Source organism: Streptomyces sp. NPDC051976 (genome assembly GCF_040680795.1).
Lineage (GTDB): Bacteria > Actinomycetota > Actinomycetes > Streptomycetales > Streptomycetaceae > Actinacidiphila.
This window is the reverse complement of sequence record NZ_JBFAXL010000047.1, coordinates 1-57490: the sequence shown is the minus strand read 5'-3', so window position 1 is coordinate 57490 and position 57490 is coordinate 1. Positions and strand designations below refer to the sequence as shown.

The window sequence follows — 57490 nt, the reverse complement described above, 5'->3', positions numbered from 1 at the left end:
GGCCCCGGTCGCGCTGCCCGTCCAGGAAGAGGAAGTCGCTCGCGATCAGGCCGAGCGTGTCCAGGTACCAGTCCAGCGTCCGCCGCAACTTCGGTGTCTCCAGCACCACATGACCGAGCCGCTGCACCCGCGCGGGCTCGCGCGGCGGACGCTGGGTGGTGTTCGTGCGCGGCCTGCCGGTGCCGAAGTTGAGGTGCAGGGGCTGCTGTTCGGGCAGGGCGGTGAGCGTCTCGGTGCCGTGCACGACACGCACCGGCATCCCGGAGGGATCGGTCAGGTCCACCGCTCTGCCGCCGCCGAACTCTCCCAGGTCGCGGATCCGGTGCCCGGTGACCCGGGACAGCCGCCGCAGGTCGTCGCGCTCGGCGGCGCGGAACGCCGGGCCGAGGAACCGCGCGGTGCGACCGCGCCGGATGACCACACACGCCGACCCGGGCAGGGTGCCGCGCAGATACAGCGCGTCGGGCGTCCGCGCGGCGACGGCGAAACCGAAGTCCCGGGCGAACGCCTCGGCGCGGTCCAGGTCCCGCTTCTCGAACTCCAGCCACGCCAGATCCGCGACCTTGACCACCGGATCGCGGCCGCGGCCGGAATGCTCACCGCGTAGGGCCCCGTGCTCGCTGTGCAGGTCGGCATGGGCTGTGGCCAGGCCGACCGGAGGGGCGTGGTTCTCGGGCATGGGAGCTCCGTCGGTGGTGACTCGTACCGGATCACGAACATGATTGACTGCTCGTATTTGATTAAATCATCAGTCTTGGCGGTCGAATCGTCAAGCCTCGAATGATGATGTCATCAGTTCTGAGAGTGGCGGCTCTGGTGGTGCCGACCGGGCGGGCGCCGACCCTGCCGAAGATCAGGAGGGCGATAGAGTCGGCGCAGTCCCGCCCGCGTCTCCCGGTTCCGACACCTTGGGGTCTCCCGTGACCAAGCCCGCGGCCCGCGCGCCCCAGCGGAGCAACGCGCGCTCCAACCGCGCGCGCATCCTGGCCACCGCGCGCCAGGAGCTGGGCCGGAACCCGGACGCCACCCTGGAGGAGATCGCCCAGGCGTCCGGCGTGGTCCGGCGCACCCTCTTCGGCCACTTCCCCGGGCGCGCGGCACTGCTGGAGGCGCTGGCCGAGGAGGCGTCCGACACCCTGCGGAGTACGTTGGCGGCCGGATCGGAGCGGTTCGGCCCGGCCGAGCCGCCGGAGCGCGCGCTCGCCTCCTTCGTGCTCACGATGTGGGCCGTGGGCGACCGCTACCGGCTCCTCCTGGCCCTCGCCCGCCGCGATCTGGGCAGCGCACGGGTGACGGAGGTGCTGGCACCGGCCCGCGCCGGGGTCACGGCCATCCTGGAGCGCGGCCAGCGCGACGGCGTCTTCCACCGCCACCTCCCGGCCGCCGCGCTGAGCGCCGGCCTGGAGGCGATGACGGTGGCACTGCTCGAAGAGGTCAACGCGAGAGCGCTGCGGGACGACGGCACCCGGACCGCGCTGGCCACACTCATCGCGGCCGGGGTGCCGGAGCCCGCCGCGCGCGCCGCGGTCGAACGGGCTCAGACGGCCTGACCCGCCTGCTCCCGCGGGGTGAAGGTGACGTCCCGGCCCGTCAGGGCACCCCGCACCCCCGCGGAGTCCACCCGTACGCGGGTCACTTTCATCCCGGCCGGCAGGTCCCGCAGCGTGATCGGCTGCTCCAGGGCCTGGACGAGCGCGGCGTCCGCGGCGGCGGGCAGGTGCGCGTCCAGGTGGACCTCGTGGAAGGCGATGCTCGTCGGCCCGGCGACCGCCAGCGTGGCCGAGGCGCTCACCTTGCCCAGCAGGGGCAGATCCGTACGCACGTCGACCCGGCCGGGCGCGCGGTCGGCGCCGACCCGGACGCCGAGTGCCCGCGACAGGTCGGCGTAGGAGAGCAGTGCCGTCCCGTCCACCGTGGCCGCCCGTGCCGTCTTCGGGTCGGACTCGGCGCGGACGTCGGTCATCCGCAGGTCGAGGCGGGTGAGTGGGACCGGCCGGTCCCCGGCGGCCGGGATCTCACCCGCGTGCACGGTGACCCGGTCCAGATGCCCGGCGAGCAGCTGGCGGGTGACGGGGAACCCGCCGATGTGGACGCTCGGGGTGTCGGTGGCACCCGTGGCCTCCTGGAAGGCGGCGGCGGTCGCGTGCTCGGCCCAGACGGCGACGAGTCTGTCGCCTCCCACCGCCGCCGCCGTCAAGGTGAGCGCGGCGGCGGTCAGTGCGAGAGGCAGGCGTATCCGGCGGGAGCCGGGGAGTGTCGTCCAGCGCGGCATCAGAGGTCCTTTCGGAGGCCCGGAATCCGCAGGCTAAGTTACTTGCACGTCAATGTGCAACTAAGGTCCCGGCTCAGCTCTGGTACGCCGTCGTCGCGGTCTGGACGAAGGAGCGGATCAGGGGGTTGGTGTCACCGCGGCGCCAGGCCACCACCACACGGCTCGGGGGCATGTCGGTCAGCGGCACCACGGTGAGCCCGTCGGCCGGGTCGTGGCCCAGGAGGGTCATACCGATGGTGCCGTTCCACAGCACCGCCTGCTGGCACTCCTGGACGGTACGGACGACCGGGCCCTCGCGCGGCTCACCGGCGTTCCAGTACGACTGCCACAGCGGGTCGGTGTGCTGGGGGAAGAGGAACCAGCGGCGGTCGGCGAGGTCGGCCGGCCGCAGGCTGTCGCGGTGCGCCAGCGGGTCGTCCGCGCGCAGCAGGGCGCCCACGGGATCGGCCCGCAGATGGTGGACCGTCAGACCGGTGTCGTCGAACGGGCCGCGGGTCAGGGCGACATCGACGGCCCCGGTGTGCAGCCCGCAGGTGGGGTCGGTCAGATCGGTCTCACGGATCCGGACCTCGACGCCCGGGTGCCGCCGGTGGTACGCCCCGGCCAGCCGGGCGGCGGCCGGGTCGGCGCTGTCGCCCAGGATGCCGACGGAGAGGATGGTGGCGCCCACCGCCGCGGCGACCCGCAGCCGCGCCCGTTCGGCCCGGTCCAGCAGCGCGCGTGCCTCGTCGAGCAGCACCGCACCGGCGGGGGTGAGCGTGACCCCGGCGGAGGAGCGGTGGAACAGCAGGGCCCCGGCCTCGGCCTCCAGGTTCTTGATCGCCCGGCTCAGCGGCGGCTGGCTCATGTGCAGCCGGACGGCGGCCCGGCCGAAGTGGAGTTCTTCGGCTACCGCTACGAAGTAGCGCAGCGTGCGTAGCTCCATGGTGCGACGATACCTGCCCGGTATCGAGGCCTCGGAACGGGTCTTGGACGCACCCACCGCCCCGGCGGTGGAATCGGAGCCATGACCGACGTACCGCAGACCAGCGAACCGACCGCCGACCCCGCCGTATCGGTGGTCGGCCCGAGCGACGGCGAGACGATCGTCCTGGGCACCACACGACTGCGTGTGCTGGAGGACGGCAGCAACACCGGGCACCGCCTCGGGCTCGCCGAGTCCGTCCTCGCGCCCCACACCCCCGGACCGCCGCAGCACCGCCACGCCCAGCACGACGAGGGCTTCTACGTCATCTCCGGCACCGTGCGCTTCACCGTCGGGGAGAAGGAGTACGACGCGACGGCGGGCACGCTGGTGATGGTCCCGCCCGGCGCCCCGCACACGTTCGCCAACACCACCGACGCACCGGCCGTCATGCTCAGCACGTTCACCCCGGACCTGTACGTGCAGTACTTCCGCGACCTGCGGGACATGATCGCCGCCGGCCAGGCGCTGAACCCGCGGACGACCCTCGACGTGATGAGCCGGTACGCCACCGAGCCCGCCACCGACGTCGCCCGGGGCCGGGGAGAGTCGTGAAGGTCGCGTACTGGATCGTGGCCGGTCCGCTCGCCCTCTTCTACCTCTACGGGGGCGGGTTGAAGGTGGTCAGGAGCCGCGAGCAACTCCGGCCGATGATGGCCTGGGTGGACAGCATGCCGATGGCGGCCGTCAGGACCGTCGGGTGGGTCGAACTCCTCGGCGCGATCGGCCTGGTGCTCCCGCCGCTCACCGGCATCGCCGCCTGGTCGGCGCTCGCCGCCGCGGGCGGGTTCGTGGCCCTGCAGATCGGCGCGACCCGGGTGCACCTCAGGATGGGCGACCGCGACATCGCCCTCAACATCGGGCTGCTGCTCACCGCGGCCGTCGCCGTATGGCTGGCGACGACCTGGCTGTGACACCCCGTCACGGGGTCGGCCTCGCGGCCGTGGAGGCGAAGCGCGCGCGGAACTCGGTGGGGGTGGTGCCGAGGTGGCGGGCGAAGGCGCGGCGCAGGGTCTCGTCGCTGCCCAGCCCGCTGCCGTGCGCGGCGGTGGTCACGCTGTGCCCGTCGAGGAGGAGCTGCTGGGCGCGGTCGAGCCGGACGCGTTCGAGCCAGCGGGCGGGCGTGGTGCCGAGTTCGGTACGGAAGAGGCGGCTCAGATGGCGTGGGCTGACGGCGGCGCGGGCGGCCATGGCGGGGAGGCCGTGGTCGGCAGCGGGGTCGGCGAGCACCGCGGCCATCAGCGCCCGGAGCGGATCGCTGCGCGCCGGCCGGGTGGCGAGGGCGGCGGAGAACTGCGACTGCCCGCCCGGCCGTTGCAGGAAGACCACCAGCTCGCGGGCGACGGCCCTGGCCACCTCCGGTCCGTGATCCTCCTCGACCAGGGCGAGGGCCAGGTCGATCCCGGCGCTGATGCCCGCCGAGGTGACATAGCGCCCGTCGCGCACATGGATGGCGTCGGGTTCCACGCGCACGCGGGGGTAGCGGCGGGCGAGGGTCTCGGCGTGCCGCCAGTGGGTGGCGGCCCGGCGGCCGTCGAGCAGACCGAGTTCGGCGAGGACGAAGGCGCCGGTGCATACGGACGCGACCCGGCCCGCCCGCCCGGCAAGGGCACTGACGGTGTCGAGCAGCTCCGGCTCCACGGGCCCCTCGGCCAGCCGGTCGCCCCCGGCCACCATCACCGTGTCGAGCAGCCCTGCGTCGGCCGCCGTCGAGGTGCCGCCGAGGACCGGGCCGGTGGAGGTGGCCACCGCGCCGCCGCGCGGCGAGACCAGCAGCAACTCATACGGCGTGGCGAGCCGCCCCGCCTGGTGCAGCACCTCCGAAGGGCCGCTGACGTCGAGCATGGTCACACCGTCGAAGACCACGAAGCCGACCCGGTGCGGTGTCCGCGTCATGTCCGGATCTGTGGGTTGCCTGGCCGCAAGGACATGGCACCAGCGTACGCCGACGCGGGAGCGTGAAGGCACACCACCGCACCGGCGCGTGCACACGACGGAGGAACCCACCATGAGCGAGCCAATGACCGAGCCGATCGACGTGACGGTCGATGTGACCATCGCGGGTGTGCGGATCCCGGACAGCGCCCTGGCGCGGGAGGCGACCGAGCTGGTCAGGGAGGCCGCGTCACCCCTGCTGTTCCATCACTCCCGGCGGGTCTTCCTCTGGGGCGCGCTGCGCGGGCGGGAGCAGGGGCTGAGCTTCGACCCCGAACTGCTGTACGTGGCGGCGATGTTCCACGACCTCGGGCTCACCCGCCGCTTCCGCCGCACCGACCAGCGCTTCGAGATCGACGGCGCCGACGAGGCGCGCCGCTTCCTGAACTCCCACGGCATCACGGGTGAGCCCGCCGAACGGGTCTGGACGGGCATCGCCCTGCACACCACCCCCGAGATCCCGCTGCACATGGCGCCCGAAGTCGCCCTGGTCACCCGGGGCGTGGAGCTGGACGTCCTCGGCATCGGCTACGCGGCCGTCCCCGACGAGCAGCGCGCCGCCGTCGTGGCCGCCCACCCCCGGCCGGACTTCAAGAACCGGATCCTGGCCGCCTTCACCGAGGGCATCGAGGACCGCCCCGCCACCACCTTCGGCAACGTCAAGGCGGACGTCCTGGCCCACTACGTGCCCGGCTTCGTCCGCGGCGACTTCGTCGAGGTCATCAGGACCTCCCCCTGGCCGGAGTGAGCGACGCGGCCGCTCGGTGGCGGCGGATCAGCGCGTGGCGGCGAGGTCGACGATGCGCCGGGCCGTCCCCTCGGGATCGACGATCTGATGGAGGTGCTCGCCGGGCAGGTGCGCCACCCGCCAGCCCCGTGCCCGCGCCTGCGCGGCGGCCTCCTCGTACGGAGGGCCGAACAGCAGGTAGGAGCAGGGGTGGTCGTCCCAGCCGCCGGGGACCGGGATGTGCTGCTCGTAGTAGGACAGCGGCAGTCTCGGCTGCTCCTCGACGACCGTCCGCCGTACCGCCGGATCGCTGAACATGGGGGCGACGTCCGCCTCGTCCCACCAGTCGGTCCAGCGCGGCAGCCTGCCGTCCACCGCCAGCGGGCGGAGGAAATCCAGGAACTCGGCCGTGGCGACAGGGGTGGGGCCGGTCCTGGCCGGCAGCGCGGCGTCGACGAGGACCGAAGCCGTCACCGGGTGATCGAGGCCCGCGCGGATCACCGGCAGGAACAGGCCCGCGTTGCTGTGCACCACCAGCGTCACGGGGCTGCCCGCCGGGACATCGCGGAGATCGTCCCGCACGGCTTCCACGACCCGCGGCCAGAAGGGCGGACCGCCGTCGCCCACGTGCAGCAGGGACGGCACCCGCACCTGGTGTCCCGCCTCGGACAGCTGCCGGGCCACCGGGTGCCAGGTGGAGGGACCGACGGACGGGCTGTGCACGAGTACGGTGATCGGCTGCATACGCCGATCCTGCCGCCCGTACCGCACGGGGCGCGACGCAGTCGGCTCACAGCGGAACGCGCGGTGCGGGTCATCGGTCAGGATCGGAGAAGCCTCGGACGGGGGGTCGTCCGTAGCGTGGTGGACATGGAATTCATCGAAGCAGTCACCATCGAGGTGGCGGACGACTCCGCCGCCCAGCCCTTCCACTCCGCCGCCTTCGGCCTGGACACACAGGTACGCGTACGGGCCACGGACACGGCCAGCACCGGGTTCCGCGGCTTCACGCTGGCGCTGACGGTGTCCCAGCCCGCCGACGTCGACAGCCTCGTCGAGTCCGCGCTCGCCGCCGGAGCCACGGTGCTCAAGCCGGTCGCCAAGTCGCTGTGGGGTTACGGCGGCGTCGTCCAGGCCCCCGACGGGACCATCTGGAAGGTCGCCACCTCCGCGAAGAAGAACACCGGCCCCGCCACCCGGCACATCGACGACCTGGTGCTGCTGATCGGCGTCGAGGACATGGGCGCGAGCAAGCGGTTCTACGTCGGCCAGGGCCTCACCGTCGCGAAGAGCTTCGGCTCCAAGTACGTGGAGTTCGCCGCCGGGAACGGGCCGGTGAAGCTGGCCCTGTACAAGCGCAAGGCCCTCGCCAAGGACGTCGGGGTCGACGCCGACGGCAGCGGCTCGCACCGGCTCGTGATCGGCGGCGCCGACGCGCCCTTCACCGACCCGGACGGTTTCGCCTGGGAGACCTCGCGGCTCGCGGCCGCGTCCTGACCGCCGCGGGGCGTACCGCCCTAGGGCGTGTCCCGTCCCGCGGCCGTCCGCGGCCGCAGGCGTCCGTCGTGGACGTCGGCGATCCGGTCGGCCGCGGCGAGGTGGCTGTGGTCGTGGGTGACCAGGACCGTGGCGGTCGCCTGCTCGTGGGTGAGGCGGGCGAGGAGGCCGATGACGGCGGCGCCGCGCTCATGGTCCAGGGCGCTGGTGGGCTCGTCCACCAGCAGGACCGTGGGGCCGTTCATCAGCGCGCGGGCGATGTTGAGGCGCTGCCGCTGGCCGCCGGAGAGCTGGTGGGGACGGCGGCCCGCCTGCTGGGCGAGGCCGACGGCGCTCAGCAACTCCATCGCCGGGCCGCGGGCCTTCGCGGGCGAGCGGCCGTCGATCCGGGCCATGACCTGGAGCTGTTCGACGGCCGTCAGGGACGGCAGCAGGTTCGGCTGCTGGAAGACGATGCCGATCGCCCGTCGGCGCAGCGCGGCCAGTTCGCCGCGGCGCATCCCGGTGGTGGCGGCGCCGTCGATCGTGACGGTGCCGGAGTCGGCGGTGACGAGGGTGGCGGCGACCGCCAGCAGGCTGGACTTCCCGGAGCCGGACGGGCCCACCACGGCGGTCAGGCTGCCCTTGGGCACGTCCAGGGTGACGTCGTCCAGGGCGGTCAGCCGGTCGTCGCCGTCGGGATAGGTGAGGGTGATGCCGGTCAGGCGCAGGCTCATCGGGCGCTCCCCAGGGCGGTCAACGGATCGACGGAGGTGACGCGCCGGACGGCCAGCGCGGCGCCGAGCCCGCCGAGCAGGACCATCACGGCGGCGGGCAGCAGGACGGTCGTACCGGTGAGGACGAAGGGCACGGCCGACCCCGCGAAGGCAGCGCCCAGCGCGGCGGCGATGCCGGTGCCGATCACCGTGCCGCCCGCCAGCAGGATGACGGCCTGGCCGAGCGCGTCCTTCAGCAGGCTGGCGGTGGAGGCGCCGAGCGCCTTCAGGACGGCGATGTCGCCACCGCGCTGAATGGTCCAGACGGTGAAGAAGGCGCCGGTGACCAGGGCGGAGATGGCGAAGAGGAAGCCGCGGATCAGCTGCAGCGAGCCGTTCTCCGCGGTGTACGACCCGATCGCGGCCAGCGAGTCGTCCTTCGCGACGGCCCTGGTGCCCGCCGCCTTGTCGGCGGCCCGCACATCCGCGCCGGAGGCGGCCCGTACCGCGATCACCGTCGCGATCGGGCGGTCGCCGGGCCCCGGGGGAGCCGCTGCCTTCCGCCAGACGGCGAGGCTGGTCCAGACGACCGGGGTGTGGCTGAAGGAGGCGTCGCCCCGTACGGCGGCCACCGTCAGCTCCTGGCCCGCCAGCGCGAAGGTGTCGCCGGTCCGCAGCCGGAGGTCGTCGGCCGCGGCCCTGGAGAGCACCGCGGCGCTGTCCGTGATCGCGACGCCGTCAGGAGCCAGCCCTGAGCCGGGCCTGACGCCGAAGGCGGAGACCCCGGCGCTGACGGCCCCGGCGGTCGCCCGGGTGGTGGTGATGCCCAAAGGTTCGGCGCTGGTCACGCCGGGGGTTCCCGCCCACAGCCGCCACTGCCGCTCGGTGACCGTCGAGTCGGCGTAGGAAAGGCCCTGCCCCGCTCCGGGCGCGGAGAAGACGATCCTGTCGGCGGGCAGGCCGGTGATCGCGGAGACGCTCTCCCGGCGCAGGCCCGCGGTCAGCCCGGACAGCAGGCCCACCAGCAGGGTGATCAATACGATGACGGTTCCCATCAGGGCGAAGCGCCCCTTGGCGAACTTCACGTCCCTCCAGCCGACGAACACGGCTCGACCCGCCCTTTCCCGTGAGAAGCGATGTGCCCCCAGAGTCACCGCCGGTGCCTCGCGCGGGCATCTGGCCGGGGTCGGCACTTCACGGACCGAAAGGCGCCGTGCGGGATCTCACTTTCGACAGAGGCCGGACGGGGTCCCGCGTCCTTAGGCTGGAAGGACTGTGAGCACCGAGACCGTCCCCACGACCGCCCCCGCCCTGGCTCCGGCCGCCCTGACGCCGACGGCCAGGGCCCTGACCTGGTGCCTGCACCTGCTGACGGTCGCCCTCCTCGCGCTGGCCGCGGGCCGGGCCGTGGTCGGCGACCGGCCGCACGCCGGGGTGGTCGTGGCCGTCGCGGCGGCGTGCGGACTGGTGTACGCGGCGGGCCCGCTGCTGCCGCGTGTCCGCCGCTCCCGTGAGGGCGCCGCCTGGTGGCTGGCGGCCGTCGGCGCCGTATGGCTGGTGCTCCTCGCGCTGTCCCCCGACGGGGTGTGGGTCGCCTTCCCGCTGTACTTCCTCCAGCTCCACCTGCTGCCGCGCCGCATCGGCCTCGCCGCCGTCGGGGCGACCACGCTGGCCGCGATCACCGCGTTCGCCGCCCACCAGGGCAGCTTCAGCGCGGCCATGGCCATCGGCCCGGCCCTCGGCGCGGCAGTGGCGGTCGCGGTGGTGCGCGGGTACGAGGCGCTGTACCGGGAGAGCGAACAGCGCCGCGCGCTGATCGAGGACCTCACCGCGACCCGGGCCGACCTGGCCGAGGCGCAGCACACCGCGGGCGTCCTTGCCGAGCGCGAGCGGCTGGCCCGCGAGATCCACGACACCCTCGCCCAGGGGCTGTCCAGCATCCAACTGCTGCTGCGCGCCGCGGAACGGGCCCTGCCCACGACACCCGAGACCGCGGCCCGCTATGTCGACCAGGCACGGCAGTCCGCCGTGGACAACCTCGCCGAGGCCCGCCGCTTCGTCGCCGCCCTCACCCCGCCGGGCCTGGAAGGCACCACCCTGCCGGACGCCCTGGAACGGCTGTGCACCACCACCTCCACCCGGCACGGGCTCACCGCGCGGTTCCACCTGACTGGCACGTCCGTACCGCTGCCGACCGCGTACGAGGTCGCGCTGCTGCGCGTCGCCCAGTCCGCCCTCGCGAACACCGTCCGCCACGCCCACGCGACCACGGTCGACGTCACCCTCGGCTACACCGGCGACCGCATCACCATGGACGTCGTCGACGACGGTACGGGCTTCGGCGCCGACCAACTGCCCGCCGTCCCCGACCCGGAGAGCGGCGGTTACGGCCTGGCCGCCATGCGCGCCCGCCTGCGTGCCCTCGGCGGCGTCCTGGACGTCGAATCCGCCGCGGGCCACGGCACGGTCGTGGGCGCGCGCCTTCCGCTCGCACCGGCACCGTCCACCCCGACCAGCCTGAAGGCGTCCCGTTGACCGGCACCGATTCCCCGACCGCGCCCGGCGCGCCCATCCGGCTCCTCCTGGCCGACGACCACCCCGTGGTGCGGGCCGGGCTGCGCGCGGTACTGGAGACCGAACCCGGCCTGGAGGTGGTGGCCGAGGCCGCCACCGCGGAAGAGGCCGTCGCACGGGCCGCCGCGGGCGGGATCGACGTCGTGCTGATGGACCTGCAGTTCGGCAAGGGCATGGGCGGCGCCGAGGCCACCGCGGCGATCACCGCCCGGCCCGGCGCACCCCGGGTCCTCGTGGTCACCACCTACGACACGGACGCCGACACCCTGCCCGCCATCGAGGCGGGCGCCACCGGCTACCTCCTCAAGGACGCCCCGCCCGAGGACCTGGCCGCCGCCGTGCGTACGGCCGCCGCCGGGCACACCACCCTCGCCCCCGTGGTCGCCGACCGGCTGATGAACCGGCTGCGAGTCCCCGGCACCACCCTGACCCGGCGTGAGACCGAGGTCCTCGCCCTGGTCGCCGAGGGCCTGTCCAACCGCGCCATCGCCGACCGTCTCCACCTCACGGAGGGCACGGTCAAGTCCCACCTGGTCCGCGTCTTCACCAAACTCGACGTCGACTCCCGCACCGCGGCCGTCGCCGCCGCCACCGGCCTCGGCCTGATCCGCCGGTGACGGCGTCGCACCCGGGGTCAGCCGCGGGTGCGACGGTGGCGCAGCGCGCTGAGGCCCAGCGCGCCCGCTCCGGCCGCGAAGAGGGCCGCCGCCGCTGCGGCGGTCTCCGAGAGGCCGGTGCTTCCGGTCCTGGCCAGTTGCGAGGCCGTGGCCGTGGCAGTCGTGGCCGGGGTCGAGGCTGCCGTCGGAGCGGACTGCGAAGCGGTGGCGGTCGGGGTGGGGGTGGCCGAACCGCCCGCCTTCACGGTGAGCTTCTCGAACGCGCCGCAGAAGGTGCTGCCGCGGAACGGCAGGTCTCCCTCGTTGACGATCGCGCACGGGTTCACGGTCGTCGTCCCGAGCGGCGCGTCCTTGCGGTAGGTCAGGCGGACCTTGACCGTCGTGCTGCTGTGCGGCGCCAGGGAGGCGTCCTTGCCGATGACGTCGAAGCCGTACACGTCCGGTTCCGCGGTGGACGTGATCGGCCTGAGCGTCCGCCAGGAACCCGAGCGCAGCACCTGCACGGTGGTGTGGCGGTTGGTGAAGAGCACATCCGTCACGTTCTCGTACGCCGAGGCCGTGGGGTTGGTGACGGTGGCCCGGAAGGTCGCACCGGGGCCGCCCGCGGTGGCGGTGGAGGGCACGCCGGTCAGGGCGGTGGTGAGCCCGTCGACCCTGACGGTGTCCTCGTCGGTGCCGGTGGCCGCGCCCGAGGCACCGTAGGAGACCATCGTGGTCAGCTTCAGGCGCTGGGTGCCGCCGTTGCTGTCGCCGTTGTGCGCAGAGCCCATGGGCAGGCCGAGGCGCAGTTGCACCGTCCGCTGGTGGCCGACGGCCAGTGGGAACTGCTCGGGCAGTTCGCCGGAGAACTGCGTGCCGGTCCTCGTCAGCGGCACCGTCTTCCACGCCGTTCCGCCAAGCCGGTACTGCAGGCTGAGGGCGTTCGGCGGCAGTCCGCCGCCACCGTCGATGTGGTAGATCAGCCGGGCGTGCGAGGTGTCGTACGGGCCGATGTTCTTCGCCGTGCTGGTGAAGGCGACCGGCAGGCCGCCCAGCCCGATCTCGGCGGGCGCCGCGGTGGAGACGGTCAGGTCCGGCGGCCCCGCGTCCGCCGGTGCGGCCATGGCAGCCGGTGCCAGGACGACGGCGGCCGCGGCCAGCAGCAGACCGGCCCCGGTGGCGGTGGCGGACGAAAGCAGCGTGTGCGTACGGGTGTTCAACGTTCCCCCCATGGTGCGTACACGGCGCGGCCGGTCGCCGCGCCCGGCACGGCGAGCGGATCCGGCCGCCGTCCCGCATAGTTGGACAGCCCGTCCCGGCACGCGGTTGTGAGGGCGCGTGCGACGGTTGTGTCACCAGGTGGTCGTGGAGCCGTCTCGTCCGCGAGCGCGGCTGTGCTGACGTGTCGTCAGCGGCGGGCGGTCGGTGCGGGGGTGAGGCGGATCAGGGTGTTGAGTACGTGGTCGATGGCGTCGTGCGACGGGTCGTCGGTGAGGTGGGTCAGCAGGCGGGCCAGCCCGCCGACGAGGGCGGGGCGCTCGGTGATGTAGCGGTTGAGCAGCGGCTGGAAGCCGGAGCGGCTCAGGATGTACGTGGCGGCGAAGTTGCCGAGCCGGTAATAGCGGCCCCAACGGCGGTTCAGCTCGGCGGGATAGCCCTGCAGGGCGCGTTCGCGGGCGGGGCCCGCCGGGCGGGTGAGGGCGAGTGCGGCGGCCTCGGCCGCGACCTCGCCGGACTCCATCGCCTGGCAGATGCCCTCGCCGTTCCAGGGGCTGATGGTGCCCGCGCTGTCGCCGACGAGCAGCAGGCCCCGGCCGTACTGGGGGCGGCGGTTGAGGCCCATCGGCAGCGCGGCGCTGCGCAGCGGTCCGTCGGCGCCCTTGTCGTCGAGCCCCCACTCGGGCGGTGTCCTGGCCAGCCACGCGTTCAGCGTCGCCCGCAGATCGGGCGACTTCTTGTGCGGGCGGGTGAGCATGCCGAGGCCCACGTTGACGCGGCCGTCGCCCAGCGGGAAGACCCAGCCGTAACCGGGCAGCCGGTCCCCGGTGGACGGGTGGCGCAGGTCGGCCCACAGCTCCAGATACTCCTCGTGGGACCGGATCGGGCTGCGGTAGTAGCGGCGCAGAGCGGTCGCCATCGGCCGGGCCTTGTCCCGGTGGGCGCCGAGGGCGACGGCCAGCCGGGCCGAGGTGCCGTCGGCGGCGATCACCAGCGGCGCCCGGTAGGTGACCGGCGTACCGCCCGGTCCCGCGACCGCGCGGACGCCGACGACCCTGCCCGTACGGTCGGTGAGCGGGCCGGTGGCCTTCACCCGCGTGTGCAGCCGCGCACCGGCCGTCTGGGCGTGCCGGACCAGGATCTCGTCGAAGTCGTGGCGGGTACGGGTGAGCCCGAAGTCCGGGAAGCGGGCGAGTCCCGGCCAGTCGATGAGTACCTCGCGGTCGCCCACGACCCAGCGCATGCCGCGTGAGCGGTGCCAGCCCTCGCCGCTCACGTCGACGCCCATCCGCAGCAACTGGTGCACTCCGCGCGGGGTGAGCCCATCCCCGCACACTTTCTCGCGCGGGAAGTCGTCCTTCTCCAGCAGCAGCACGTCCACACCGGCGCGCGCCAGATGGTACGCCGCGCTCGACCCCGCCGGTCCCGCGCCCACCACAACCACCTGCGCGTCCGCCGCCACGTCCTCCGGCCCGTCTCCACCACTCACGTTGTCCACGTCAGCCATTGCTACCCCCCTCCGGGGCCCACGATGCGGCACCGCGCGCTGCGCTTGCGGTGGGCCAGGCACCGGACGTGCCCCGAAGGGGCGCGGGGAAGCGCGCTGCGCTGACGTAAGGCCAGGCACCGGACGTGCCCCGAAGGGGCGCGGGGAACTGCGCGCTCAGCCCCCACCGGCCGGTGGTCGGGAGACAACCGATTTGCCCCTTTGGGGCCGGTGGTGACGTGCAGCCAGTCGATGGCTGGTCGCGCAGTTCCCCGCGCCCCTTCGGGGCACGGTCCTCCGTGGGGGGGCCGCCCCGGGCGGGGTGGGCCGGGGGAGTCCGCGACCGGCGGATTTCATGGGGGCGTCGTCCAAAGGGCGTTGCGGGGCGCCGTGGGGGCAATAGCGTGCGGGGCATGAACACCCACCACAGCAGATCCATGGGCCTCACGCGGCGCGGACTCCTCGTGGGCGCCGTCGCCGCAGGACTCGCCGCGAATGGCGGCACAGGCAGGGCGGCGGCCGCCGCACCCGGGGAGGCGGGGGGCGGCGGTCCCGGAACGGCCTCCGGAGGAGTGCGGTTTCCGCGGTATCCCGTTCCGGCGTACGAGGTGGCCGTCCCTGGGGAGTCGGTCGAGACGGGGAGGGTGGACATCCCGGTGGCGCCGGGCATCGTCCTCACCTCGTTCGACACGTTCGGCCGCACCGGGTGGACGCGGGTCCACGTACTCAACGCCGACCTGGGGGACGCCTCGGTCGGCGTCGACCTGGTCGCGGACAAGGTCAGCGAGGCGCGGCCGCTGGCGGGGGCGGCCGCCACGCAGCACGCGGTGGCAGCCGTCAACGGCGACTACTTCGACATCACCGAGACGTACGCGGCCGAGGGCCCGGAGATCCAGGCCGGGCAGCTGCGCAAGGGCACCAACCAGCACGCGACGGTGGCCGCGGTCGGGGCGGACCGCGTCGCCCGGCTGGCGGACCTGGTGCTCACCGGCACGGTGACCGTCGCCGGTACGCAGCGCCCGCTGGCCGCCCTCAACTCCGCGTCCGTACCCGCCGACGGCATCGCGGTGTTCACGCCGCTGTGGGGCGGGGGGCACCGCACCCTGATCCAGGACCCGGGCCCGTACACCGAACTCGTCGTGAGCGGCGGCACGGTGACCTCGGTGGGTGGGGCGCTCACCGACACGCCGGTCCCCGACGGCGGGCTGATCGTGCTCGGCCGCGGCGCCGCGGCGGCCGCGCTCGCCTCGGCGAAGGCCGGTGACGCGGTCGGCGTGGCGTTCGCGCCTCAGTCCGACGCGCCGGGTCCGCTGCGGATGGCGCTCGGCAGCGGGTCGGTGCTGGTCAAGGACGGCACGGCGATCGACTTCCCGCCCAGCACCGGCAACGACGCGCCCAAGCCCCGTACCGCCATCGCCTGGCTGGACGGCGGCCACCGCCTGCTGTTGGTCGCGATCGACGGCTCCGCCAACTTCTCCGCGGGACTGAGCTTCGACGACACCGCCAAGCTGCTGGTGCGGCTGGGCGCCGTGGAGGCGTTCATGCTGGACGGCGGCGGTTCCACCGAGCTGGTCGCCCGGCGCCCGGGCGACTCCGCCGCCGGTGTAATCAACACCCCTTCGGACGGCGGCGAGCGCCCCGTGCCCGACGGCGTCGGCCTCTTCGCCCGCCAGGGCTCGGGGCGGCTGCGCGGGCTCGACGTGCGGCCGGCGGCCGACCGCGTGGTGCCAGGACTGACCCTGGACCTCGCGGTCGCGGGCTACGACGAGACCTGGTCGCCGGTCGCCGTCGACGCGCACACCCCGGTGCGGTGGACGGCGGAGCCCGGCTCCCTCGGCCGGACCGACAACGGTGTCTTCCACGCCCGGCGCCCCGGCGCGGGCGCGGTGCACGCCCGCTCCGGCGCCGCCGAGGGCGAGCACCCGCTGCGCGTCGTCGGCGACCTGGACCGGCTGGCCTTCACCGAACGGGCCGTCACCATCGAGCCCGGCGCGGCGACCAGCGTGCGGCTCACCGGCTTCGACGCGGACGGCTTCGACGCCCCCGTGGCACCGCGCGACGCCGCACTGGACTACGACAAGGCCGTCATCACCGTGACGGCCGCCGCCGACGGCAGCCTCACCCTCACCGGAGCCGCGGACGCGGGCGGCAAGTCCGCCACGCTCACCGCGACCGTACAGGGCGTCACCGCGAAACTGCCGGTGACGGTGGGTCTGATCGACGTGCCGCTGGCCGAGTTCGAGCCGACGGAGAGCTGGACGGCGCTCGCCGCGCGCGGCACCGCGTCGGTGTCGTACGTCCCGGCAGCGGACCGGCCGGGAGCCGCCGCGGACAACCACGCGCTGCGCCTCACCTACGACTTCACCGGTCAGCCCAGCACCTCGGCGGCGTACGCGGTGGCGGGCGGCGGCCCGATCACCCTCCCCAGCGGCACCAAGCGGCTGGCACTGTGGGTCAACGGCGACGGGCGCAACCACTGGCTGCGCGCCATGATGTACTCGCAGGGCACCACCAACCTGCCGTTCACCTTCGCCACCGTGGTGGACTGGACCGGCTGGCGCCGGGTCGTCGGCGACATCCCCGCCGGCTACTCCGAACCCGTCACGCTGCTGCGCGTCTACATCGCCGAGACGTCGCAGACCAACAAGAACGCCGGGCAGCTGGACTTCGACGGGCTCGCCGCCCAGGTCGGGCAGCAGCCGGACACGACGCAGCCGCCGCGCCCCGACCCGTACGTGGTCGAGCAGGGCGGGCTGCCGGACCGCAGGTGGACCTTCGCGGTCCTGTCCGACCTGCACGTCAGCGCGGCGGCGGGGCTGGACTCCTTCTCGGGGCGGCAGGCCGCGATCGCCCTCGGCCAGGCGGTGGCGGCCGAGCCCGACTTCCTGCTGATCAACGGCGACTTCGTGGACAACAACAACCCGGCGGACTTCGCGCTCGCCATGGGGCTGCTGCACGACCACGTGCCGGGCGATCTGCCCGTGTACTGGACGCCCGGCAACCACGAGGCGGGTCTGGCGGCGACCGGCGGGCTCGACGCGTTCCTGTCGATCACCGGGCGGCCCAACCGCCAGGTCTTCGACCACAAGGGCGTGCGCTTCCTGCTGCTGGACTCCCACACCGGTGACATGCGGACCTCCGACTGGGACCAGGTGCCGCTGCTGCGGGCCGAGTTGGCGAAGGCGGCCACCGACCGCTCGGTCACCGGTGTGCTGGTCTCCTTCCACCACCCGCTGCGGGACCCGTCGGGGGCCGGTGCGTCGCAGCTGTCCGACCAGTTGGAGGCCGGGCTGCTGCAGCGCTGGCTGGCGGACTTCCGGGAGACCTCGGGCAAGCCGGTGGCCCTGTTCACCGGCCACGCGCACACCGCGTCGGTGACGCGCACCGACGGAGTGCTCGACGTCACCACCCCAGCCGTCGGCAAGACGCCCTACAGCTCGCCCGACCAGGGCGGGTTCTTCGGCTGGATGCACGTCGCCGTCGACCCGCGGCCCGCCCGTATCCGCGCCGGCCGGCCGAGCCCGGAGACCCGCGAGTGGCTGCGCGCGGAGAGCCGGCCGCTGATCGACGGCATCGAGCTGTCCGCCCCGTCGCACCTCGCCGTGGGCGCCTCGGCGGAGCCGGCCGCCACCGGCATCACCAGCGAGTTCGGTCTCAGGTTCCCGCTGCGCTTCCCCGCCAGCGTCACCTGGGGCGGAAGTTCCGGGCTGGTGGTCGCCACCTCCCCGGCGGCAGTACGGGATGCCCGCAGGTCCCAGCACACCCTGGCCGTACTCGACATGGCGTCCGGCACTTTGACGGCGCTGCGCTCGGGTGCCGTGACCGTCACGGTGTCCGCGGGCGGTCTGACGGCCTCGGCGGACATCACCCTCGGCTGAGGCTGAGGCCGCTGTCGGCGGGTGGGCAGGCACCGCTCACCCGCCGACCCCGTCGCCCACCTGCCCTGTCGTACCGGCGCGCTCCGGTTCGCGGGGTCCACCGCCGGACCGCCTTGCACGTGTCTTTCGTGCTTCTGTCACCGGCCTGCCGTTCGTGGCGCCGCAAATTGCGAAGGTGGTGCAATAACAGTCCTCGTGCAACAGCCCTGTTGAAAGGGAGGAACACCAGCGATGACTGTCACCTCGACCGCGGCCTCGCCGCCCGCCCCGGCGGCCGCGGCGCCTCCCGGACGCTTCGCCCGCATCCGCGCCGCGCTCACCCCGGACGAGTGGCGCCGCCTCGGCGGCATGGCCGCGTTCGTGCTGCTGCTGCACGTGGTCGGGTGGTTCGTCCTGGTGGGGCTGGTGGCGCCGCAGCATCTGTCCACCGGGGGCAAGGGGTTCGGCGTCGGCGTCGGCGTGACCGCCTACACCCTGGGCATGCGGCACGCCTTCGACGCCGACCACATCGCCGCCATCGACAACACGACCCGCAAGCTGATGGGCGAGGGCAAACGGCCGCTGTCGGTGGGCTTCTGGTTCTCCCTCGGCCACTCCTCGGTGGTCTTCGGCCTGGCCTTCCTTCTCGCGTTGGGCGTCAAGGCGCTCGCCCTGCCCGTGGAGAACCAGGACTCCGGGCTGCACACCGTGACCGGCCTGGTCGGCACCTCGATCTCCGGCGGATTCCTCTACCTCATCGCCGTCGTCAACCTGGTGGTCCTGGTCAAGCTGGTGAAGATCTTCCGCGGAATGCGGACCGGCGGCTACGACGAGGCCACCCTGGAGGAGCACCTCAACAGCCGCGGGCTGATCAACCGGCTGCTGGGCCGGGTGATGCGGCGGATCGACAGCCCCTGGAAGATGTATCCGATCGGGCTGCTGTTCGGACTCGGCTTCGACACCGCCACCGAGGTCGGGCTGATGGTGCTGGCCGGTACCGGCGCCGCGTCCGGGCTGCCGTGGTACGCGATCCTGGTGCTCCCGGTGCTGTTCGCCGCGGGGATGTCGCTGCTGGACACCATCGACGGCGCCTTCATGAACTTCGCCTACGACTGGGCCTTCGCCCGGCCGGTGCGCAAGATCTACTACAACATCACCATCACCGGCCTGTCCGTGGCGGTGGCGCTGCTGATCGGCACCGCCGAACTGCTGGCGCTCTTCGCCGACCGGCTGGACCTGCACGGCGCCTTCTGGGACTGGGTGTCAGGGCTCGACCTCAACACACTGGGGTTCGTGATCGTCGGCCTCTTCGTGGCCGTCTGGCTGGTCGCCCTCCTGGCCTGGCGCTGGATCCGATTCGAGGAAAGGTGAACTCCGTGGACTCCGCGGCGAACCACAATGACGGTGAACCGGACCTCGGGCTGGTCAGGGAGCTCGCCGACATCGCCCGGGCCAGTGGCGCGGGTGGCAGCACCACCGCCGACAGCGCCTCGCGGACCGCTCCGGGCGGCCCCGGCGACGGCCGCCCGCTGGCCACGGTCGAGGTGGTGACGAGCGACGACATGCACCGCGTCGAGACCGTCACGCTGTCCGGACTGTCCGGATTCTCCGGCCCGTCGGGTGCTCCGGGCGCCTCCGGCGCCGCCAGTGCAGCCGACGTCCTGCCGGCCGACACCGCCAGTGTCGTACGCGCGGTGGTGTGCGCCTATCTCGACCTGGCGGGCTTCAAGGAGGGCCGGGCGCGGCTGACGGTGGCGCTGTCCGACGGGGCGGCGGAGGTCGTCAAGTGCACGCTCCAAGGGCCCGGCACCCCCTGACACCAGGCAGGACGCCGGACGGGAACGTGACGGAACCGGATCGGGAACGGCAGACGGCATCGTGCTCGTCACACAAGATCTACCGCTCAACCTGGTTACGTGAAAGGAACGTCCCATGCGTCACTCATCCCGGGTCCTGCGCGGTGCCCTGACCGGCACCGCCCTCATACTGGGCGCCCTCGGCGTCCTCGGCGGGCACCAGCTCGGTGCCACCGCGATCGGCCGGACGGCCACGCACACCTCGGCGCCCGTCGTCGCCGACGGGGTGTTAGGGGACACCGAGGATGACCAGGGCCCCACCGGCACCGGTCCCGCGAAGGGCTGACGCTCCCCCCGCGAAGGGCTGACGGCTCAGAAGCGGCGGCGGCCCGGCGGAAGATCCAGCTCCGTGAAGATGTCTTCCGCCGCGGCCTCCCGCCGCTCCGCGTCCGCCCCGCGCCCCAGGCCCCGTAGCGCGTCGGCCATCCCCGCCAGCGCGTACGCCTGCTCGACCCGGAACTCCAGTGAGCGGGCCGCCTCTTCGGCGCAGGTGTGCAGGCCCAGCGCCCGTTCGGGCTCGCCGGCCAGCAGCCAGTAGCGGCCGACCATGTTCTGCACCTTGCTCCGCCGCAGCTGCGAGCCGTTGTCCCGCACCAGCTCCATCGCCCGCTCCGCGAACTCGCGGGCCCGCCCGGTGTCCGCGCGCAGGTGCGCGACCGCGGCCGAGGCGGCGAACACCAGCGCCATGTGCCCGTGGTCGCGCAGGTCCTCGCACAGCGCGCGGGCGTGGACGAGATGGTCCTCGGCGGCGTCGAGGTCCCGCAGCCCGAGCAGCGCCAGCGCCAGATCGGTACGGGCCATCAACTCGTTCTCGTGGCGGCCGAGTTCCGCGCACCGCTCGATGGCGAGGCGGGCCGCGTCCGCGGCTTCCGCGTACCGCCCCCACTGCTCGTAGAGGGTGCTCAGCAGGGTGAGGCTCTCGGCCTCGGCGCGGCGGTCGCCCAGGTCGCGCTCGCAGGCGATCGAGCGCTCCAGGTGCACCAGCGCCTCGGCGAAGCGGCCCAGGAGGCTCTTGAGCTGTCCCAGGGTGCTGTCGCTGTGCGCCATCGTCAGCCGGTCGCCGAGGCGTTCGGCGATCTCGCGGCTCTCCTCCGCGATGGTGATCCCCTCCGCGAGGTGCCCCAGCTTCCAGCACGCCACCCCGAGGTTGGACAGGCTCACCGCGAGCAGCGCGGGATCGCCCAGCCGCCGCGCCGCGGCCACGGCCGTCATGCCGAGCCGCCGGAACTCCTCCAGGTGTCCCCGGGCGCTGAGTTGGAAGGCGAGGTTGCGCACCAGCAGGACGGTGTGCCGGTCGAGCAGGAGCTGGTCGGAGAGCGCGACCCCGGCCCGTAGCGTCTCCTGCTGGCGGGCGAACCAGTCGGCCGCCGCGGCGCTGTCGGTGAACCGCAGCAGCGGGGTGGCGGGGGCCGCGAGACCCGACGGGAGGGTCCGGCGGCCGGGGAACATCACCTGGCAGGCGGCGTCGGTGGCGTGCAGGTAGTGGTCGACCAGACGGCGACCCGCCGCGGTGTGCTCCGCCGCCGGTGACGACAGGCTCTGCGCGAAGCTGCGCACCAGGTCGTGGAATCCGTAGAGTCCGATGTCGGGCTGCTGGAGCAGATGCGCGTCCAGCAGCGACTCCAGGACGCCTTCCGACTCCCGCGGGGAGACGTCGAGCAGCGCTCCGGCCGCCCACGCGTCGATGTGCCCGCCCGGATGCACGGCCAGCAGCCGCAGCGCCTCCCGGCCGGGTCCGCTCAGCGCCTGGTACGACAGCCGCAGCGTGGCCGCCACGCTGCGCTCTCCCGAACTCAGCTCGTCCAGCCGGTTGGTCTCGTCGGAGAGCCTGCCGACCAGGTACTCCAGCGTCCAGCGGGGCCGGTTGCGCAGGCGGGCGCTGGCGATCCGCAGCGCCAGCGGCAGCCGCCCGCACAACTCGGACAGCTCCCTCGCGGCCTCCGGCTCCGCGTCGATCCGTGCGTCGCCGAGCAGCTCGCGCAGCAGGTCGGCGCACTCGCCCGCGGGCATCTCCCGCAGCGACAGCCACTGCGCCGAGTCCAGGTCCACCAGGCGCGCCCGGCTGGTGGCGAGCACCAGGCACCCCGGGTGGTTGGGGAGCAGCGCGCGGACCACCGCGGTGTCCGCGGCGTTGTCGAGCAGGAGCAGCATGGTCCGCCCCGCCGTCACGGCCTGCCACAGGGCGGCGCGGGCCGCGAGGTGTTCGGGGATACGGTCGCCCGGCACGCCGAGGGTGCGCAGCAGCGAGTCCAGGGCCTCCGGTACGGAGAGCGCCTGGGCCGAACTGTGCCCGCGCAGATCGATGTAGAGCTGCCCGTCCGGGTACGCGTCGGCGAGCAGATGGGCCGCGTGCACGGCCAGCGAGGTCTTGCCGCTGCCGCCCATGCCGTCCACCGCGAGGATCCGCGAGTGGCTGCCCTGCGGCGTCCTGACGTGGCCGAAGTTGCCCGCCGCCTTCAGCAGGACCGCCAACTCGTGGTCGCGGCCGGTGAAGTCGGCCAGGTCGGAGGGGAGGGTGCACGGCGCCGGGGCCGGTGGCTGGCTGGCCGAGGCGTCCCGCGACGGCGCCGGGGGAGTGGCCCGCGGTGCCTCAGGGGGCGGGGGCAGGTCGAGACCGGGGCTCGTACGCAAGATGTCCTCGTGGATACGGGCCAGTTGCGGGCCCGGCTCGATCCCCAGCTCCTCGACGAGGATGTCGCGGGCGCGGCCGAACTCGTCCAGCGCCTCGGCCTGACGGCCCGAGCGGTACAGCGCGAGCATGAGCTGGGTGCGCAGCGACTCGCGCAGCGGGTTGGCGTCGACCAACGCCCGCAGGTCGGCCACGATTTCGGCCGCCTCGCCGAGGCCGAGGCAGGTCTCGTAGAGCTGTTCCGCGCAGGCCAGCCGCTGTTCCTCCAGCGCGGTGACCGCGGCGGCGATCACCTGGGACTCGGCCAGTTCCGGAAGCATCGGGCCGCGCCACAGGTCGAGGGCCCGGCGCTGGAGCACGGCCGCCTCCCGTAGCCGGTCGGCCCCCGCCGCCGCTCTCGCCGCCGTCCGTAACGCGCCGAAGTCGCCGAGGTCCGACTCGCCCGCCAGCAGTTCGGCGCGGTACCCGGGGCCGTCGGTGACGAGGACCGCGTCACCACCGGGGATACGGCGGCGCAGATCGGCCACGGCTTTGCGTACCTGGTGGGCGGCGGTCGCGGGCGGTTCCTCCACCCAGGCGGCGTCCACCAGCCGGGGAATCGGCAGAACTCGGTCCGGATTCAACAACAACGTTGTCAGGATCCGTTTCTGCAGCAATCCGCCGACCGCGACCCGCTTGCCATGGGACCAGCATTCCAGCGGTCCCAGCACGTTGAAGCGCAACTGCCTGCCGGATCCGGCGCTCGCCGCCACTCTTGCCCCCACCCACGTACCAACGCGTCCACCCCCGATGTGGATCTCCAACGGTACTGGATCGGGAATGGAACGGGACGAGCCGCGAACAGACTCCCTCGCAGAACAGTCAGCGTCCGGCCGTCCCTTCAGCCGGTCGGTTTCGCGCGGATCGGAGAAGCCTCGTGTTGATCAGCGTCCTCGGTCATCTCCGTCTCGGCGAGGGGTCACCCCCCGCGCCGCTGAAGTCCTCTCGCCTGCGGAGCCTGGTCACCGCCCTCGCGCTCAACGAGGGCGCGACGGTCTCCCAGGAGGCCCTGTCGGCATGGGTGTGGGGAGAGGAGGAAGGTCCCGTCAATGTCTCCGGCTCGATCTACACCTGTGTGAGCAGGCTCCGCGACGAGCTGGTGCGCCGCGGGCACCCGGAGCTGTCCGCGGCCATCACCACCAGCACCCACGGCTACACCCTGTGCTGGGACCGCTCGCAGATCGACGCGTCCGCGTTCGAGGACGCGTTGACCAAGGCCCGGATCCGGCACAGGGCAGGTGAGTTGGCCGAGGCGCTGCAGCTCATCGAGAGCGCGCTGCGGCACTGGGCGGGTTCCGCCCTCGCCGACATCCCGCCGACCGGGCCGGTCGAGCGGGCCAGCGCCCATCTCGAAGAGGCCAGGTTCAGCGCGGAGATGGAGGAGATATCCATCAACCTCAAGCTGCGCCGCCCGGCCGAGGCACGGGAAAAGGCAGTCGGCCTCGCGGTGAAATACCCGCTGAGCGAATCGGTTTCGCAAGTGACGATGGTGGCCCTGGAACAGAGCGGCCGGCGTGGCGAAGCGCTGACCCACTACCGGAGCCTGCACAAGCGTCTCGCCGACGAATTGGGGATATCGCCGAGCCCGGCTCTCGGGCATCTCTACACCCGGATCCTGCACGGCGAGTCGTTGCTCAGCAGCGCTTCCCCCGTTCCCCCATAGACGCTACGGGGACTTCCTCGGCTTCCGCCGCTCGCCCGGCATCCCGCGCTCGCCCGGCTTCGGCCGCTCGCACGGCTTCGACCGCTTCGACGATCTGCGCGTATCCCGTGCAGCGGCAGACATTCCCGGCGAGGGCCGCCCGTACGTCCGCGGCCAGTCCCGGGTCGGTGAGATAGGCCGAGGAGGCGCACAGCATGCCAGGAGTGCAGAACCCGCACTGCGCCGCGCCGCAGCGGACGAACTCCTCGACCAGCCGCCGCCCGGTCGGCGCGTCGGCGACGTGTTCCGCGGTCGACACGGCGGAACCGCCGGGCAGCAGGGCGGTGAGCGTGGTGCAGGCGAGGACCGGACGCCTGTCGAGCAGCACCGTGCAGGCCCCGCAGTGCCCCATCTCGCAGCCCGCCTTGACCGACGTCACCCCGAGGTCGTCACGGAGCCAGTCGAGCAACCGGCGTCCGTCGGACGGCCCTTCGACCTCGCGGCCGTTCACCGTCAGCTTCACCGTCGGCCCCGCGTTCGGCCCCACCGTCGTCGCGGCGTCCATGGCGTCCCCTCCTCGGCGACCGGATCGTCCTCCGGCCCTTCGACCGGCTCACACCACGACGTTACGACCAGACCCTTTCACCGCCCTTTTGACCATCTGTCCGGGTCCGCACCGGACCGCGGACCGCTCGGAGGAGAACCGACCCGCCATGAGAACCCTCAAGCGCCGCGTCTCCCGCCTCAGCAAACTGGCCGCCGACCTGCACTGCTGGTCCATCCGCGACGCGGTGCGGGCGGAGGGCTGGGAAACGCCCTCGGGCCCGCTGCGCACCGGCGGCGGCTGGTTCCGAGGCCCCGCCCTGCACGACATCACCTGCCCCGACATCACCGTCCCCGCGGACTGGTCACTGTCCGGCACACGACTCGAACTCGCCCCGGGGGGACACGGAAAGATCACCCTGCTCGGCAGCAACGGCGTCGAGTACGTCCGCCCCGTCGGCCAACGGCACCTGCGCTTCGCCCTCCCGGACCGGCGGCTCTCCGCACACCTCAAACTGGCGCCGCTGCGGGCGAGTTCGGGCCACCTCACCCCGGAGGCGCGCTGGTCCGCCCGGCTGATCCACCTCGACACCGACGTGCTGCGCCTGTGCCGCCTGCTGCTGCTCGTCGCCGACCTCGCACGGTTCCTCGACGGCGACGGCGACGGGGGCGGTGACCGTGACCGCCACGACGGCCCGCTCGCCCTACGGCTGGTCGAAGCCGCCGAGGCCGCGCTCGCCCGGCTGCGCTGGCCCAGCGCCTCGGCCGAGGTGGTCGGTCGGCTCGCCGGACGCGAGAAGCTCGGAAAGCTCTGGAACGCCGTGGGATTCGACCCCGTCGCCGCCCCGCTGTCGCCCGCCACCTCTGCCTCCGTCACCGCCGCGACCGGGGAACTGCTCGCCGAGCTGGCCTCGTTGCAGGCCGGCCGGGAACTGCCCGGCAGCGTCATGCTGCTCGGCTACGCGCACACCGACCTGGCCTGGCTGTGGCCCGAGGCGGTGACCCGCGAGGCGGTGGACGGCCAGTTCGGGGCGGCGGTGCACCAGCTCACCGCGCACCCGGAGTTCCACTTCGGCCAGTCCAGCGCGGGCGTCTACGAGGCCGTGGAACGCCGTGCGCCCGCGCTGTTCGACCGCGTACGCGCCCATGTGGCCACCGGCCGGTGGGAGTTGCTGGGCGGGATGTGGACCGAGCCGGACGTGAATCTGCCGTCGGGTGAATCGCTGGTCCGGCAACTCCTGCACGGGCAGCGGTACTTCCAGAGCCGCTTCGGGCGGCGCGCGACGGTCGGCTGGTTCCCCGACAGCTTCGGCTTCCCCGCCACCTTGCCGCAGATCCTGGCGGGTGCGGGCATCCACTCCTTCTACACCACCAAACTGCGCCTCCAGGAGGTGCACGACTTCCCGCTCACCCTGTTCCGCTGGGAGGGCGCCGACGGCACGGCCGTCACGGCGTACTCGTCCGCGGGCAGCCACGGCTACCAGGGGGCGCCGCAGCCCGCGGTCGTCTTCGACGCCTGGAACCACCAGGGCCAGCGCGACCTGTACCCGCTGGCCCTGCAACTCCTCGGCCACGACGGCGCGGTGGGGCCGACCGACGAGGACATCGAGACCGCCGAACTGCTCGCCCGCCTGCCCGGCACCCCCGACACGGCCTTCGGTGCCGCGTCGGACTTCTTCACCGGTGTGCGCGAGAAGATCGACGCCGGCGAGATGCCGGTGCATCGCGGGGAGCTGTACCTGGAGGCGCACCGGGGCACGTACACCGCCCAGGGCAGGACGAAGTCCGCGGGGCGCGACGCCGAGTGGTCGCTGATCACGGCGGAGGTGCTGCAGTCCCTGCACGCGCTGGTCGGCGGCAGCCCCGTAGCCGAGACCGAGACCGACGACTGGCGGACGTTGCTGGACTGCCAGGCGCACGACGTCATCACCGGGGTGAGCATCGCCGAGGTGCACACGGACGCCGAGACCCGGCTGCGCGACATCGCCGCACGGGCCCATGAACGGCAGCGTGCGACCACCCGGCTGCTGGCCGAGGCCGTCGCCCCGCGGGGCGAGACGCCCGGTATCGCCGTCGCCAACCCGACGCTCTCGGCGCGCCCGCTGCGGCTGCGCCTCCCGGCCGACTGGAACATCGGCCAGCGCGTCGGTCCCGACACCCGCGTGCTCACCGCGCCGGACCCGCTGCCCCCGCTCAGCGTCAGCTGGCGCGCACCGGCCGCGGAGGTACCCGCCCCGGCCACCGCGACCTCCACGGACGCCGGGGTGGTGCTGGAGAACTCCGAGGTGCGCCTGCTGGTCGGCGCGTCCGGCGGGATCGACCAGCTGCAGGACAAGCGGACCGGGCGTCAGGTGCTGTCGGGGCCGGGCAACGTTCTGACGGCGTGGCTGGACCGGCCGCACTTCTGGGACGCCTGGGAGCTGTCGGCGGAGTACCGCGGCTGCCCGCTGGAAGACCTGGTCTGCGAGTCCGTGGAGACCGTCGAGTCCGGGCCGCACCGCGCGGCCGTACGGATCCGGCACCGCTTCCGGGACAGCACCGTGGTGCGGGAGATCCGGCTGTGGGCGGGTTCCGCCAGGGTCGACGTGCACACCGAGATCGACTGGCACGAGCGCCGGGTCGCGCTGCGCGTCGCGTTCCCCGTCCCGGCCGAGTACGCCGACGCGCTCTTCGAGTGCCCCTACGGCGTGGTGCACCGGCCCACGTCGTCCGAATCGGCGGACAGCGACGCCCAGTTCGAGGTCCCCGGCCAGCGGTTCGCCGCGGTCGCGTCGGCCGACGGCGGGATCGCGCTGCTCAACAACGGCCGCTACGGGCACCGGATCAGGCACGGAGAACTCAGCCTCACCCTCCTGCGCAGCCCGGTGTTCCCCGATCCGTCGTGCGACGAGGGGCGGCAGAGCGTCGACTACGCGCTGCTGCCCTACCGCGGCGGCTGGCTGGAAGGCGGCGTCCTGGCCGAGGCCGAGGACCTCAACGCCCCGCTGGTGGCCGAGCGTTGGCCGCTGGACGAGCCGGGGACCTGGCAGACGCTGGGCTCCTCGGGCCTGCCGCTGGGCCTCGGCGCATTCAAACCGGCCGAGGACGGCGACGGGCTGGTCCTGCGCGTCTACGAACCGGCCGGTCATCCCGGGACCGCGCGCATCGAGCCGCCCGAGGGCTGGCGGATCCACGAAGAGCTGGACCTGCTGGAGGACTCCGCCGGTGTCCCCGGGTTCGACTTCCGCCCGCACCAGATCAGGTCCTGGCGGCTCCTGCCGGAAAGGGAAGCGCGATGAACTCGACATTCCGCGACAGAATGCTGCTGCTGAAACTCCTGCCCGCGTCCGGGTGGGCGCCGGTGACGGCGCTCGTGGCGGTGCAGGCCGCCGGCGCCCTGATGCCCGCGCTCACCGCGCTCGCCATGGGATTCCTGGTGAGCAGGGTGGCGCACGGCTCCACGGCCGTGGCGCTGCCGCTGCTGGCTCTCGGCGGGGCGTTCCTCGTCAGCCGCCTCACGCAGGAACTGACCGTGCCGCTCACGTATCTCGTCACCCAGCGCATCGACGGCGCGCACCGCGCCGAGCTGGTCAGGCTGGTCGCCGGCAGCCCCACCATCGACCCGCTGGAACGCGGACGGGTACGGGAACTGCTGCGGCTCTCGCGCGGCGAGCGCGAGTTCTGGGGCGAACGCACCCCGGGGCAGGGCGCGGTGGCCCAACTCGACTTGACCACACGGTACTTCGGGCTCGTCGCCTCCTGCGCCGTACTGCTCGGCTACGCGTGGTGGCTCGTGCCCGTGATCGTCGGCCCCGCCATGCTGTGCCGGGCGAAGTGGCGCCGGGAGTTCACCAGCAGCCTGTCCATGGACCGGGTCGGGGTGAAGGAGGAGATCAGGGCCCGCCACTGGACGAATCTGGCGACCGAGTGGACCGGTGGAAAGGAGGTCCGCACCTTCGGTCTGGCCGACTGGGCCGTCGGCAAGGCGCACGGCCATGTCCTGGCGCAGTGCGAACCGGCATGGGCGTCCGGCGAGCGCAGTGCCCGGGGCCAGTGGATCATCGCCCTCATCGTCGGCCCGCCGCTGCTCGCGGCCTATCTGCTGGTCGTCCACGGCACGCTGGACGGCTCGCACACGGTCGCCGCACAGACGGTCGTCCTTTCCACCATCTGGTCCGTGCTGAACACCCTCAGCTTCTCCGACGCCCTGGAGATCGACGGCGCCGTCCCCGGGGTGAAGGCCGGACTGGAACTGCGGGACGAACTGCGGCCGGCGGCGCGGCCCGCAGCCGAGGTGAGCACCGGCGGCGCGACCGCCCCGCCGACCGGCCCGCCGGTCATCCGCTTCGAGGACGTCACCTTCCGCTACCCGGGCACCAGCCGGGCCGTGCTCGAAGGCGTGACCCTCACCCTCCACCCCGGTGAACTGCTCGCCCTCGTCGGCCTCAACGGCGCGGGCAAGTCCACCCTCATCAAGTTGCTCTCCGGCCTCTACCGGCCGACATCCGGCCGGATCACCGTCGACGGGGTCGACCTGGCGCGGATCGCCCCCGAGGAGTGGCGGCGCCGACTGACCGTCGTCTTCCAGGACTTCGTCCGCTATCCGCTGTCCCTCGCCGACAACGTCTCGCTCGGCGCGGGCGACATCGCGCCCGACCCGGACCTCATCCGGCGCGCGGTGAGCGACGCCGGATTCGACCGTGTCCTCGCCGGTCTGCCCGACGGGCTCGACACCCCGCTGGCCCGCTCCCGGCGCGGCGGCGTCGACCTGTCCGGAGGGCAGTGGCAACAGGTCGTCCTGGCCCGCGCGCTGTACGCCGCCGGGAGCGGCGCGGGACTGCTGGTGCTCGACGAACCCACCGCCCATCTCGACGTCAGGACCGAACTCGACATGTTCCAGCGCATCCAGGAACGGCGCGGCACGGCGGGAGTCGTGCTGATCTCCCACCGGCTCTCCACCGTACGCAGCGCCGACCGCATCGTGCTCCTCGACGGCGGCCGTATCACCGAGGACGGCACGCACGACGCACTCATGGCCAAGGACGGCACGTACGCGGAGCTGTTCACCATCCAGGCCGAACGGTTCGCCCACGGCTACGACGACCGGTTCGAGGGAAGTGCGTCATGACCCGAGCGACCCGCTACATCGGCTTCTGGTGGGAGATCCTGCGGGCCACCTGGCGGCAGGCCCCCGTCCTGACGGTGCTCAACTTCGTCCTGGAGACCTGCGCGCTGGGGGCCGGCATCGGCATGGCGCTGGCCTTGCGCGCCGCCGCCGAGGGCGCCGCCCAGCACGCCACCGGCGAGGCGGTGACCGGCGCGGTGGGCGCCGCCCTGGCCGGGACCGCGACGCTGGTGGTGACCCGGCTGCGCGACCTCGTCGGCAGTTTCCTGATCGTGGAGAAGCTCGGCCCCGGCTGGCTGGAGAGCCGGATCAACGCCGAGATCGCCGGACTCGAGGGCATCGAGCACCTGGAACGCAACGAGTTCCTCGACCGCATCGGGCTGCTGCGCAACTCCTCCTGGGACCTGGTCGCCGGCCTGTGGACGGCCGTGCGCACGGTCTTCGCGATGATCCAGCTCGCGGCCGTCATGCTGCTGCTGGGCAGCGTCTCGCCCTGGCTGCTGGCGCTGTTCGCGCTGGCCGGCTTCCCGCTGTGGTGCGACGGGCGCGCCCGCAGGGCACTGAACCGGGCGCAGTCCGCCACCGCCGAGCAGTTCCGGCTGCAGCGCGGCCTGTTCGAGCTCGCCACCGATGTCGCCGCGGGCAAGGAGATCCGTACCAGCGGCGCCGTCCCTGCGCTGGTGGAGCATCAGAACCGGGCGTGGCAGGCCGCGGTGAGCGGGCGGATGCGCGCCCGGCTGCGCGCCTGCTGGTGGCGGACGCTCGGCTGGGGCATCTTCACCGCGGGCTTCCTCGGGGCGCTGGCGGTCGTCGTACGGCACCCCGCCCGGGACTCCGCGACCCTGGGCGACGTGGTCATGGCCGTCACGCTCGCCGCCTCCATGCAGCAGACCGTGCAGTCGGCGGTGGGCCAGCTCGTGAAGACGATGAGCTCAGGGCTGGTGGTGGAGCCGTATCTGTGGCTGCGCGAGTACGCGGAGGAGGACCGGCGGCGTGTCACCGGTGTGGCGTCCCCGCCCGAGGCGCTGCGCCGCGGCATCGAACTGCGCGGCCTCGGCCACACCTATCCCGGTACGGGACAGCCGGCGCTCGTGGACCTCACCGTCAGCCTGCCGGCCGGCTCGGTCGTCGCTGTGGTCGGCGAGTACGGCTCGGGCAAGACCACCCTGGTCAAGCTGCTGCAGAAGTTCTACCGGCCCACGCAAGGGTGCGTCACCGTCGACGGGGTGGACCTGGCCGAGCTGGACACCGCGCAGTGGCGGGCCCGTAGCAGCGCCGCCTACCAGGACTTCGGCCGCTACCCCCATGTGACGTTCGCCGAGGCGGTCGGTATGGGGGACCTCCGGCTCGCCGACGACCCCGCGGCGGTCGCCCAGGCCGTCGCGGACGCCGACGCCGACCGTATCGTCGAGCGGCTGCCGGACGGCTACGCCACCACCCTGGGGGTGGCCTTCGGCGGTATCGACCTGTCCGAGGGGCAGTGGCAGAAGACCGCGCTGGCCCGGGCGTCGATGCGCAGGACGCCCCTGCTGTTCGTCATGGACGAGCCGACGGCGTCCCTGGACGCCCCCAGCGAACACGCCATCTTCGAGCGGTACATGGAGCGGGCCCGCCTCCTGGCGGCCACCACCGGTGCGATCACCGTGATCGTCTCGCACCGCTTCTCCACCGTCGCGGGCGCCGACCTCGTCCTCGTCCTGGACCACGGCCGTCTGGTCGAGCACGGCACCCACCACGAACTGCTGGCGGCGGACGGCAAGTACGCCGAGCTGTACGGGATCCAGGCCCACGCTTACGCGCGTACTCCAGCCCGTTAGGTCCCCGCGCTCATGGCCACGGCCCGGTCCGGCAGAATCTGCCGGACCGGGCCGTGGCCATGTGCCCCAGTGGTGCTACTGGTTGCTGACGGGCGCGTCCTTGTCGATGGGCTCGGCGGCGGAGACCCAGTCGCGTTCCATCGCCCCGCCGCGCGGCACGTCCGCCCACGCGCCGACGAGCTCGGCCCACCGCCGGGTGGCCTCGGGCAGGTCAGCGGCGGCGAGCAGGTCGCTGAGGGCGGTGTAGTTCTTCATGGCGAGCTCACGGCACTCCTCGACGTCACCGACGCGGGCACCCGGGTAGTTCTCCTCGATGGCGGCCACCATGATCTCGGCGTTGATGAAGCGGGCGCCGGCCTCCTTGCGTACCGTCTGCGAGACGGCGAGCGCTTCCTGCTCGCCGCGTCCTGACAGCACCCGCATGCCGTTGAACAACGCGCCCCGGGAGACGCACCCCCAGAACCCGTAGGCGAAACCGAGGGTCCCCTCCAGCGCCAGGTGGGAGATCTCGTGCGGCACCACGTGGTCGTGGTCGGTCTCGGCGACGTGCATCTCGACGCCGTCGTCGAGGATCGCGGTGACGAGGTGGCCGCCGGTCTGCTGCTTCACGAGTCGGATTCGCATGAGTCAGTTCCCTTTCTCGGTGTCAACGGGGGACGGGCCGGCCGAGCGGCCGGCGGTGGTGTCAAGGAGCGCCTCGAGGGCGAGTCGCCCCTGCCGCCGGACGAGCCAGCGGAGGTATGCGGCGTCGGCGGCGCCCGGCCCGATCAGGGGGGCGGGCGCCTCGACGGCGAGAAGGTGCGGGGGGATGTCGGGGCCCGCGACGGCCAGGCGGACACGGCCCCCGGCGAACCGGCAGGCCGCGACCGTGGCCAGCGGCGGACCCGCGCCCTGGCTGCGGGTGGTCTTGCGGAACACCGCGCCCAGCGGCGTCTCGTGCCAGCGGAAGCCGAGCACCACCGCGCCGCGCGGCTCACCGGCGGCGAGCGCGTCGGCCAGCGGGGTCCACCCGCGGGGGCGGCCGGGAGCCAGCAGCTCCACCTCGGCGCCGAGCGCGAGCAGGGCCGCCGCCAGGCAACCGGGCGCTGCCTGGGCCACGTTGCCGCCGACGGTCGCGAGGGAGCGGACGGCGGGCCCGGCCACCGACCGTGCGGCGGCGCGCAGCGGCTGCGGAACGCGGGGATCGGTTGCCAGTGTGTGGAGGGTCGCCGCCGCGCCGCAGCCCAGGCGGTCCGCTGAGGCCAGCCCCTCGACACCGGCCAGCAGCACGGCGGTCGCGGGGCGGGTCCTGGGGTCGGCCCAGCGCGGTACCTCAAGGGTTCCACCGCCGACCGGTACGGCATCGGGCCGGTCGCGCAGGACGCGGGCCAACTCGGCGACGCTGGTGGGGGCGACCACCTCCGGGACCGTCATGGCGGGCCTCACGCGTCCGCGGCGTCGGCGCCGCCCGGCAGCAGGGGCCATACGGTCGCCGGGCGCAGGGGAGTGGCCCCGCTGCGGGCGCCGACGGCGTTGCGGACGGCGTTGCCGACGGCCGCGGTCACCGGGATGATCGGCAGCTCGCCGATCCCGGAAGGGGCGGTGCGGGCGGACTCCTGGAAGACGACGCGGATCGCGGGCACGTCCCCGGCCCGGGGCACGCCGTGCTGCAGCAGGCCCGTGGGACCGCGCCCGTCGGGGCCGCAGGTCCAGCGGTCGACGCAGGCCAGGCCGATGCCCTGGGCGATGCCGCCGGTCACCTGACCGCGGGCGCCCTGCCGGTCGACCACCTGGCCGCAGTCCACCGCCATGACCGCGTCGTGCACGGCCACCTGCCCGGACTCCGGGTCGACGCCCACCACGACCCGCAGGGCGGCGTAGGCCGCACCGGGGTCGGGGGCGTCGGCCGAGGCGGTGGCGGACAGGCCGCCGGGGAACGCCTCGGGGACCGACAGTAGGACCTTCCCGGTCGTCGCGTGCAGCACGTGCGGCCAGCGCAGGCGCAGCGACTCGGCCGGGAGCGACAGCAGCGGTGCGGCGTCCGCGCGGACCCGCCCGGCGAAGGCCGCGGCCGCGTCCCGGGCCGCCAGGCCACCGACGAAGACGGAACGCTGCGCCGTACTCCCGATGTCGGCGCCCCGGTCGGTGTCTCCCGCCAGCACGTCGATGGACTCGGGATCCGCGCCGATCTCCGCGCCCGCGAGGACCGCGAGGGCGTGGCTGGAGCCCGTCCCGCTGTCGCAGGTCCCGGTGGTGAGGGTGAGCCGGCCGCCGGGGCGCATCGCCAGCGTGCAGCGGCTGCGGTCCGGCGGGTCGAGGGAGGTCACGCTGTGCTTGACGGCCACGCTCCAGCCGGTGCCGACGAGTTCGCCGCGGGACGACGGCGGGCGGTGGGCCGGGGTCGCGGCGACGGCGTCGAGGCAGGCGGCCATCGGCGGCGCCACGTTGCGGCGGCGCAGGTCGAGGGGGTCGATGCCGAGCTTCTCGGCGGCCTGGTCCATCAACTGCTCGATCGCGTGGTTCGCCTCCGCCACCCCGTAGCCCCGATAGGCGCCCGCGGGCACGGTGTTGGTGGTCACCGCCATGCCCTCGTAGAAGTGGTGCGCCCGCGCGTAGACGGCGGGCAGGTGGCCGCCGACGCCGCTGAGGACATGCGGCGTGTGGGAGGCGTAGGCGCCCGAGTTGAGCACGGCCGAGGTGTGGCTGGCGACGAGGATCCCCTCCTCGGTGAACCCCAGCCTCGCCCGGATACGGCCCTCGCCGCGGATCCGGGCGACGCCCAGCTCCTCCTGGCGGGTGTAGGACAGCCGGACGGTGCGCGACAGGCGCAGGCTGAGCCAGCAGGCCAGCGCCTCCTCGTACATCTCCTGCTTGCCGCCGAAGCCGCCGCCCTCGTCGACCTTGCGCACCCGCAGCCGCCCGGTCGGGATGCCGAGGATCTCGCAGACGATGCGCTGGATCTCGATCGGGTTCTGGGTGTTGGTCCACAGCGTCACCCGGCCGTCGGCGGCGGTCCGCGCCGCGCAGGCGTGCGGGTCGAGGTTGCCGTGCGAAGCCCCCGCGAAGGAGAAGGCGTTCTCGACCCGGACCGGGCAGCGGGCGAGCAGTTCCAGGGTGCGGGGGTCGCCGAGCCGGACCACGCCCGCCCGGCGCCCGGTGCGCAGCGCGTCCCGCAGGGTGAGCACCGCGGCCTCCTCCGCCCACGTGACGGGCGCGGTGAGCGCCGCGTCCCTGGCCGCGGCCCGGCTGTCCGCGACGACGACGGCGACCGCGTCGCCGGCGAAGTTCGGCTCGTCCGTCAGAAGACGCATGTCACGGGCGCTCGGAAGCCGCGGATCCTCGGGCATCGCCGCCGAGTTGAAGGGTGTCCGCGGCACGTCGCCGGCGCGGAACACCGCCCGCACTCCCGGACGGCGGAGCAGCGACGCGCTGTCGAAGGCGGTGACGCGGGCGCGCGGGTACGGGCTGCGTACCACCGCCGCCCACAACTGGCCGGGGAAGCGCATGTCGTTCAGGAACAGGCGTCGCCCGCGGGCCTTTTCGGCGGTCCCTCGCGAACTCGGCATGTGGACCTCTCCGATAAGTGCGCTCACGTGCCTTCACGTGTGTGCGGAAACAGGCCCGACGTTACAAGGAGTTCCTTTCAAGGGTCTTTCCGCGTTCTCACCGCAACTCCGCGAGAAGTCGAAAGACGGTTGAAAGCGCATTGCCAGAACGCTCCATTAGATTTCTTCTCGACGGGCGGCCAAATGGTCGCAGTCGGCTACGACACAAGGAGTTCGATATGTCTGCAACCGCGATGCTGACCTGGGACGTCCCGACCGAGACCGTGGTGCCCGGCCACCACTCGGGTTCCGCCGACGACGTCCTGCTCGCCTGGGACGCCCCGGTCGAGTCGGCCGTGCCGAACAACCACTCGGACGACGACTTCACGATGAGCTGGGACGAGATCGCGTAAGTGCCTCAGTGACAACCTGGTGGAAGCGGCCGCTGGGCCGCTTCCACCGGGGCGTCGGGCGAATTCCGCCCTTCTGGCACGGACTTCCGGCTCCACCGGCCGTGCCCGCTCCACCAGCCCATCCCGTCCTTCCGATATCCGAGGTGGATGACATGCACCGTTGGGGTGATCTCGAGCGCGGCGACCCCACTCTGGCCGCATTGGGCCGACGCCTGATCAACGCCAGCGGTCGGGCCTTCCTGGCCACGAGCCGCAATGACGGCCGGCCCCGAATACACCCGATCTGCCCGTTCCTCACGCCCACGGGGCTGTACACGGGCATCATCCGGAGGTCTCCCAAGTGCCATGACCTCAGCGCCCGCGGGGACTTCGTCCTGCACGCGCTTCCCGGCCCCGGGGACGCGGAGTTCTGGGTCGAGGGCACGGCCCGGGCGGTCGGCGAGACCGACCAGAAGGAGCTGGCGGAGCAGTACCCGGCACTGGCCATGCCGACCGGCGACAAGCTGTTCGAGCTGGAGATCACGCAGGCACACGGAACGCTCTTCCACTCCGGTGAGAACCACGTTCCCGTTCCGGACCGACGTCACTGGCGGGGAGAGTAGAGATGCGACTCACCTATCTGGAGGTGAACCCGCTGGGGGACGGAAGTTGCTCGGTGGTCACCTCGACCGACCGCAGCTTCACCGTGCCGCTGCCCCTGGCGGACACGATCACCCTCATCGAGGGGCTGGAGAGCACCGGAGCTTCCGGTACGGAGGCCACCGAACACGCCCTGGCCGGTCCCGCGGCCGACCTCGCGCGGAGCGTCGGCCGCATGCTCGCCGAGGGCAAGAGCCTGCTCGCGGACCGCCCCGCTCGCCACGAGACCCGCCTGCCGCTGTTCACCCTCACGGGCAACGCGGAGCTGGCGGAGCAACTGCTGCGCCACATACCGGAGTCGGCCGAGGACAGCACCGGCACGGCAGCCGCGGACGGCGCGCGACCGGACGACGTCCCCTCCGTCCCCCTGCTGATCACCGGAAACGGGCTGGACGACCCGGCCTTCACCGCCGCGGTCCGGGACGCCGAGAACGCCGGACGCGGCTGGCTCCCGCTGCTGGTGGACCGCGGGCGCTTCTGGCTGGGACCGCTGCTCGGCGCGGGCTCCCACCTCGCGTACTCCGACTTCCGGGACCGGCTGCTGACGAACCTTCCGCCGGGCCGGACCCGGACCGGAGCCGTGGCGCTCGGCCGCTGGGCGCGGCCCTCGGCCGCCGACCTCACCTGGGTGATGGCCTGCGCGTGCGGCATGCTCGGACGGCTGCGCGAGGGCTTCCCCGTCGCCGTCGAGAACCACCAGGTGGAACTCGACCCCGCCACCGTGACGACCAGGCACCACCTGGTGCTCCCCTTCCCGGACGCGGACGGCGCGGAACGGCCGTCGGTGGCGCCCGGCACCCACACCCCCGAGGACCTCGTCGACGCCACCACAGGGGTCATCACCGAGGTCACCCGCGTCGCGTACCCGTCCTGCATCCCGTCCGGCCTGATCACCATCCACGCCCACGTGGCCAAGATCCCCCGGGTGCGCGAGTGGCAGACCGACCCGGTCGCGGCCGGCACGTCCTTCGTCTCGGAGCACGAGGCCCGGCAGGCGGCGATCGGCGAGGCCGTCGAGCGCTACGCCGCGAACGTGGTGCAGCCCCACATGATCCGTGAGGCCACCTGGGACGAAATGCGCGCCGCGGGGGAGTACGCCGTCGACCCCGACTCCCTGGTGCTCTTCTCGGACGAGCAGTACGCCGCTCCCGGCTTCCCCTTCGCCCCCTTCACCAGGGACTTCCGCACCTACTGGGTACGGGGCACCTCGCTGACCGAGGACCGGCCCGCCTGGCTCCCGGCGCAACTGGTGTACCCGAACTGGAAGTCGACGCACTACAGCGGGGACGCGGTCACCAACAACACCTTCTACCCCGGTGTCGCCGCCGGGCCGAACCCCGACTTCGCGATGGCCTCGGGGCTGGAGGAGGTGATCGAGCGCCACGCCACCATGGCCTGGTGGTCGCACGCCCAGCCGCTGCCGTCCGCGCAGGTGCCGCCGCATCTGGCGGCCGCCCTCGGCAGGGCCCCCGACCGCGACACCGGCCGCCAGCGCCACTGGCTCGTGCCGATCGACAACGCGTTCGGCGTACCGGTGATCGCCGGAGTCGTCGAGGACGTCCGCGAGAAGATCATCACCATCGGGTTCGCCGCCCGCCCCACGGCCGACGCCGCCGCGCTCAAGGCTCTCGCCGAGGCGCTGACCCTGCAGTACGGGGCCATCGATCTCGACCGGCAGCACGGTGGGTTCCGGCAGGCGGTGGACCGCGGCGAGCGCAGCGGACGGCGCATGAAGCCATGGCGCCGGGACCGCCGCTACCTCGACGACTACCGGGCCGACTTCCGCGATGTCGCCGACCTCATGTGCCAGCTCCAGGTCTCCCTCGACCCCCGGGTCCCCGACATCGTCCGGCCCTGGGTGGACACCCCGCGCGACCGCCGGCTCGATGAACTCCCCTCCCTCCCCGACCGGTCACTGGCCACCTACCGGCACGTGCTGGAGTCACGGGGCTACGAGATCTTCGCGACCGACATCACCACGCAGGACGTCGCCGCGGCCGGACTGACGGTGGTCCGGGTCCTCGTCCCCGGGCTGGTGCCGAACTTCGCGGCCGGGCTGCCCTTCCTCGGCCGGGGCAAGCTCGCCGAGGCGGCGGTCGGCCAGGGCTGGCGCACCACCCCCGCCACCGCGTCGGAGCTCAACTACTTCCCGCTGCCGCATGCCTGAGACCACGTGAGGACCGGGAAGAGACCATGAGAGGCGACGTCGGCTATCCGCGCCAGCGGGCGCTCACCCAGGGCTTCACCCTCGGGGCGCCCCGCTCCTTCACCCTCGCCCCCGACGGGCGGCGGGTGGCGTTCCTCCGCTCCGTCTCGGCGTCGGACCCGGCCACGGGACTGTGGGTACTCGACACGGCCACCGGCCGGGAGCGGCTCGCCGCCGGGCCCGGGGACGCGGAGCAGGCGCGGACCGGCGGCGCCGCGAGCGTGGACCGCTACTCGGCCGACCGCGAACTGCGGACCGCGGTGGCCGTGTCGGCGGACGGGCTGTGGAACGTCGACCTCAGCGGCACGGCCGGTGCCCCGCGGCCGGTCCCCGTACGCCTCCCGGCCCGCGCCGCACGCGTCTCGCCGGACGGAACTCATGTCGCGTACGTGCACGACGGTGCCCTCCGGGTCACCTCGCTCACCGACGCGCGCGCCTACGTACTGGCCGTGCCGGAGTCCGAGAGCGTCAGCTACGGACTGCCGGAGTGGGTGGCGCGCGAGGAGATGCGGCGCCCGCGGGGGTACTGGTGGAGTCCGCGCGGCGACCGGATCCTCACCGCACGCGTGGACACCCGGGCCGTACCGCCGCTCTGGATCGCCGACCCGGCGGACCCCGCCTCGCCACCGCGCCCGCTTCCGTTCCCGCGGGCCGGGGCCGCCAACGCAGAGGTGCGCCTGCGGTTCATCGGCCTGGACCGGCGCAAGGTCGCGGTGGACTGGGACCGGGAGGCGTTCCCGTACCTGGCAGCGGTGCACTGGGACCGCTGGGGCCCGCCACTGGCCCTCGTGCAGTCGCGTGACCAGCGACGACAGCACATCCTGGCGCTCGACGAGGAGACCGGCGCGACCACCTGCCTGCTGAAGCAGAGCTCCGGCTCCTGGTGCGACATCGTCGCCGGTACCCCCGCCTGGGACACCCGGGGACGGCTGATCGCGGTGGCCGAGTCGGACGGGAGCCGCTGCCTGACCCTCGACGGCCGGCGAGCCACCGGCCCCGGTCTGGACGTGGCGGAAGTCGTCGGCGTCAGCACCGACGGCGTCCTCTTCACCGCGCGCCCCCGCAGCCGCCCCGGAACCGTCCACCTCCACCTCCTGGACCGGGAGGACAAGGTGCGGCCGGTGTCGAAGGAGGACGGATCGCACACCGGCGTGGCGGCCGCGGGCGCCCTGCTGCTCGTGTCGCGTACGTCCACCCGGCCGGGCAGCACGGCCGTCGTCACCGAAACCCCGGGCGGACGCAGCGTCGCCGAGATCCGCTCGCTGGCCGCCCGCCCCGGCGTCCGGCCCCGTCCGGCGTTCGTGGCGGCGGGGGAGCGGCGCATCCCCTGCGCCGTCTTCCTTCCGCGCTCCTTCGACGGGTCCACCGGACCGCTGCCGGTCCTGCTCGACCCGTACGGCGGCCCCACGGTCCAGCGCGTGCGGCACGACCACGACGCGCACCTGACCTCGCAGTGGTTCGCGGACCACGGCTTCGCGGTGGTCGTCGCGGACGGCCGGGGCACACCCGGCCGCGGTACGGCGTGGGAGCGGGAGATCAGCGGCGGCTTCCGGGAGATCCCGCTGGCCGACCAGATCGACGCGCTCCACGCCCTGGCCAGGACCCATCCGCTGGACCTGTCCCGGGTCGCCGTACGCGGCTGGTCCTTCGGCGGCTACCTCGCCGCGCTCGCCGCCCTCACCCGAGGGGACGTCTTCCACGCCGCCGTGGCGGGCGCCCCCGTCACCGACTGGCGGCTCTACGACACCCACTACACCGAGCGCTATCTGGGCCACCCGGACGAGAACCCCGACGCCTACCGCGACAGCGACCTCAGCCTCCTCGCCGAAGGACTGGCCGTGCCGCTGATGCTCATCCACGGCACCGCCGACGACAACGTGTTCCCCGCGCACAGCATGCGGCTGTCCGCGGCACTGACCGCGGCCGGCCGGCCGCACACCGTACTGCCGCTCCCCGGCATGAACCACATGATCACCGACACGCCCGCGATCGCGTCCGTGCTGCCGCTGGAGATGGACTTCCTGGCCAGGGCCCTGGGCATGCCCTACCGGGCGGACGTACCGGTGGAGCGGCCCCCGCGCTGACCGGCCGGGCCGCGCGTCATCCGTCATCATGGACAGGTGTCCGCACCACACCAGGGACCGGCCGCCGCCGAGTCGGCCCTCGAACCCTTCCGGGGCCCGCTGACCGGCTACTGCTACCGCATGCTGGGCGCCCCGGGCGAGGTCGACGATGCCGTGCAGGAGACGATGCTGCGCGCCCACCGGAACCTCGGCCGGTACGACCCGGAGCGCGCCTCGCTGTCGACATGGGTGCACGCCATCGCCACCCATGTCTGCCTCGACCTGCTGCGCGGCGCCCGCCGCCGCGCGCTGCCCTGGGACCTCGGGCCCGCCTCCACCGACGGGGTCCTCGGCACACCGCTGGCACCCGGCTACTGGGTGGAGCCGTTGGCGGACTCGCGGCTGCCGCACATCACGGACCCGGCCGAGCTGGCCGTGCGCCGGGAGTCGGTCCGGCTGGCCTTCGTCGCCGCGCTGCAGTGGCTTCCGCCGCGGCAGCGCGCCGTGCTCGTGCTGCGCGATGTGCTCGGCTTCTCCGCGGCGGAGTCCGCCCGGATCCTCGACACCTCGGTCGCGGCCGCCAACAGCGCCCTGCAACGGGCCCGCGCCACCCTGGAGGAGCACCGGCCCGCCCCGACCGACGTGGCCGACCCCGCGGACACCGCGCAGCGCGCGCTGCTGCGCGACTACGTGGACGCCTTCGAGGCGCACGACGTGGACCGGCTGGTCGGGCTGCTCGCCGACGACGTGCGCTCGGGCATGCCGCCGTTCCTGTGGTGGCTGGACGGCCCCCGCAGTATCGGCGCGGCCATGGCCGCGGGCGCCGACGCCTGCGCCGGGGACCGGCTGCTGCCCGGGGCGACGGCCAACGGCTGCCTGACCCTGGGCCAGTACCGTCCGGACGCGGACGGCGTGCCGCGGCCCTTCGCCCTGCTCCTGCTGGAGCTGCGGGGCAACCGGGTGGCGGAGATCGTCACCTTCCTCGGCTGGGGCGCGCGCTTCGCCGAGTTCGGCCTCCCGCAGCACCTGGCGGCGGGGGACGGGGCGGCGGGAACGGCCCGGGAAACTCCCTCCCGCTGAAGCGATGAGTTCGCGGTCCCCGCGCCGTATCAGGAGTGACGGGCATGTCCGCTCCCGGCATGTCCACTCCTCCGAGCAGGAAGACCGAGCACCATGACACCGACGGAAACAGACCTGCGCGCGCAGACCCACGCCGAGCGCGAGCGGCTCGCCGCACTCCTGGGCGACCTCACCGAGCAGCAGTGGGACAGCCCGTCGCTGTGCGACGGCTGGCGGGTCCGTGAGGTGGTCGCCCACATCACCATGCCGTTCCGCACCAGCGCGCCGCGTTTCGTGGCGGGACTGGCCGCCGCCCGCTTCTCCTTCGACCGGTACGCCGACCGCGTCGCCCGCCGCGACGGTGCCCGTATGACGACGACCGAGCTGCGGGACGCGCTGCGCGACAACATCCGCCACCCCTGGCAGCCGCCGGGCGGCGGCCCCGCCGCCGCGCTGAGCCACGACGTGATCCACGGTCTCGACATCACCGAAGCGCTCGACCTGCCCCCGGCCCCGGCGTCGCGGATCGCCACCGTTCTCGCCCACTCCCGGCCCCGCGCCCTCGCCTACTTCGGCGTCGACCTCACGGGCCTCGAACTGCGGGCCACCGACGCGGAGTTCCGCCTCGGGACGGGCGATGTCGTGGAGCTTCCCGTCAAGGACATCCTGATGACGGTGACCGGCCGCCGCCCCGTCCCCGACCGGGGCACCGCCGCCCGCCTCGCCGACCGGGAGTAGCGGGACCCCCGCCCGTCCGGTGCCGCCACGCCCCGCGTGCCGGCGCCGGACGGGGGACCCCCGGGTACCGGCTGTCAGTGGTGGGACCTACGGTCGGGGCATGACCTTCGTCCGCCACGTCGAGCTCGACGCGCCCCCGGACACCGACCGGTACCCCTTCGACCTGCCGGTCGTCGCCCATCTCGCGGGCCGGGGCAGGCTCGCCCTGGACCCCGCGGTGACGTTCCTGGTCGGTGACAACGGCTCGGGCAAGTCCACCCTGATCGAGGCGCTGGCCACAGCCGCCGGGTTCAACGCCGAGGGCGGATCACGCTCCTTCCGGTTCGCCAGCCGGTCCACCGAGTCCTGTCTGGGCGACCATCTGACGGTGTGCTGGAACCGCAGGCCGCGTACGGGCTTCTTCCTGCGCGCCGAGAGCTTCTACAACGTGGCCACCGAGATCGAGCGCCTGGACGAGGGCTCGGGGGAGCTGCTGCACGCCTACGGCGGCCGGTCCCCGCACGAGCGCTCCCACGGCCAGTCGTTCCTTGACCTGGCCTACCACCGCTTCGGCCCGAACGGCCTGTACGTACTGGACGAGCCGGAGGCGGCCCTGTCGGTGCAGGGCTGCCTGGCGCTGATGGTCAGGATGCGTGAACTCCTCGCCCAGGGATGCCAGTTCGTGGTGGCCACCCACTCACCGATCCTGCTGGCCCTGCCCGGCGCCCGGATCCTGCAGATCGACGGCGGCGGCGCCGTCGAGCGGGTGGAGTACGACCAGGCCGAGCCCGTCGCGCTGACCCGCGCGTTCGTCAACGATCCCGGCCGCTTCCTGGACCGTGTGTTCGCCGAGGACGAGCCCTAGGACCTCCCGCCGGGTCAGGCGCGGTGATGACCCCCGGTGGGCGATATGCCCCTTATGGTGGCGATCGGTGTCGTGTCGTCGCCGAGGGAGTCGCCGAGGGAGGGAGTGGGGGCCGTGGCGGTCGCGGAGTCCCGGGCACCCCTGCTGGCGGTCTGCGCCGGGTACTTCATGGTCATCCTGGACGTGACCATCATCAATGTGGCCGTGCCGGTGATCGGCCGGGAGCTGTCGGCCTCCCTGACCGGCATCCAGTGGATCACCGACGGGTACACGCTGGTATTCGCCGGTTTCCTGCTGACCGGTGGCGCGCTGGGGGACCGGCTGGGCAACCGCCGGGTGTTCTGCTGGGGCGTGGCGGTGTTCACGGTGTCCTCCGCCGGATGCGCGCTCGCCCCCGACGCGCCCTTCCTGGTCGCCGCCCGGCTGGTGGAAGGGCTGGGCGCGGCGCTGATCGTGCCCGGCTCCCTCGCCCTGCTCCAGCAGGCGTACCCGGCGCCCGCCGCCCGGGCGCGGGCCTTCGGCCTGTGGGGATCGATGGCGGGCATCGCGGCCTCCGCGGGTCCGCTGCTGGGCGGACTGCTGGTCTCCACGCTCGGCTGGCGCTGGGTGTTCCTGATCAACCTGCCCGTCGGCGCGGCCTGTCTGCTGCTGACACTGCGTCACGTGGCGCGCTCGCCCCGCCGCGCCGACCGCGCCCTGGACGTGCCCGCGCAGTGCGCGGTCGTGGCGGCGGTCGCCCTGCTGACCGCGGCGCTCAACGAGGCCGGACGGCGCGGCTGGTCCGATCCCGCCGTACTCGCCGGGCTGGCTCTCGCGGTGCTGGCCGCCGCGGCGTTCGCCGTACGCGAGCGGCTGGCCCGCTCTCCCGTCCTGCCGCCGACAATGCTGCGCTCCCGCGCGATGGGCGGCGGAGCGGTCATCGGCCTGCTGTTCAACTTCGGCTTCTACGGCATGGTGTTCACCGCCAGCCTGGACTTCCAGCACCAGCGCGGCTTCAGCGCGCTGCGCACCGGCATCGCCCTGTTCCCCGCCGTGGCGATGACGATGTTCGCCTCCGTCCTGTCGGGGCGGCTGTCCCGCCGCACCGGCGACCGTCCGCTGGTGGTGTCCGGCATGCTGCTGGCAGCGCTGGGCCTCGCCACCTGGGCCGCGGTCGGAACCGACCCCGCGTACGCGCTGCTGGTGGTCCCGATGATGGCCGCCGGATTCGGCACCTCCTTCGCCCTCACCGGCTCCACGGCCACGGTGATGGGCGCCGCGCCCCCGGCGTACTCGGGCGCCGCCTCCGCGCTGTTCAACACCACCCGCCAGATCGGCAGCGCCGCCGGCGTCGCCCTCGGCGGCAGCCTCCTCGCCTCCGCCACCGACTACGGCACAGGGCTGCGCACCAGCATGGCCATCGGCGCCGCCGCCTATCTGACGGCCGCGGCCCTCGCCTGGTCCTGCGTGCCCGCGCGGCCGAGGAGCGCGGGATGAGCCGTACGCCCGGCTGTCCGGTACCGGCCATTCCTCTCCGCGTTATCGGCCACTGTGTCGTGGCGCGGGCGTCCGGTGAAGATCCCCGGTGAGGATGGCGATGCCGGGCCGGGGCCATGTCCCCGGCAACTGACATCAGGGAGGGGAACCCATGACGACGACGCGACACGCCCTTACGGGACTGGCCGCGACCGCGGTACTCGCGGTGGCCGGATACCTGGCTCCGGCCGCCGCGGCGCAGTCACCGACCCCGGTCAGCCCGGACAACTTCCACGTGGACATCGCGCCCGCGGCGCCGCCCGCGGCGCCGGAGACCTCCCCGGACGGAGCGGCGGCACTTCGTTGAGGGCATGAGGCGGGCCTTGCGGGGGTGGCACTTTCCCGTGGGGACCTGTCACTGGCGCCACTGGGCGGTCACCGGAACGGCGGGTTGACTCGGCAGCATCTGACGAGATCGACCCGGAGGGACCGCCCATGAACGTGCAGATCGTCCTGTTCGACGGCTTCGACCCGCTCGACGTCATCGCCCCGTACGAGGTGCTGTACGCCGGCGGTATGGCGTCGGAGGGCGCGGTGAGCGTGGAGCTGGTCTCCGCCGAGGGACCCCGCGAGGTGGTCAGCGGCACCGGGGGACTGGTGCTGCGCGCCACCGCCGACCTCGACCTGGAGCGGGCGGACATGGTCCTGGTGCCCGGTGCCTCCGGTCGTGTCGGCGAGCCCGGCGAGGTGCCGGACGAGGAGGTGGGCGCCGGTGAGTGGAAGCAGGACGAGTTCATCCCGGTGCTCCTCGGCCGCACGCTGAACACCGAGCTGCCCGCGCTGCTGAAGCAGGCGATGGACGCCCCGGACATCACGGTCGCCACCGTCTGCGGCGGCTCCCTCGTGCTGGCCATGGCCGGTCTGCTGGAAGGCCGCCACGCCACCACCCACCACCTGGGCGTCGACATGCTCGACGCCACCGGCGCCCACGCCGTGCGCGCCCGGGTGGTGGACGACGGCGACCTCGTCACCGGCGCCGGTGTCACCTCGGGGCTCGACCTCGGGCTCTACCTGCTGGAGCGCGAGGTGGGCCCCCGGATCGCCCACGCGGTCGAGGAGTTGTTCGCCCACGAGCGGCGCGGCACCGTCTGGCGCGCGGCGGGCCCGGCGCCCGCCACCCTCTGAACACCCGGCCCGCACACGGCCGCCGCTCGCACACACCCACCACTCGCACAGTCAGGAAGCACATCAGCATGTCCGTTGAAGGCACCTGGAACCTCACCATGTCCACCCCGATCGGCAAGATGAAGGCCGTGGTCGTACTCCGCCGGCGTGACGGCGTCCTGACCGGGACCGCCCGCGGGGCCGGCGAGGAGGTACCGCTGAGCGACGTCACCCTCGACGGTGACCGGCTCACCTGGAAGCAGTCCGTCACCAAGCCGATGCGGCTGAACCTGGCCTTCGACGTGACGGTCGACGCAGACACCTTCAAGGGGTCCTCGAAGGCGGGCCGCCTTCCGTCCTCGAAGGTCACCGGCGAGCGGCAGACCGCCCCGGACCGCCGGTCGTGACCCGACGGCCCCCCCACACCCGGCCACGGCGGTCGCGGGCGCGCGGAAGTTGCGGGTCACGGCCTCACCAGGAGCTGGAAGTCGAACGCGTACCGGGACGCGCGGTAGATGTGCGTCCCGTATTCGACGGGGCGTCCGGTGTCGTCGTAGGCGGTGCGCTGCATGGTGAGCAGCGCCGCGCCCTTCTTCTCGTCGAGGAGGGCGGCCTCCTTGGCGGTGGCGATACGGGCGCCGACGGTCTGGCGGGCGCTGTGCAGCGTGATGCCCGCGGTGCGCATCATCCGGTACAGGCCGGTCGACCGGAGCCGGTCGGTGTCGAGTTCGAGCAGGTCCGCGGGCAGGTAGTTGCACAGCGCCGCCATGGGCTGGCCGTGCGTGGAGCGGAGCCGTTCCAGGACCGTGACCTCGCTGCCCTCCGCGAGGCCGAGCGCGGCCGCGACGTCGGGCGTCGCGGGCACGCGCTCGTTGCGCAGGACCTCCGTGGTCGGGCCCTGTCCCGCCTCCTCCAGGTCGTCGTAGAGGCTGCTGAGCTCCAGCGGGCGCTTGACCTGGCTGTGCACCACCTGGGTGCCGACCCCGCGGCGCCGGACGAGGAGCCCCTTGTCGACGAGCGACTGGATGGCCTGGCGGACCGTGGGCCGGGACAGCCCGAGACGCACCGACAGATCGATCTCGTTGCCCAGGAGGTTCCCCGGGGCGAGCTTTCCCTGCTCGATCGCCGCCTCCAGCTGCTGTGCGAGCTGGTAGTACAGCGGCACCGGACTGTTGCGGTCCAGGGCGAAGTCGAGGGACTTGAGTGCGGAGACGGTCACAGGACGAGAGTAGTCACCGGTCGGCGCCACGGGGGCACCCCCTTCCGGATCGTCGCTGGTGTCAGGAGCGCTCGCGAATAGCTCGGGAGCGGCTCAGGAGTGGCTGGGGAACCCGAGGTTGATGCCGGCGTCGGCCGGGTCCGGCCAGCGGGTGGTGATCACCTTCCCCTGCGTCTAGAAGGCGACACCGTCGTTGCCGTAGAGGTGCAGGTCGCCGAAGAGGGAGTCCTTCCAGCCACCGAAGGAGTGGTAGCCGACGGGCACCGGGATCGGCACGTTCACGCCCACCATGCCCGCCTTGACCTCCAGCTGGAAGCGGCGGGCGGCGCCGCCGTCCCGGGTGAAGATCGCGGTGCCGTTGCCCCAGCGGGAGGCGTTGATGAGCGTGAGGGCCTCGTCGTACGTCCGTGTGCGCACCACCGCCAGGACGGGGCCGAAGATCTCGTCGCGGTAGGCGTCCGAGGTCAGCGGCACCTTGTCGAGGAGCGACACGCCGAGGAAGAAGCCGTCCTCGTGGCCCTCGACCGTGTAGCCGGTGCCGTCGACCACGACCTCGGCGCCCTGCGTGGCGGCGCCCGCCACGTACGAGGCGACCTTGTCGCGGTGCTCGCGGGTGATCAGCGGACCCATCTCGGAGCCGGGGTCGGTCCCGGGGCCGATGCGTACGCCCTTGGCGCGTTCGGCGATCCTGCCGACCAGCGCGTCGCCGGTGTCGCCGACCGCGACGACCACGGACACCGCCATGCAGCGCTCGCCCGCCGAGCCGTACGCCGCGTTGACCGCCTGGTCGGCGGCGAAGTCGAGGTCGGCGTCGGGCAGTACCAGCATGTGGTTCTTGGCACCGCCGAGGGCCTGGACGCGCTTGCCGTGCTCGACCGCCTTGAGCTGGATGTGCCGGGCGATCGGGGTGGACCCGACGAAGGAGACCGCCTCGACGTCCGGGTGCTCCAGCAGGCGGTCCACGGCCACCTTGTCGCCCTGTACGACGTTCAGCACGCCGTCGGGCAGGCCCGCCTCGGACGCCAGCCGGGCCAGCAGCAGGGACGCCGAGGGGTCCTTCTCGCTGGGCTTGAGCACGAAGGTGTTGCCGCACGCGATGGCCAGCGGGAACATCCACATCGGCACCATGGCGGGGAAGTTGAAGGGCGTGATGCCGGCGACGACGCCCAGCGGCTGCCGGATCGAGGCGACGTCGACCCGGGTCGACACCTGCGTGGACAGCTCGCCCTTGAGCTGCGCGCTGATCCCGCAGGCCAGCTCGACGATCTCCATGCCCCGCGCGACCTCACCGAGCGCGTCGGAGTGCACCTTGCCGTGCTCGGCGGTGATCAGCTCCGCGATCTCGTCGCGGTGGGCGTCCAGCAGTTCGCGGTACTTGAAGAGGATCGCGCCGCGCCGGGCGAGCGAGGTGTCGCCCCAGTGCGTGAACGCGTCCTTGGCGGCGGCCACGGCGGTGTCCACCTCGTCCGCGGTCGCGAAGGCGACCTGCTTCTCCTGCCTGCCGGTCGCCGGGTCGTACACGGGGCCGAAGCGGCCGGACGTGCCCTCGACGGGCCTGCCGCCTATCCAGTGGGTGATGGTCTTCATGGTGCGGAAGCCTTTCGGGGGAGGGGAGTTCACAGGTGGCGGCGGCGGTCGGTGACCTGGCGGTCGTACTCCTCGCGGGCCCGTACGGCGGACTCGCGCGCGGCGGTCTGCGCCACGGGTACGTCCCACCAGGCCTCGGCCGGGGGAGCGGAACCGGTGGCGGTGTCGGTCTCGACGTAGACGCACGTCGGCCGGTCGGAGGCGCGGGCGGTGCGCAGCGCCTCGCGCAGTTCGCCGACGGTCTTGGGCCGCAGGACGTCCATGCCGAGGCTGGCGGCGTTGGCGGCGAGGTCCACCGGGAGCGGGTCACCGGTGAAGGTGCTGTCGGCGGCGCGGTAGCGGTAGGCGGTGCCGAAGCGCTCGCCGCCGACCGCCTCCGACAGGCCGCCGATGGAGGCGTAGCCGTGGTTCTGGATCAGGACCAGGTTGACGGGCAGGCCCTCCTGTACGGCGGTGACGATCTCGGTCGGCATCATCAGGTAGGTGCCGTCGCCGACCAGTGACCACACGGGTGTGCCGGGGGCGGCCTGCTGCACCCCGATGGCGGCCGGGATCTCGTAGCCCATACAGGAGTAGCCGTACTCCAGGTGGTACTGGCGCGGTGAGCGGGCCCGCCACAGTTTGTGCAGGTCGCCGGGGAGCGAACCGGCCGCGTTGATCACCACGTCGTCGTCGCCGACGACCGCGTCGAGGGCGCCGAGCAGCTGGGTCTGGGTCGGTACGGCGTTCTCGTCGTCGGCGCGGTAGGCGTCCTCCACCACCTGCTCCCAGCGCTCCTTGCCGGAGCGGTAGTCGGCGGTGTGGGCGGAGTCCACGCGGTGGCCCTCCAGCGCCGCGGCGAGCGCCTCCAGACCCGTACGGGCGTCGCAGACCAGGGTGCGCGCGGCCAGCTTGTGGGCGTCGAACGCGGCGATGTTGAGGTTGACGAACCGGACGTCCGGGTTCTGGAAGAGGGTGCCGGAGGCCGTGGTGAAGTCGGTGTACCGGGTGCCGACGCCGATGACGAGGTCGGCGGCGCGGGCGATGTCGTCGGCGACCGCCGTGCCGGTGTGGCCGATGCCGCCCAGGTCGGCGGGGTGGTCGTGGCGGAGCGATCCCTTGCCCGCCTGGGTGGAGGCGACCGGGATGCCGGTGGCGTCCACCAGTGCCTTCAGCGCCTCCTCGGCGCGGCTGTGGTGCACTCCGCCGCCCGCGACGATCAGCGGGCGCCGCGCGGCCCGTACCGCGCGCGCGGCCTCCGCCAGCTCCTCCGGGTCGGGCGCGGGACGGCGTACGTGCCACACGCGCTCGGCGAAGAACGCCTCCGGCCAGTCGTACGCCTCGGCCTGTACGTCCTGAGGGAGGGCGAGTGTCACCGCGCCGGTCTCGGCGGGGTCGGCGAGGACGCGCATGGCGTGCAGCGCGGAGGGGACCAGGGCCTCGGGGCGCGAGACGCGGTCGAAGTACCGGGACACCGGGCGCAGCGTGTCGTTGACGGAGACATCGGCCTCGACCGGGTGCTCCAGCTGCTGGAGCAGCGGGTCGGCGACGCGGGTGGCGAAGTAGTCGCCGGGCAGCAGCAGTACGGGCAGGCGGTTGACGGTGGCGAGGGCGGCGCCGGTGACGAGGTTGGTGGCGCCGGGGCCGATGGACGTCGTCACGGCCATCGTGGAGAGCCGGTCGAGCTGGCGGGCGTAGCCGACCGCCGCGTGCACCATGGCCTGCTCGTTGCGGCCCTGGTGGTACGGCATCGCCTCGGGCCCGGCCTCCAGCAGCGCCTGGCCGACGCCCGCCACGTTGCCGTGGCCGAAGATGCCCCAGGTGCCCGCGATCAGCCGGTGCCGTACGCCGTCGCGCTCGGTGTATTGGACCGACAGGAAGCGCACCAGGGCCTGGGCGACGGTCAGACGGCGGGTGAGGGTGCTCATGAGGACTTCTCCGGTGCCGTGTAGAGGGGGAGACGGGGGTCGACGGGCTGCTCGGGCCAGGTGCCGCGGACCCAGGCGTGGTCGGGGTGGTCGCGGATCAGCCAGGCGCGTTCGGCCTCGGGTCCCGCCATGACGTTGAGGTAGTACATGTGGTGGCCGGGCACCGCCATCGACGGGCCGTGCCACCCGTCCGGAATGAGTACCACGTCACCGCCGCGTACCTCGGCCAGGACATCGGTGTTTCGGCCATGTCCCGAGGGTGACACCCGCTGGTAGCCCAACCCTGGCGTGCCCTCGTGGTCGGCGAATTCGAAGTAGTAGATCTCCTCCAGCACGGACTCCTCGCCCGGGCGGTGCTCGTCGTGCTTGTGCGGCGGGAAGGACGACCAGTTGCCGCCGGGCGTGATCACTTCGACGGCGATCAGCCGGTCGCAGGCGAAGACCCCGGCCGCACCGAAGTTGTTGACCTGGCGGGAGCTGCCGCCGGTGCCCCGCAGTTCCACCGGCACCGACGAGGCCGGGCCGTAGCGTGCGGGCAGCCGCCGGTCGCAGCGCGCACCGGCGAGGGCGAAGCGTCCGCCGCCGGCCGACACCACCGTCGTACGGGCGTCCCGCGGCACATAGGCGAAGTCGCTCACGGCGCGGAACACGTCGTCGCGGCCCAGCAGCGGGAAGGTGACATGGCCGTGGCGGTCGGCGGAGGTGACGGTGCAGGCGCCGCGTAGCGGCAGCACGATCCACTCGCTGTCACCGGTGTCGAAGCTGTGCCTGCCGCCGGGCGGCAGCTCCAGCACCCGCAGGCTGGAGTAGTCCCAGCCCGCGGACCCGGGGGTGACGTCCACGAGGTAGGGACCGCCGGAGGCATGGCCCGCGGGAAGGTGGTACGCACTGGTCATCGCGGGCTCCCGGCTCACAGCAGACCCACGGCCGTGTCCACGGCCGTCTCCACACTGCCCTCGGTGGGGTAGAGCAGGGAGCGGCCGACGACCATGCCGTGGACGGTGGGCAGGCGCAGTGCTTTGCGCCAGCGTTCGTACGTACCCTCCTGGTCGTCGCCGACCTCGCCGCCGAGGAGGACGGCCGGCAGCGTGGAGGTCTCCAGCACCTCGGCCATGTCGTTGGGGTCCTCGGTGACGGGGAGTTTCAGCCAGGTGTAGGCGGAGGTGCCGCCCAGGCCCGAGGCGACGGCGATCGAGCGGATGACGGCCTCGGCGGACAGGTCGTTGCGGACCGTGCCGTCGATCCGGCGGGAGATGAACGGCTCGACGAACACGGGGAGTTGGTGCGCCGCCATGTCGTCGATGGCCCGGGCCGTGGACTCCAGGGTGGTCAGCGAGCCGGGGTCGCCGTAGTCGATGCGCAGCAGCAGCTTGCCCGCGTCGAAGCGGAGCCTGGCCATGTCCTGCGCGCGGTGGCCGGTGAACCGGTCGTCCATCTCGAAGGCGGCGCCGGCCAGGCCGCCGCGGTTCATCGAGCCCATCACGACCTTGTCGTCCAGCACTCCGAGCAGCAGCAGGTCCTCCAGGATGTCGGCGGTGCCGAGCACCCCGTCGACGCCGGGCCGGGACAGCGCGATGCACAGTCGTTCCAACAGGTCGGCCCGGTTGGCCATGGCCAGCCGGCGGTCGCCGACGCCGAGAGCGCCGCGTGCCGGGTGGTCGGCGGCCACGATCATCAGCCGGCCGCTGTCGCCCAGCAGCGGGCGGCGCGCCCGGCGGGCGGCCGCCTCGGCGACGGCCTCCGGATTCCGGGCTCTGACCGTGACCAGGTCGGGGATGCTGGTGTTCAAGAGAACCTCCGTTCGGGTGGGGCGCGGTCAGCCGCGTACGGAGCCGCGTGCGAGGAGGTCCTCGACCTCGGTCCCGGTCGGCATGGCGGAGGAGCAGGCGAGGCGGGAGGCGACCAGGGCGCCGGCCGCGTTGGCGTGAAGCATGGTCTTCGTCAACTCCCAGCCGGACAGCAGTCCGTGGCACAGCGAGCCGCCGAACGCGTCGCCCGCGCCGAGGCCGTTGAGCACCTCGACGGGTACCGGCGGCACTTCGGCGGTGGTGCCGTCGCGGTGCACGGCGAGTACGCCCTTGGGGCCCTGTTTGACGACTGCCAGTTCCACCCCCGCGTCCAGCAGGGCCTGCGCGCAGGCGCGCGGCTCGCGGACGCCGGTGGCGACCTCGCACTCGTCGAGGTTGCCGACCGCGATGGTGGTGTGCCGCAGCGCCTCGGCGTAGTAAGTGCGGGCCTCCCGCGGGTCATTCCAGAACATGGGGCGCCAGTCGAGGTCGAAGACCGTGGCGCCCGCCTTGTCGCGTGCCCGCAGGGCGGCGAGGGTGGCGGAGCGGCTGGGCTCCTCGCTCAGGCCGGTGCCGGTGACCCAGAAGACGCGGGCCGCGCGGATCGCGGCGAGGTCCAGTTCCTCGGCCCGGATCTCCAGGTCGGGGGCCTTGGGCTGCCGGTAGAAGTACAGCGGGAAGTCGTCCGGCGGGAAGATCTCGCAGAACGTGACGGGGGTCGGAAGGCCCGCGACGGGCGTGACCCAGCGGTCGTCCACGCCGAACTCCTTGAGCGCCTGGTGCAGATAGGCGCCGAAGGGGTCGTCCCCGGTGCGGGTGATCACCGCCGTGGTGCGGCCCAGCCGGGCGGCCGCGACCGCCACGTTGGTGGCGGAGCCGCCGAGGAACTTCCTGAAGGTCTCCACCTGCGCCAGGGACACTCCCGACTGCAGCGGATAGAGATCGACCCCGATACGGCCCATCGTGATCAGGTCGAAGGACGGGTCTGACTCGGCCATGCGCGACGCTCCTCGAGCTACGGGGGGTGTGCGGGTCCCAGAGGGCCTCCCTCCTCCCATGTCTAGGCCGTGGGGGGAGACGCTGTCAAGAGTATGTCATGACATTCGGACCTGCTGGTGAAAATATGTCATGACAAAGTATTGACAGAGGCTGCACCCCGGGATTGGATTCCGTCCCAGCGTAAACGCCGTGTTTCGCCGCGCAAGATCCGGGAGTTCCACCCGTCCCGGACCCCGGGATCCTCGCGATCTTGCCCCCTTTCCCCTGTAGCACACAGTGAGGTGCAGGAAAGATGGACCGCTCCGCTCACCCCCGCTCCCGCAGAATCACCCCGCTCGTGGCCGTGGCCGCGGCGGCAGCCCTGACCCTCGCCGGCTGCTCCAGCAGCTCCGGCGGGAAGAAGTCGGAGGAGAGCACGAACAACGCCTCCGCGGGCAAGGCCACCACCGCCCGTATGACCGTGGCGCTGGTGACCCACCAGGCGCCCGGCGACACCTTCTGGGACATCGTCCGCAAGGGCGCCGAGGCCGCCGCGGCGAAGGACAACGTCAAGCTGGTCTACTCCGCCGACCCGAACGCGGGCAACCAGGCCAACCTGGTGCAGAACGCGATCGACCAGAAGGTCGACGGCATCGCCGTCACCCTGGCCAAGCCGGACGCCCTCAAGTCCGTGGTGAGCGCGGCGAAGGGCGTCGGCATACCCGTCGTCGGCCTCAACTCAGGTCTGAGCGACTGGAAGCGCCTCGGCCTCATGGAGTTCTTCGGGCAGGACGAGACCGTGGCCGGCGAGGCCCTCGGCAACCGGCTGAACACCGAAGGCGCCAAGAAGGTCGTCTGCGTCATCCAGGAGCAGGGCAACATCGGCCTCACCCAGCGCTGCGACGGCGTGAAGAAGACGTTCAGCGGCACCACGGAGACCTTGTACGTCAACGGCGCCGACGCCCCGTCGGTCAAGTCGACGATCACCGCCAAGCTCAAGCAGGACGGCGCCATCGACCATGTCGTCACCCTCGGCGCCCCGATCGCGCTGATCGCCGTGGACTCGGTGTCCGACGCCGGCAGCAAGGCGAAGATCGCCACCTTCGACCTCAACAAGGACCTGACGGGTGCCATCAGCAAGGGCAGCATCGAGTTCGCCGTCGACCAGCAGCCGTACCTCCAGGGCTACTTGGCGATCGACTCGCTGTGGCTCTACAAGAACAACGGCAACTACAGCGGCGGCGGCGAGCAGCCCGTGCTGACCGGCCCGGCCTTCGTCGACAGGAGCAATGTCGACGTCGTCGCGCAGTTCGCCGCGAAGGGCACCCGGTGATCGGTATGACGCAGCACGCCGAGCCGGCGGTGAGCTCACCGCCGGCCCCCGGCCCCAAGGAGAGCGACGGCCGAACCGCCCAGCGCCCCCTGGTGCTCAGGGTGCTGGCCCGGCCCGACGTGGGTGTGTTCCTGGGCGCCGTCGCGGTGTACGTGTTCTTCCTGGTCTCCGCGCCGCCGGTGCGCGACGCGGGGTCCATGGCCAACATCCTGTACCAGTCGTCGACCATCGGGATCATGGCACTGCCTGTGGCCCTGCTGATGATCGGCGGCGAGTTCGACCTGTCATCCGGCGTCGCGGTCATCTCCTCGGCGCTGACCGCGAGCATGATCAGCTACCAACTCACCATGAACGTGTGGGTCGGTGTGATCGCCGCGCTGCTGGTGTCACTGGCGATCGGCGCGTTCAACGGCTGGATGGTGGTGCGGACCGGGCTGCCGAGCTTCCTGGTCACCCTGGGCACGTTCCTCATCCTGCAGGGCGTGAACCTCGCGGTGACCAAGCTGGTCACCGGCAACGTGGCCACCGACGACGTCAGCAACATGGACGGCTTCGGCCAGGCGAAGAAGGTCTTCGCCTCGTCCTTCGACGTCGGCGGCGTCCAGGTGAAGATCACCATCGTGTACTGGCTGGTCTTCGCGGCCCTGGCCACCTGGGTGCTGCTGCGCACCCGCTATGGCAACTGGATCTTCGCCGTCGGCGGCAACAAGGAGTCGGCGCGGGCGGTGGGCGTGCCGGTGAACCTCACCAAGATCTCGCTGTTCATGCTGGTCGGCTTCGGCGCCTGGTTCGTCGGCATGCACCAGCTGTTCTCGTTCAACACCGTGCAGTCGGGCGAGGGCGTCGGCCAGGAGCTGATCTACATCTCCGCGGCGGTGATCGGCGGCTGTCTGCTGACCGGCGGTTACGGTTCGGCGATCGGGCCGGTCTTCGGCGCGTTCATGTTCGGCATGGTGCAGCAGGGCATCGTGTACGCCGGCTGGAACCCCGACTGGTTCAAGGCGTTCCTCGGTGTGATGCTGCTCGGCGCCGTCCTGATCAATCTGTGGGTCCAGCGCACGGCGACCCGGAGGTGACCCCCATGACAACCAAGGAAACCCGTACCGACGGCGATGTCCGCCAGGACGCCGCCCCCGGGGCCGAGGACCGCCCGCTCGTGGAACTGCGCGGCGCCGGCAAGTCGTACGGCAACATCCGGGCCCTGCGCGGTGTGGACCTCGCCGTCCGCGCCGGCCAGGTCACCTGTGTGCTGGGCGACAACGGCGCGGGCAAGTCGACCCTGATCAAGATCATCTCCGGGCTGCACCAGCACAGCGAGGGCGAGTTCCTCGTCGACGGCGACCCGGTGCGCTTCTCCACCCCGCGCGAGGCGCTCGACAAGGGCATCGCCACCGTCTACCAGGACCTCGCGACCGTCCCGCTCATGCCGGTGTGGCGCAACTTCTTCCTCGGATCCGAGCTGACCCGCGGCCGTCGGCCGCTGCGGCGCCTCGACATCGCGCGGATGAAGCGGACCGCCGACGAGGAACTGCGCCACATGGGCATCGTCCTCGACGACCTGGACCAGCCCATCGGCACCCTGTCCGGCGGCCAGCGCCAGTGTGTGGCCATCGCCCGCGCCGTCCACTTCGGTGCCCGGGTGCTGATCCTGGACGAGCCGACCGCCGCGCTCGGCGTCAAGCAGTCCGGTGTGGTGCTGAAGTACATCGCCGCCGCCCGTGAGCGCGGCCTCGGCGTCATCTTCATCACCCACAACCCCCACCACGCGTTCATGGTCGGCGACCACTTCAGCGTGCTGCGCCTGGGCACCCTCGAACTGTCCGCGGAACGCCGGGGGATCACCCTCGAAGAGCTCACCAACCACATGGCCGGCGGCACCGAACTCGCCGCGCTCCGGCACGAGTTGGCGCAGGTTCGCGGGGTCGACGTCGAGGAGCTCCCGGAAGAGGGAGACCTCGCCGCGCCCGTGGCGGCCGCCAAGGAAGGCAACTCCTGACATGACCCCTGCGCTGGACCGCATCCGCGTCGGCTCGGCCCCCGACTCCTGGGGCGTGTGGTTTCCCGACGACCCCCGGCAGGTGCCGTGGGAACGCTTCCTCGACGAGGTCGCCGAGGCCGGCTACCCGTGGATCGAACTGGGCCCGTACGGCTATCTGCCGACCGACCCGGCCCGGCTCACCGACGAGATCGCCAAACGGAGCCTGAAGGTCTCGGCGGGCACGGTCTTCACCGGCCTGCACCGCGGCCCCGCCGTCTGGGACGCCACCTGGGAGCACGTCAGCCAGGTCGCCGCGCTCACCCAGGCGATGGGCGCGAAGCACCTCGTCGTCATCCCCTCCTTCTGGCGCGACGACAAGACCGCCGAGATCCTGGAGCCACCGGAGCTGACGGGTGGTCAGTGGATCGATCTGACCATGGGCATGGAACGCCTCGGGCACGAGGTCAAGGAGCGCTACGGCCTCGACATCGTGGTGCATCCGCACGCCGACACCCACCTCGACACCGAGGAGCACGTCGAGCGCTTCCTCGACTCGACCGACTCCACCCTGGTCAACCTCTGCCTGGACACCGGGCACTACGCCTACTGCGGCGGCGACAGCGTCAAGCTGATCGAGACCTACGGCGAACGCATCGGCTATCTGCACCTCAAGCAGGTCGACCCGGCGATCCTCGCGGAGGTCGTCCGCGACGAGGTGCCGTTCGGCCCGGCCGTCCAGCGCGGTGTCATGTGCGAACCGCCCTCCGGCGTCCCGGAGTTGGAGCCGGTACTGGCCGCGGCCCAGCGGCTCGGTGTGGACCTGTTCGCGATCGTCGAGCAGGACATGTACCCGTGCGACCCGGACAAGCCGCTGCCCATCGCGGTACGCACCCGCAGGTTCCTGAGGTCCTGCGGCGCCTGACCCCCCGAAGGAACGGCCTTCGCGGCACCACACGGACCCGGCCACCGCCCCCGCGGTCGCCGGGTCGTGTGGTGCCGGTCGCGTTTCCCGGGACCGGTACACGGGCGCGCACACCAAAGGGCGCGGCCACCAAAAGGCGCGGCCCCCGCCCGGGGCGGGGGCCGCGCGCCGGGAACCGACCGCGCAGCCCAGCCGGATCTCCAGGACGGTCACGGGGCGGTGG

49 protein-coding genes and 1 pseudogene (1 of these 50 cut by a window edge) are annotated in these 57490 nt (G+C 72.9%); 30 read left to right on the top strand and 20 right to left on the bottom strand.

All coding sequences use genetic code 11. The features are described 5' to 3' along the window. On the bottom strand, positions 1–679 hold the 5' portion of the coding sequence (locus tag AB0M29_RS33760; RefSeq protein WP_365389808.1) for a VOC family protein. It extends 467 nt beyond the left edge of the window; 679 of the gene's 1146 nt are visible here — the first part of the coding sequence; it begins with the start codon at positions 677–679; its stop codon lies beyond the left edge, outside the window. A 241-nt stretch (positions 680–920) separates the two neighbouring features. On the opposite strand from AB0M29_RS33760, the gene AB0M29_RS33755 reads away from it, so the two are divergent. Next, on the top strand, positions 921–1550 hold the full coding sequence (locus AB0M29_RS33755; protein ID WP_365389806.1) for a TetR/AcrR family transcriptional regulator: 630 nt from the start codon (positions 921–923) through the stop codon (positions 1548–1550). Here AB0M29_RS33755 and AB0M29_RS33750 read toward each other — a convergent pair. Then, positions 1538–2272: a DUF2993 domain-containing protein gene (locus AB0M29_RS33750; RefSeq protein WP_365389804.1), complete on the bottom strand. Its 735-nt coding sequence runs from the start codon at positions 2270–2272 to the stop codon at positions 1538–1540. The two genes, AB0M29_RS33755 and AB0M29_RS33750, sit on opposite strands and share 13 nt — an antisense overlap. Before the next feature lie 73 nt (positions 2273–2345). Then, positions 2346–3197 (bottom strand): LysR substrate-binding domain-containing protein, encoded by an 852-nt coding sequence (locus AB0M29_RS33745; RefSeq protein WP_365389800.1) that lies wholly within the window; start codon positions 3195–3197, stop codon positions 2346–2348. An 81-nt stretch (positions 3198–3278) separates the two neighbouring features. Here AB0M29_RS33745 and AB0M29_RS33740 point away from each other — a divergent pair, with 81 nt between their 5' ends. Together AB0M29_RS33740 and AB0M29_RS33735 are read left to right on the top strand one after the other, a co-directional pair. Then, entirely contained in the window at positions 3279–3791 is a 513-nt protein-coding gene (locus tag AB0M29_RS33740; protein WP_365389797.1) for a cupin domain-containing protein, read from the top strand. Continuing rightward, positions 3788–4150 (top strand): DoxX family protein, encoded by a 363-nt coding sequence (locus AB0M29_RS33735; RefSeq protein WP_365389794.1) that lies wholly within the window; start codon positions 3788–3790, stop codon positions 4148–4150. The genes AB0M29_RS33740 and AB0M29_RS33735 overlap by 4 nt, the downstream gene beginning before the upstream one ends. 7 nt (positions 4151–4157) lie before the next feature. Here AB0M29_RS33735 and AB0M29_RS33730 read toward each other — a convergent pair whose 3' ends face one another. Continuing rightward, complete coding sequence (locus tag AB0M29_RS33730; protein ID WP_365389791.1) at positions 4158–5132, bottom strand: GlxA family transcriptional regulator; 975 nt, start codon at positions 5130–5132, stop codon at positions 4158–4160. Positions 5133–5244: 112 nt separating this feature from the next. Between AB0M29_RS33730 and AB0M29_RS33725 the strand changes: the two genes are divergently transcribed. Further along, positions 5245–5919, top strand: coding sequence for an HD domain-containing protein (locus AB0M29_RS33725; RefSeq protein ID WP_365389788.1), 675 nt, complete (start codon positions 5245–5247; stop codon positions 5917–5919). A 27-nt stretch (positions 5920–5946) separates the two neighbouring features. Here AB0M29_RS33725 and AB0M29_RS33720 read toward each other — a convergent pair whose 3' ends face one another. Next, a complete protein-coding gene (locus AB0M29_RS33720; protein ID WP_365389785.1) occupies positions 5947–6642 on the bottom strand; it encodes an alpha/beta hydrolase in 696 nt (231 codons plus the stop codon). A 126-nt stretch (positions 6643–6768) separates the two neighbouring features. Between AB0M29_RS33720 and AB0M29_RS33715 the strand changes: the two genes are divergently transcribed. Further along, complete coding sequence (locus AB0M29_RS33715; RefSeq protein ID WP_365389782.1) at positions 6769–7395, top strand: glyoxalase; 627 nt, start codon at positions 6769–6771, stop codon at positions 7393–7395. A 20-nt stretch (positions 7396–7415) separates the two neighbouring features. On the opposite strand, the gene AB0M29_RS33710 is transcribed toward AB0M29_RS33715, so the two are convergent. Continuing rightward, positions 7416–8111: an ABC transporter ATP-binding protein gene (locus tag AB0M29_RS33710; RefSeq protein WP_365389779.1), complete on the bottom strand. Its 696-nt coding sequence runs from the start codon at positions 8109–8111 to the stop codon at positions 7416–7418. Continuing rightward, positions 8108–9196, bottom strand: a complete 1089-nt coding sequence (locus AB0M29_RS33705; RefSeq protein ID WP_365389776.1) for an ABC transporter permease — start codon at positions 9194–9196, stop codon at positions 8108–8110. Before AB0M29_RS33705 ends, AB0M29_RS33710 begins: the two co-directional genes overlap by 4 nt. Positions 9197–9365: 169 nt before the next feature. On the opposite strand from AB0M29_RS33705, the gene AB0M29_RS33700 reads away from it, so the two are divergent. Next, the gene (locus AB0M29_RS33700; RefSeq protein WP_365389774.1) at positions 9366–10625 is read left to right on the top strand and encodes a sensor histidine kinase; all 1260 of its coding nucleotides are present in this window, start codon (positions 9366–9368) and stop codon (positions 10623–10625) included. Beyond that, positions 10622–11281, top strand: coding sequence for a response regulator transcription factor (locus tag AB0M29_RS33695; RefSeq protein ID WP_365389772.1), 660 nt, complete (start codon positions 10622–10624; stop codon positions 11279–11281). The genes AB0M29_RS33700 and AB0M29_RS33695 overlap by 4 nt, the downstream gene beginning before the upstream one ends. Before the next feature lie 17 nt (positions 11282–11298). Here the strand turns inward: AB0M29_RS33695 and AB0M29_RS33690 are convergent, their stop codons facing one another. Then, entirely contained in the window at positions 11299–12480 is a 1182-nt protein-coding gene (locus AB0M29_RS33690) for a hypothetical protein (RefSeq protein ID WP_365389770.1), read from the bottom strand. Positions 12481–12668: 188 nt separating this feature from the next. Then, positions 12669–13985, bottom strand: a complete 1317-nt coding sequence (locus AB0M29_RS33685) for a geranylgeranyl reductase family protein (protein WP_365389768.1) — start codon at positions 13983–13985, stop codon at positions 12669–12671. Positions 13986–14377: 392 nt separating this feature from the next. Between AB0M29_RS33685 and AB0M29_RS33680 the strand changes: the two genes are divergently transcribed. The 4 genes from AB0M29_RS33680 (at position 14378) to AB0M29_RS33665 (ending at position 19963) form a co-directional block, all read left to right on the top strand. Next, positions 14378–17842, top strand: a complete 3465-nt coding sequence (locus AB0M29_RS33680; protein ID WP_365389765.1) for a phosphodiester glycosidase family protein — start codon at positions 14378–14380, stop codon at positions 17840–17842. Between the two features lie 348 nt (positions 17843–18190). Beyond that, complete coding sequence (locus tag AB0M29_RS33675) at positions 18191–19192, top strand: HoxN/HupN/NixA family nickel/cobalt transporter (protein ID WP_365389846.1); 1002 nt, start codon at positions 18191–18193, stop codon at positions 19190–19192. 5 nt (positions 19193–19197) lie between these two features. Further along, positions 19198–19638: a hypothetical protein gene (locus tag AB0M29_RS33670; RefSeq protein WP_365389762.1), complete on the top strand. Its 441-nt coding sequence runs from the start codon at positions 19198–19200 to the stop codon at positions 19636–19638. Positions 19639–19753: 115 nt separating this feature from the next. After that, positions 19754–19963 carry a hypothetical protein gene (locus AB0M29_RS33665; protein WP_365389759.1) on the top strand — a complete coding sequence of 70 codons (210 nt, stop codon included), beginning with the start codon at positions 19754–19756 and terminating at the stop codon, positions 19961–19963. Between the two features lie 26 nt (positions 19964–19989). On the opposite strand, the gene AB0M29_RS33660 is transcribed toward AB0M29_RS33665, so the two are convergent. Further along, a complete protein-coding gene (locus AB0M29_RS33660) occupies positions 19990–22929 on the bottom strand; it encodes a BTAD domain-containing putative transcriptional regulator (protein WP_365389758.1) in 2940 nt (979 codons plus the stop codon). A 293-nt stretch (positions 22930–23222) separates the two neighbouring features. On the opposite strand from AB0M29_RS33660, the gene AB0M29_RS33655 reads away from it, so the two are divergent. Continuing rightward, positions 23223–24008 carry an AfsR/SARP family transcriptional regulator gene (locus AB0M29_RS33655; protein ID WP_365389755.1) on the top strand — a complete coding sequence of 262 codons (786 nt, stop codon included), beginning with the start codon at positions 23223–23225 and terminating at the stop codon, positions 24006–24008. Here the strand turns inward: AB0M29_RS33655 and AB0M29_RS33650 are convergent. Beyond that, a complete protein-coding gene (locus tag AB0M29_RS33650; RefSeq protein WP_365389752.1) occupies positions 23980–24552 on the bottom strand; it encodes a 2Fe-2S iron-sulfur cluster-binding protein in 573 nt (190 codons plus the stop codon). The two genes, AB0M29_RS33655 and AB0M29_RS33650, sit on opposite strands and share 29 nt — an antisense overlap. A gap of 148 nt (positions 24553–24700) precedes the next feature. On the opposite strand from AB0M29_RS33650, the gene AB0M29_RS33645 reads away from it, so the two are divergent. From AB0M29_RS33645 to AB0M29_RS33635, 3 genes are read left to right on the top strand one after another with little or no spacing between them, the layout of a single operon-like run. Further along, positions 24701–27808, top strand: a complete 3108-nt coding sequence (locus AB0M29_RS33645; RefSeq protein ID WP_365389749.1) for a glycoside hydrolase family 38 C-terminal domain-containing protein — start codon at positions 24701–24703, stop codon at positions 27806–27808. Beyond that, positions 27805–29637: an ABC transporter ATP-binding protein gene (locus AB0M29_RS33640; protein ID WP_365389747.1), complete on the top strand. Its 1833-nt coding sequence runs from the start codon at positions 27805–27807 to the stop codon at positions 29635–29637. Before AB0M29_RS33645 ends, AB0M29_RS33640 begins: the two co-directional genes overlap by 4 nt. Further along, entirely contained in the window at positions 29634–31451 is a 1818-nt protein-coding gene (locus AB0M29_RS33635) for an ABC transporter ATP-binding protein (protein ID WP_365389745.1), read from the top strand. The genes AB0M29_RS33640 and AB0M29_RS33635 overlap by 4 nt, the downstream gene beginning before the upstream one ends. Positions 31452–31526: 75 nt before the next feature. On the opposite strand, the gene AB0M29_RS33630 is transcribed toward AB0M29_RS33635, so the two are convergent. Genes AB0M29_RS33630 through AB0M29_RS33620 form a run of 3 tightly spaced genes read right to left on the bottom strand, consistent with a single transcriptional unit; the run spans position 31527 to position 34996 of the window. Continuing rightward, positions 31527–32075 (bottom strand): hypothetical protein, encoded by a 549-nt coding sequence (locus tag AB0M29_RS33630; protein WP_365389743.1) that lies wholly within the window; start codon positions 32073–32075, stop codon positions 31527–31529. A gap of 3 nt (positions 32076–32078) precedes the next feature. Next, positions 32079–32864 carry an FAD binding domain-containing protein gene (locus AB0M29_RS33625; RefSeq protein ID WP_365389741.1) on the bottom strand — a complete coding sequence of 262 codons (786 nt, stop codon included), beginning with the start codon at positions 32862–32864 and terminating at the stop codon, positions 32079–32081. A gap of 8 nt (positions 32865–32872) precedes the next feature. Then, positions 32873–34996: a xanthine dehydrogenase family protein gene (locus tag AB0M29_RS33620; RefSeq protein ID WP_365389740.1), complete on the bottom strand. Its 2124-nt coding sequence runs from the start codon at positions 34994–34996 to the stop codon at positions 32873–32875. 218 nt (positions 34997–35214) lie between these two features. Here AB0M29_RS33620 and AB0M29_RS33615 point away from each other — a divergent pair, with 218 nt between their 5' ends. From AB0M29_RS33615 to AB0M29_RS33565, 11 genes are all read left to right on the top strand, one after another. Further along, complete coding sequence (locus tag AB0M29_RS33615; protein ID WP_365389738.1) at positions 35215–35388, top strand: hypothetical protein; 174 nt, start codon at positions 35215–35217, stop codon at positions 35386–35388. Between the two features lie 152 nt (positions 35389–35540). Further along, on the top strand, positions 35541–35990 hold the full coding sequence (locus tag AB0M29_RS33610; protein WP_365389737.1) for a hypothetical protein: 450 nt from the start codon (positions 35541–35543) through the stop codon (positions 35988–35990). Between the two features lie 2 nt (positions 35991–35992). Continuing rightward, complete coding sequence (locus AB0M29_RS33605) at positions 35993–38194, top strand: YcaO-like family protein (protein ID WP_365389735.1); 2202 nt, start codon at positions 35993–35995, stop codon at positions 38192–38194. Between the two features lie 26 nt (positions 38195–38220). Then, on the top strand, positions 38221–40317 hold the full coding sequence (locus AB0M29_RS33600; RefSeq protein ID WP_365389733.1) for a prolyl oligopeptidase family serine peptidase: 2097 nt from the start codon (positions 38221–38223) through the stop codon (positions 40315–40317). A 36-nt stretch (positions 40318–40353) separates the two neighbouring features. Next, positions 40354–41376, top strand: a complete 1023-nt coding sequence (locus tag AB0M29_RS33595; protein WP_365389732.1) for an RNA polymerase subunit sigma-70 — start codon at positions 40354–40356, stop codon at positions 41374–41376. Between the two features lie 93 nt (positions 41377–41469). Continuing rightward, complete coding sequence (locus AB0M29_RS33590; protein ID WP_365389729.1) at positions 41470–42093, top strand: maleylpyruvate isomerase family mycothiol-dependent enzyme; 624 nt, start codon at positions 41470–41472, stop codon at positions 42091–42093. Between the two features lie 100 nt (positions 42094–42193). Further along, positions 42194–42937 (top strand): AAA family ATPase, encoded by a 744-nt coding sequence (locus AB0M29_RS33585; RefSeq protein ID WP_365389727.1) that lies wholly within the window; start codon positions 42194–42196, stop codon positions 42935–42937. A 114-nt stretch (positions 42938–43051) separates the two neighbouring features. After that, positions 43052–44413, top strand: a complete 1362-nt coding sequence (locus tag AB0M29_RS33580) for an MFS transporter (protein WP_365389724.1) — start codon at positions 43052–43054, stop codon at positions 44411–44413. Positions 44414–44564: 151 nt separating this feature from the next. Next, positions 44565–44759 (top strand): hypothetical protein, encoded by a 195-nt coding sequence (locus AB0M29_RS33575; RefSeq protein ID WP_365389723.1) that lies wholly within the window; start codon positions 44565–44567, stop codon positions 44757–44759. Between the two features lie 128 nt (positions 44760–44887). Further along, a complete protein-coding gene (locus AB0M29_RS33570; protein WP_365389721.1) occupies positions 44888–45577 on the top strand; it encodes a DJ-1/PfpI family protein in 690 nt (229 codons plus the stop codon). Between the two features lie 68 nt (positions 45578–45645). Then, entirely contained in the window at positions 45646–45963 is a 318-nt protein-coding gene (locus AB0M29_RS33565) for a hypothetical protein (protein WP_365389719.1), read from the top strand. A 56-nt stretch (positions 45964–46019) separates the two neighbouring features. On the opposite strand, the gene AB0M29_RS33560 is transcribed toward AB0M29_RS33565, so the two are convergent. From AB0M29_RS33560 to iolC, 6 genes and pseudogenes are all read right to left on the bottom strand, one after another. Next, a complete protein-coding gene (locus AB0M29_RS33560) occupies positions 46020–46805 on the bottom strand; it encodes a GntR family transcriptional regulator (protein ID WP_365389717.1) in 786 nt (261 codons plus the stop codon). A gap of 63 nt (positions 46806–46868) precedes the next feature. Beyond that, positions 46869–48362: pseudogene (locus AB0M29_RS33555) on the bottom strand (CoA-acylating methylmalonate-semialdehyde dehydrogenase). 29 nt (positions 48363–48391) lie between these two features. After that, positions 48392–50269, bottom strand: a complete 1878-nt coding sequence (gene iolD / locus AB0M29_RS33550; RefSeq protein ID WP_365389715.1) for a 3D-(3,5/4)-trihydroxycyclohexane-1,2-dione acylhydrolase (decyclizing) — start codon at positions 50267–50269, stop codon at positions 48392–48394. Beyond that, positions 50266–51165 carry a 5-deoxy-glucuronate isomerase gene (gene iolB / locus AB0M29_RS33545; protein ID WP_365389712.1) on the bottom strand — a complete coding sequence of 300 codons (900 nt, stop codon included), beginning with the start codon at positions 51163–51165 and terminating at the stop codon, positions 50266–50268. The genes iolD and iolB overlap by 4 nt, the downstream gene beginning before the upstream one ends. 14 nt (positions 51166–51179) lie before the next feature. Then, positions 51180–52058 carry a deoxyribose-phosphate aldolase gene (locus tag AB0M29_RS33540; protein WP_365389710.1) on the bottom strand — a complete coding sequence of 293 codons (879 nt, stop codon included), beginning with the start codon at positions 52056–52058 and terminating at the stop codon, positions 51180–51182. 27 nt (positions 52059–52085) lie between these two features. Beyond that, a complete protein-coding gene (gene iolC, locus AB0M29_RS33535) occupies positions 52086–53054 on the bottom strand; it encodes a 5-dehydro-2-deoxygluconokinase (protein ID WP_365389709.1) in 969 nt (322 codons plus the stop codon). A gap of 293 nt (positions 53055–53347) precedes the next feature. Here iolC and AB0M29_RS33530 point away from each other — a divergent pair, with 293 nt between their 5' ends. Genes AB0M29_RS33530 through AB0M29_RS33515 form a run of 4 tightly spaced genes read left to right on the top strand, consistent with a single transcriptional unit; the run spans position 53348 to position 57267 of the window. Further along, entirely contained in the window at positions 53348–54367 is a 1020-nt protein-coding gene (locus AB0M29_RS33530) for a substrate-binding domain-containing protein (protein ID WP_365389708.1), read from the top strand. After that, positions 54367–55443, top strand: coding sequence for an ABC transporter permease (locus tag AB0M29_RS33525; RefSeq protein WP_365389843.1), 1077 nt, complete (start codon positions 54367–54369; stop codon positions 55441–55443). The genes AB0M29_RS33530 and AB0M29_RS33525 overlap by 1 nt, the downstream gene beginning before the upstream one ends. Before the next feature lie 5 nt (positions 55444–55448). Next, positions 55449–56363, top strand: coding sequence for an ATP-binding cassette domain-containing protein (locus AB0M29_RS33520; protein ID WP_365389706.1), 915 nt, complete (start codon positions 55449–55451; stop codon positions 56361–56363). Position 56364: 1 nt separating this feature from the next. Continuing rightward, complete coding sequence (locus tag AB0M29_RS33515; RefSeq protein WP_365389703.1) at positions 56365–57267, top strand: sugar phosphate isomerase/epimerase; 903 nt, start codon at positions 56365–56367, stop codon at positions 57265–57267. Positions 57268–57490 lie beyond the last annotated feature (223 nt).

Coding starts and splice junctions, on each gene's coding strand:
- AB0M29_RS33750 (WP_365389804.1), bottom strand. CDS start 2,272: ATGCCGCGCTGGACGACACTCCCCGGCTCCCGCCGGATACGCCTGCCT.
- AB0M29_RS33745 (WP_365389800.1), bottom strand. CDS start 3,197: ATGGAGCTACGCACGCTGCGCTACTTCGTAGCGGTAGCCGAAGAACTC.
- AB0M29_RS33740 (WP_365389797.1), top strand. CDS start 3,279: ATGACCGACGTACCGCAGACCAGCGAACCGACCGCCGACCCCGCCGTA.
- AB0M29_RS33730 (WP_365389791.1), bottom strand. CDS start 5,132: ATGACGCGGACACCGCACCGGGTCGGCTTCGTGGTCTTCGACGGTGTG.
- AB0M29_RS33725 (WP_365389788.1), top strand. CDS start 5,245: ATGAGCGAGCCAATGACCGAGCCGATCGACGTGACGGTCGATGTGACC.
- AB0M29_RS33720 (WP_365389785.1), bottom strand. CDS start 6,642: ATGCAGCCGATCACCGTACTCGTGCACAGCCCGTCCGTCGGTCCCTCC.
- AB0M29_RS33715 (WP_365389782.1), top strand. CDS start 6,769: ATGGAATTCATCGAAGCAGTCACCATCGAGGTGGCGGACGACTCCGCC.
- AB0M29_RS33710 (WP_365389779.1), bottom strand. CDS start 8,111: ATGAGCCTGCGCCTGACCGGCATCACCCTCACCTATCCCGACGGCGAC.
- AB0M29_RS33685 (WP_365389768.1), bottom strand. CDS start 13,985: ATGGCTGACGTGGACAACGTGAGTGGTGGAGACGGGCCGGAGGACGTG.
- AB0M29_RS33680 (WP_365389765.1), top strand. CDS start 14,378: ATGAACACCCACCACAGCAGATCCATGGGCCTCACGCGGCGCGGACTC.
- AB0M29_RS33675 (WP_365389846.1), top strand. CDS start 18,191: ATGGCCGCGTTCGTGCTGCTGCTGCACGTGGTCGGGTGGTTCGTCCTG.
- AB0M29_RS33665 (WP_365389759.1), top strand. CDS start 19,754: ATGCGTCACTCATCCCGGGTCCTGCGCGGTGCCCTGACCGGCACCGCC.
- AB0M29_RS33650 (WP_365389752.1), bottom strand. CDS start 24,552: ATGGACGCCGCGACGACGGTGGGGCCGAACGCGGGGCCGACGGTGAAG.
- AB0M29_RS33645 (WP_365389749.1), top strand. CDS start 24,701: ATGAGAACCCTCAAGCGCCGCGTCTCCCGCCTCAGCAAACTGGCCGCC.
- AB0M29_RS33640 (WP_365389747.1), top strand. CDS start 27,805: ATGAACTCGACATTCCGCGACAGAATGCTGCTGCTGAAACTCCTGCCC.
- AB0M29_RS33635 (WP_365389745.1), top strand. CDS start 29,634: ATGACCCGAGCGACCCGCTACATCGGCTTCTGGTGGGAGATCCTGCGG.
- AB0M29_RS33630 (WP_365389743.1), bottom strand. CDS start 32,075: ATGCGAATCCGACTCGTGAAGCAGCAGACCGGCGGCCACCTCGTCACC.
- AB0M29_RS33625 (WP_365389741.1), bottom strand. CDS start 32,864: ATGACGGTCCCGGAGGTGGTCGCCCCCACCAGCGTCGCCGAGTTGGCC.
- AB0M29_RS33620 (WP_365389740.1), bottom strand. CDS start 34,996: ATGCCGAGTTCGCGAGGGACCGCCGAAAAGGCCCGCGGGCGACGCCTG.
- AB0M29_RS33615 (WP_365389738.1), top strand. CDS start 35,215: ATGTCTGCAACCGCGATGCTGACCTGGGACGTCCCGACCGAGACCGTG.
- AB0M29_RS33610 (WP_365389737.1), top strand. CDS start 35,541: ATGCACCGTTGGGGTGATCTCGAGCGCGGCGACCCCACTCTGGCCGCA.
- AB0M29_RS33605 (WP_365389735.1), top strand. CDS start 35,993: ATGCGACTCACCTATCTGGAGGTGAACCCGCTGGGGGACGGAAGTTGC.
- AB0M29_RS33600 (WP_365389733.1), top strand. CDS start 38,221: ATGAGAGGCGACGTCGGCTATCCGCGCCAGCGGGCGCTCACCCAGGGC.
- AB0M29_RS33590 (WP_365389729.1), top strand. CDS start 41,470: ATGACACCGACGGAAACAGACCTGCGCGCGCAGACCCACGCCGAGCGC.
- AB0M29_RS33585 (WP_365389727.1), top strand. CDS start 42,194: ATGACCTTCGTCCGCCACGTCGAGCTCGACGCGCCCCCGGACACCGAC.
- AB0M29_RS33575 (WP_365389723.1), top strand. CDS start 44,565: ATGACGACGACGCGACACGCCCTTACGGGACTGGCCGCGACCGCGGTA.
- AB0M29_RS33570 (WP_365389721.1), top strand. CDS start 44,888: ATGAACGTGCAGATCGTCCTGTTCGACGGCTTCGACCCGCTCGACGTC.
- AB0M29_RS33565 (WP_365389719.1), top strand. CDS start 45,646: ATGTCCGTTGAAGGCACCTGGAACCTCACCATGTCCACCCCGATCGGC.
- iolD (WP_365389715.1), bottom strand. CDS start 50,269: ATGAGCACCCTCACCCGCCGTCTGACCGTCGCCCAGGCCCTGGTGCGC.
- iolB (WP_365389712.1), bottom strand. CDS start 51,165: ATGACCAGTGCGTACCACCTTCCCGCGGGCCATGCCTCCGGCGGTCCC.
- iolC (WP_365389709.1), bottom strand. CDS start 53,054: ATGGCCGAGTCAGACCCGTCCTTCGACCTGATCACGATGGGCCGTATC.
- AB0M29_RS33530 (WP_365389708.1), top strand. CDS start 53,348: ATGGACCGCTCCGCTCACCCCCGCTCCCGCAGAATCACCCCGCTCGTG.
- AB0M29_RS33520 (WP_365389706.1), top strand. CDS start 55,449: ATGACAACCAAGGAAACCCGTACCGACGGCGATGTCCGCCAGGACGCC.
- AB0M29_RS33515 (WP_365389703.1), top strand. CDS start 56,365: ATGACCCCTGCGCTGGACCGCATCCGCGTCGGCTCGGCCCCCGACTCC.